A 43,774-nucleotide genomic window follows, 5' to 3' on the forward strand; every position below is an offset into this window, starting at 1 on the left:
GCTCTACGACCGAACGGCGCTCCAGCAGCATGTCCCAGTGGGTACGCGGCGGCTTGACCTTCTTGGGCTCGGGGGCGTTGCCCTCGATCAGGGTGCCCTCCATGCCGTTGCGGCAGGCCCAGGTGCCTGGGATCTCCGCATCGTCGGCGAACGGAACCTCGAATTCCTCGCCGTTGTCGGTGCGGTAGCGGGCCACCTGACGCGGTGCCAGGTCATGGTTACGGTCGGTCTCGTAGCTCACGGCTCCGAGGCGACTGCCTCTCAGGACGCGATCAGCCATCGTCAAACACTCCTTGGTATAGCGACGGGTAGACAACGCAGGCCAGCGCCGCGCAGTTCCCGACTCAATTGTTCATGATACCGGGGTTGTGGCGGTCGGCGGTTACAGTCGCGGGCGTGGCATCAGTAAGGCGCTCGAAGGCACAGCCGTGTCGGTGGTGCGGTCGCGAGGTCGCCGATGCCGGGATGGGACGGCGACGGCAATACTGCCGTCAGTCCTGTCGACAACGGGCATACGAGCAGCGCGCCATGGTGAAAGGCACGTCGCTGGCGCCGGACTCGGTGGTGTTGACGGCTGACGAAGCCGAGGCGCTGTCGGATCGGGTGTACCAGGTACGTTGTGCGGCTGAGGACGTGGCAATGGCAGTGTCCGAGGGCGCCGATGTGGCCGAGTTGAGCGAGCTGTGTGAGGTGCTGGTGCGTGCGGCGAAGGACGCTGACGGTTGGCGTTGAAGCGACGGGAGAGACCTCCGGGGCGAGCGAAGCGACGGGAGAGACCTCCGGGGCGAGCGAAGCGACGGGAGAAAACCTGATGAGCGGCGAAGGGCGCCGAATCCACAAGCCCACGAAATTCCTGGGCCGGGACTTCGAAGCGTTCGGCGGCGTCGAGGATCCGGTTCATGCCAGCCGGATCGCCCACGAGACGGCAGCAGCGCTGCTGGAGCGGGTGCGGAGCTATCCCGACCCGGACGTGGTGTCCCGATTGGTTGCCTACACCGACGAACACGGCATCGACGACATCGCCGAGCTGTGGTCGGGTGCCGACGCGCGGAGCCTGCCCGGCGTGTTGTGGCGGGTCTACGTGCTTCGGCTGACCATCCGGCAGGACCCGCATGCCGCCAGCCTGCTGTACGTACGTGGCGTGGACATGGTGCATTCGATCGACCCTGTGGTCGCCGGTGCGGCGACGCCGACGGGGCCGGCTGAGATCCGCGAACTGGCCGACCGGATATTGCGCGGGGTGTTCGAGGGTGACTTCGCGGTCGCCTTGGAGCGCGCTGCGGCGTATTGCCGACTCAGTGCCGCGGGATCGATGAGTTTGGCGGAAGATGCGGCCGTGACGGCGCCGGAGCGCGCCGCCGAGCTGACCGAGCATGCTGTGCGATTTACCCGATTGGCCAATGAGCTGGGTGCCGCCGCCGCGTTGTGGCGCAGCGGCTCGCTGGACTGAAGCTGAGCGGGTAACCGGGAAGTTAAAGCCAGACCGCAGAACGCCTCTCGGCGAGTGGCCGCTCTCGGCGGCAAAATTTGGGGCCCGGGGTTACTGCGGCCTGGCGCTGTTCACTCTAGCCGAACAACCGGATGCGCGAGCAACTCGTGAGTGCCGTTGTCGCGTGCCCGTCGGGCGGGTAGCGCTGTGGTGCTGGCCACCCGGATGCGGACTGACTGGAAAGACACACACATCGGCCGGTCGGGCTTAGTGTGTCGGCGTGACAGATGGCGGTGGTGAACGGCGGCACTGCCCACCCGAAGAACTGAAGGCCTTGTTTCTGTTCGAGTCGTTGTCGGACGAGCAACTGGGGTACCTGAGCAGCGTGGGTCATGTCGAGGAGCAGGGCCCGGGCCCGATCATCGCTGAAGGCGATCCGGTTGCGCCCCTGCACGTACTGCTGGACGGCGAATTGGTGATCTCGAAGCGGGCCGCGGGGCGTGATCTCGAGATCAACCGGACTGCGCAGCCCGGCGTCTACTTCGGTGCGCGGTCGGCGTTCAGTCAGGTGGGACATGACCGGAACCGGTTCTCGGTGCGGGCCACCCGACGTTCGCGGTTCTTCGTCATGAGCGCCGCGGAATTCGGCACCTTCGTCAAAAGCCAGTTCCCGATGGCGGTGCATCTCATCGATGGCTTGGCAGAGACCGCTGAAAAGCAACACCGTGTCGCCGACGAACGCGACCGGTTGCTTGCGCTCGGGCAGCTGTCCGCCGCCCTGACGCACGAGCTCAACAACCCCGTGGCGGCCGTGGTCCGCGCGGCAGGCGGGCTGCGGACGATGCTGGACGTAGTCACGACTCCGTTGGTGGACAAGCAATTCGACGATGAGGCACTCAGTTTTCTGGCCTCCGCGCAGAGTGATGTGGTGGCGCGCGTAGCAGGTATTTCGGGGCGGGCGCCGTCGGCGATGCAGGCGTCGGACCTCGAAGACGAGATCGGTGAATGGTTGTCCGATCGCGGGATTGCCGACGCGTGGGACATGGCGTCGACGTTTGTCGAAGCCGGACTGGATCGGCAATGGCTGGAACAGCTGTCGCCGGGTGACGAGCGGCCGCCTTGGCTGGGAAATGCCATACAGTGGCTCCGGCACCGGGCCGAGGCCGAGCTGTTGACCCATCAGCTCCATGATGCGGCCCAACGGATTTCGGGGCTGGTCACCGACGTCAAGCAGTACAGCCAACTGAACAGTGCACCGTTCCAGTTCGCTGACGTCAACGCGTTGCTGAACAGTACGTTGCGGATGTTCGCTGGGCGCATCGGCAAGGAAGCCGGGATCGAGGTGATCACCGAGTTCGATCAATCGATACCCGAATTACTTTGTTATCCAGCAGAACTCAATCAGGTATGGACCAACATCATCGACAACGCGGTCGCTGCGATGAGGGATGCTGATGGCGGCTCGGCCGGCACCGGCACACTCTCGGTGCGGACCAGGCTCGATGACGACAGCGTCCGGATCGAAATCTGTGACACCGGCAGCGGAATTGCCGAGGATGCCCGCGGGCGCATCTTCGAACCGTTCTTCACCACCAAGCCAATCGGAGAGGGCACTGGTCTAGGTCTGCACCTGGCGTGGCGGATCGTCGTCAACCGGCATGCCGGAGAGCTGTCGGTCACCTCACGGCCGCACGACACCAGATTCGTCGTGCGGTTGCCATTGCAACCCAATATGACGGGCGAGGGCGGCTGAGTCCGCCTCAGGTGGATTCAGTTCGGCGGCGGCTGAGCGCTATTATCTGCGTATGAATGCAGATAAGCAGGTGGGTGTGAATCGGTTGGCCGAGGAGCACGCAGCGCTGGTCGTCGAGGTGTTCCGGATGCTTGCCGATGCGACCCGCGTGCAACTGCTGTGGGCACTGACCGAGGGCGAACTGCCGGTCAACGATCTGGCAGACCGAGTCGACAAGCCGGCACCGTCGGTGTCACAGCATCTGGCGAAACTGCGAATGGCGCGCCTGGTGCGGACCCGCCGCGAGGGCACCCAGGTGTTCTATCGGTTGGAGAACGACCATGTCGCGCAGTTGGTGCGCGACGCCGTGCACAACGCCGAACACGCCGCCGGCGGTATCCCAGCGCACCACCGGAACGACGCGGGCGTGCGCCAGTTGCGTGACGGGACCCGCTGATGTCCGGGTTCCACGGTCATTCACACGGCCATTCGCACGTGCACGGGCACGGCCAGGGACATGCACATACCCACGACCACGCCGGTCGCATCGATGAGGCCCTGCGCGACAGCGCAGCCGGCATCCGGGCGGTCAAGATCAGTCTGCTGGTGCTCGGTGCCACGGCCGTCCTGCAGATGGCCATCTTTGCGCTGTCAGGATCGGTCGCACTGCTGGCGGACACCATCCATAACGTGTTCGACGCGCTGACCGCAGTGCCGCTGTGGTTCGCGTTCTCGATCAGCGGGCGGGCAGCAACCCGGCGTTTCACCTATGGCTTCGGCCGCGTCGAGGATCTGGCCGGCCTGTTTGTCGTTGTGGTGATTGCGATTTCGGCGGTGGTCGCATCGGTCGAGGCGGTCCGCAGATTGGTCAATCCGGTCCCCATCGCTCACCTGGGCTGGGTGGCCGCGGCGGGGTTGGTGGGGTTCATCGGCAACGAGTTGGTAGCCGTCTACCGCATCAGGGTGGGCCGGCGCATCGGTTCGGCGGCACTGCGGGCCGACGGAATGCATGCCCGCGCGGATGGTTTCACCTCACTGGCCGTGGTGGCCGGGGCTGCCGGCGTTGCGCTGGGTTACCCGCTGGCCGACCCGATCGTCGGGTTGCTGATCGCCGGAGCCATCGTAACTGTGCTGGTCACCGCGGCGCGCGACGTGTTCTCCCGGTTACTCGACGGCGTGGACCCGGCATTGGTCGACACCGCACACACCGTGCTGGCCGGGCAACCACATGTGCGGTCGGTGCGACGGGTCCGGATGCGCTGGGTGGGGCACCGATTGGAAGCCGACGCCGAACTCGACGTCGACGACACGTTGTCACTGACCGCCGCGCACCAGCTGGCTCACGATGCTGAACACGAACTGTCCCATGCTATTCCGAAGCTGTCGACGGTGTTGGTGCACGCCTATCCGGCGCGGGTCACTTCAGCACATTGACCGCGCGGGCGATCACCAGCGCGATCGTGGACATGGCAACCAACGACTGCAGCGACATCATCACCTTGGCCCACCGGGACAGCGGCATGGTGTCGGTGGGGGAGAACGCCACCACGTTGGTGTAGCTGGTGTACAGGTAGTCGATGAACGTTGGGCGCCAACTGGGTTGGGCGTTCTGCGGATCGCACATCTGCGGGAACTGAAAGTCCGGATAGGGGTTGTCACCGGATCGCCGAGCGAACGGGCCGCCGCGGTCGAGCTCCCAGTACCAGATGCCGAACACAATGACATTGGTGATGAATACCGCTGCGCCACTGCCCAAGAGGACGCCGGCGTCGTTGCTGACCCTGCCGGACAAGATGTTCAGGTCCAGGATCAGCGCAGATGCGGTGTTGTCGACGGTGATGGCGGCAGTCAACGCGATCATCGTCCACTTGCCGACGGTAGTCCGCCGGGACAGCCGAAGTGGGTTGATCACCAACAGCACAGCCACCAGTAGCAGTTCCAAAGTGATCAACGGCCACCGGGGAATCGCCGGGATGGTGTACTGCTGGGGTATCGCCCGTTGCAGTACCACCGCGGCCAGGATCGCGAAAATCACCGGCAACCGGTTCTCCGGCGCTCCGGGTCGCAGCCAGGACGGCACGTGGTGCTCGGCACTGCTGGTGAGGCGGTGCGTGCGCTCCACAAACGACTTGATCGCCGGTGGCAACGGCTCGGATATGGGGTCCATGCGCTCAGTTTCGCATCGAGTGGCACCATTAGGCGGTGTCTGCCGAGCTGAGCCAGGGAACCCACAGGTCACCGCTAACCGCGGCTGACGTCGTCGAGGCTGCTCAGCGAATTTCTTCGGTGGTGACTCGAACCCCGCTGCAGTTCAGTGATCGACTCTCCGCGTTGACCGGCGCCAACGTGTACCTCAAGCGCGAGGATCTGCAGGCGGTGCGCTCGTACAAGCTGCGTGGTGCCTACAACCTGCTGATGCAGCTGTCGGACGAGGAGAAGGCCGCAGGCGCGGTGTGCTCGTCCGCAGGTAATCACGCCCAGGGGTTCGCCTTGGCCTGTAAGTCGATGGCCGTTCACGGTCGCGTGTACGTCCCGGCCAAGACTCCCAAACAGAAGCGAGACCGGATTCGCTATCACGGCGGCGAATTCATCGAGCTGATCGTCGGCGGTGCCACCTACGACCTGGCCGCCGAGGCGGCGTTGGAGGACGTGGCTCGAACCGGTGCCACCCTGGTCCCGCCGTACGACGACCTGCGCACCATGGCCGGGCAGGGCACTATCGCGGTCGAGATCCTCGATCAGCTCGACACCGAACCCGACCTGGTGATCGTGCCGGTCGGTGGTGGCGGCTGCATCAGCGGTATCACCACCTACCTGGCCGAACACACCGACGGCACCGCTGTTCTCGGCGCCGAACCGGCGGGTGCGGCATCGATGATCGCCGCGTTGGCCAAGGGTGAGCCGGTGACGTTGGAGTACGTCGACCAATTCGTCGACGGCGCCGCGGTCGCGCGCGCCGGGACCCTCACCTATGCGGCGTTGGCCGCTGCCGGCGACATGGTCTCGATCACGACCGTCGACGAGGGCGCGGTATGCACCGCGATGCTCGACCTGTATCAGAATGAGGGCATCATCGCCGAGCCCGCCGGCGCGCTGTCGGTTGCCGCCTTGATGGAGACCGACATCGAGCCGGGGTCGACGGTCGTGTGCCTGATATCCGGTGGCAACAACGATGTTTCGCGCTACGGCGAGGTCCTGGAACGCTCGCTGGTGCACCTAGGGGTCAAGCACTATTTTCTGGTCGACTTCCCGCAAGAGCCCGGTGCATTGCGCCGATTCCTTGACGAGGTGCTCGGGCCGAACGACGACATCACTCTGTTCGAGTACGTCAAGCGCAACAACCGCGAGACCGGTGCGGCGCTGGTGGGTATTGAACTGGGGTCGGCTGCCGACTTCGACGGTCTGCTGGACAGGATGCACAGCTCCGGCATTTACGTCGAAGCGCTGGAACCTGGCTCAACGGCCTACCGCTATCTGACCTGACCGGTCATCCGGCCTGCTTGAGGGCGGAATCGACCTCGATCAGCATGTCGTCATTCGCGCCGAAGATCGGCTTGAGTGGGACGGCGCGTTGGGCTGCGGCAGCGGTAAGTTCAGTGGCCCACCGCCGATGCAAGGTGGACAGTGGGCCGTGGCCGGGACCGGTGAGCAGGAATGCCACGGTGGTGCCCGGTTCCATGTCATCGAGCACCCTGACCAGTTCGTCCAACAGAGGGTCGACCAGATCGCTGCGCGGAGATGCCGGCCTGGGCAGGTCGATCAGCAGCTTGGGCATACGGCGGTCGGGGCCGACGAATCCGACCCACAGCATGCTTTGACCGAATCCGAGCTCACCCATCAGGGCCCGCCAGCGCTGCCGCATGTCACTGGTGGAACGGATGGGGTCAGTGGCGGTTTCGATGGGCGGCCGATCATGAGTCATGCTCGCATCATGGCCGGGCACGGCCCTGAGACGCTACTGCTTTATGCACAGGCTGCGAAGCTGTGGAAAACTAGTTGACAGCGCGCAGAATTGCGAAAGAATGTGCGGCCAAACGGGTTCCGGCGGCAGCGGTTTCGGTTACCCCGGCGTCAGGGGGATCCCAGGCCAGCACCACATCGCCGGTCACCGGGATCGAAACCGGGTCCGAGCCCAGATTGCAGACGATGGCCAGCGCTCCGCGGTGCATGATGATCCAGCGCTGATCCTCATCGAACTCGATACGCAGGTGATCAAGCCACGGGTCGGCTAGGTCGGGTTCGGCGCGTCGCAGTGCGATCAGATCGCGGTACGTCTGCAGTAGTCGGACATGCTCGCCGGAGTGCACCTCGTCCCAGCGCAGCTTGGAACGCAGGAACGTCGCAACGTCCTGTGGGTCGGGGATATCGTCTGCATCCCAACCGTGCTCGGCGAATTCGGCTTTGCGGCCTTCGGCTGTCGCACGGGCCAGTTCGGGTTCAGGGTGCGAGCTGAAGAACTGGAACGGGGTGGATGCACCCCATTCCTCACCCATGAAAAGCATTGCGGTGTAGGGCGATCCGAGCACCAAAGCAGCCTTAACCGCCAATTGGCCGAAAGTCAGGTTCTGGGAGGGGCGGTCGCCCAGGGCGCGATTACCGACCTGATCGTGGGTCAGGGTATAGGCCAGCAGTCGGGTCGCCGGGACGGTCGCAGTGTCCAACGGGCGGCCGTGGCGTCGCCCCCGGAACGATGAGTAGGTGCCGGCATGGAAGAAGCCATAGCGAAGAGTGTCGGCCAATGTCGCCAGCGAGCCGAAATCAGCGTAGTAACCCTGCCTTTCGCCCGACACTGCGGTGTGAATGGCATGGTGGATATCGTCGTCCCACTGCGCTGTCAGTCCGCACCCGCCGCGGCTGCGGGGTGTGATCAGCCGGGGATCGTTGAGGTCGCTCTCCGCGATCAGCGCCAGAGGTCGGCCCAATTGGACTGCCAGTGCATCGGTTTCGGCGGCAAGTTCCTCGAGGAGATGTATCGCGGTGGTGTCCACCAGTGCGTGCACGGCATCCAGTCGCAGGCCGTCGGCGTGAAACTCGCGCATCCAACGTAAGGCGCACTCGACGATGTACCGGCGTACCTCGTCGGACCCGGCGCCGTCGAGGTTGATCGCTTCGCCCCACGGTGTCCGGTCTGCCGCTAGATACGGCCCGAAGTGGGGTAGGTAATTTCCGGAGGGCCCAAGGTGATTGAACACTGCGTCGATCAGTACCCCGAGGCCGCGGCGGTGGCATGCGTCGATGAGTCGCATCAAACTCTCAGGGCCGCCGTAGGGTTCGTGTACGGAGTACCACAGCACGCCGTCGTAGCCCCAGCCGTGCGAACCGCTGAACGCGTTGACCGGCATCAGTTCGACGAAGTCGACACCGAGGTCCACCAGGTAGTCGAGTTTCTCAATGGCAGCGTCGAAAGTGCCGGCGGGGGTGAAGGTGCCGATGTGCAACTCGTAGATCACGGCGCCGGACACCCGGCGTCCGGGCCACATCACGGGCGTGGTCTCTGGAGGTGACCACAGTTGCGAAAGCCCGTGCACACCATCGGGTTGTCGGGGCGAGCGCGGGTCCGGCAATGGATCAGAGCCGTCCAGGACAAAACCGTAGCGGGCGTCGTCGGCGACGTCCACGGTGCTGTGCCACCAACCGTCGACGCCGCGCGTCATCGGGTACCGGTCACCGGCAACGTCAAGGTGTACGGTCTGTGGCCGCGGCGCCCAGACCTCGAATGTGTGCTCAGGCACGGGCTTTCTCCAGCAGGACGCCGGGCAATTCGGCGAACAGGGCAGCCACGGACACAGATCCGGACAGTGTGCGCCCGGTCAGTCGGTCGATCCAGTCACCCTGAGGGAGAGTGAGTTGTGTTTCACCCCAGCCTTTTTCACCCAGCCGCAGTGTCCAACGCTGAATCGCCACCAGCACGTCGTCACCGCGTCGGTAGGCGATGACGTGCTCGGCGGCTGCGCCATCGGCGAACACGGGAGTGTAGCCACCGGAAAGGTACATGTCCGGGTGTTCTCGCCGGGACTGCAGCGCCGCGGCAACCACACGGATCTTGCGGTGGGCCAACGCATCAAGTTCGGTACGGCGAAGCGCGAAATCGACCGGTCGACGATTATCGGGGTCCACCAGGCTGTCGTCCCATAATTCGGTGCCCTGATAGATGTCCGGAACCCCGGGAACGGTCAGCGCCAGTAGCTTCTGTGCCAGGGCGTCGCTGCGGGCGGCCGAGTCGAGGTGCTGGACCAGCGCGGTGATCTCGGTTGCAATCGGGCCGTCGATCAGTGCATCGAGCCAGGCGTGCACCGATTCTTCGAATTCGTGGTCAGGATCAATCCACGTGGTGTGCACCGCCGCTTCGCGGATTGCCTTCTCTGTGAAGGCATGTAGCCGCGCTCGCTCAGCATCACCGACCTCGCCGGACAGCGGCCACACTCCCACTATGTTCTGCCAGAGGAACAGTCCGGTCGCCTCATCGGGTGGTAGGCACACGCGGTTCCATCGAACCATCCGCTGCGCCCATGGTCCGGCCACTTGGGACAGCACCGTGATTCGGGCCCGAACATCCTCGCCGCGCTTGGTGTCGTGGGTGGACAGCGTGATCATGGCCGACGGCCAGTCCCGTGCTCGACGTTTGGCGCGTTCATGAAACTCGTTGACAGACATCCCGAACAGTTCGGGTTCGCCGCCCACTTCGTTGAGCGACACCAGTCGGGCGGCGCGGTAGAACCAGGTGTCCTCGACGGCTTTCGCGGTGACGGCGCCGCACAGCTGCTGCAGGCGCGCTGCGGTCTCGGGGTTTTCGAGCCCGGCCGCGAGTATGGCAGAAGCGCTTGATCCTGTTGTAGAGGTGAGCATCTCAGAGAAAGCCCGGGTGAACTGGAAGGTCGACTCTTCCGTACCGTAGTCGGTGCGGTACATGTTGATGCCGGCCAGCAACGTAGCAATGGCCTCAGGCAGCGCAGGGTCGTCCATGCCGGCCGCCTGTTCGACGGAGCGGTGCAGCCGCGCCAGTTCGCTGGATAGGGTTTCGGTGGCCGCGGTGACCTTCAACGCCCGCACGTCGGTTTCGGTGTCGGCGGCCAGGGCTGTCAGTGCAGCTTCTCCAGTCGGATCGACGAAGACCCCGCCGATCTCTCGCAGAGCGTCGTATCCGGTGGTGCCGGCGACGGGTAGACAGGGGCCCAGTGGCTCGTCGGGCGCCAGGATTTTCTCGGCGACAATCCAGGCATCCGGCCCCACCAGTGTCCGTAACCGGTCGAGATAGCCTGCGGGGTTGGTCAATCCGTCGATGTGGTCGATGCGCAGCCCGTCCACCAGACCTTCGCGGAACCACCGGCCGATTTCGGTGTGGGTGGCGTCGAACACCGCGGGGTCTTCCTGACGAACTGCGGCCAGGGAAGTGATGGCGAAAAAGCGCCGGTAGCCGCAGACGCCGGAACGCCAGCCGGTCAGCCGATAGCTCTGTCGGGAATGAACCTCGGCGCCTGAACCGCCTTCGGTGCCCGGCCGGATCGGCCACACTCGGTCACCCAGCCGCAGCACCCCGCCGTCCACGGTCAGGTCGTTCACATCGGAATCAGAACCCAAGACCGGCAACACGATTCGACCCTCGGGGTCCACATCCCAGTCGATGTCAAAGAACGTGGCGTACTGCGACGCGCGCCCGTACGTCAACACGTCCCACCACCAGCTGTTCTGCTCGGGCCGTTCGACGCCGACGTGGTTGGGCACGATGTCGACGATCAGGCCCATGCCACGGGCCTGTGCCGCGGCGGATAACTGCGCCAATCCTGTTGCGCCACCGAGCTCAGCTGACACCGAGGTCGGATCGGTCACGTCGTAACCGTGGGTAGACCCGGCCGCCATGGTCAGTACCGGCGACAGATACAGATGGGAGACACCCAGTTGGTCCAGATAGGGAAGCAGCGCCTCGGCATCGGCGAATGTCATGCCGTCACTGCGCAGTTGCAACCGGTAGGTGGACAAGACTGGTATCGGTACCGCCATCGGGGCTCAGGCCGTCTTGCGGAGCACCAGCAGTGACCTGGCCTGCAACGAAATCGTCTCGCCTGCCCCGGCCATCATCTCGGTGCGGCCGTGCGGGTCGGCGGTGTCCAGCGCTGCAGACCATTTCTCGGCATAACCCTGGTCGGGGATCACGAAGTCCAACGCTTCGTCGTGCGCGTTGAAACACAATAGGAACGAGTCGTCCGTGACCCGCTCACCCCGGGCGTTGGGTTCGTGTATGGCCTCACCGTTGAGGAACACCGCGATGCTCTTGCCGAATCCCGAGCCCCAGTCCTCAGGGGTCATCTCTTGACCCGCCGGCGTCAGCCACGCGATGTCGCGCACCTGCTCGCCGCTACGGATGGGCTTGCCGACCAGGAATCGGCGCCGCCGAAACACCGGGTGCTTGCGTCGCAACGCCACCGCAGTACGGGTGAATTCCAGTAGGGCATCGTTGGTTTCGCACAGGTCCCAGTCCATCCAGGACAGCTCGGAATCTTGGCAGTACACGTTGTTGTTGCCGTGCTGGCTGCGTCCGATCTCATCGCCGTGGCTGATCATCGGGGTGCCCTGGGACAGCATGAGAGTGGCCAGGATGTTGCGCATCTGGCGACCACGCAGCGCCACAATCTCGGGGTCATCCGTTGGTCCCTCGACGCCGCAGTTCCACGAGTGGTTGTGGCTCTCGCCGTCGCGGCCGTCCTCACCGTTGGCCTCGTTGTGTTTCTCGTTGTACGAGACCAGATCCGCCAACGTGAAGCCGTCGTGACAGGTGACGAAGTTGATGCTGGCAGACGGTCGCCGGCCGGTCGCCTCGTACAAATCCGATGAACCGGTCAGGCGGGAGGCGAACTCGCCCAACGTCGCCGGCTCACCCCGCCAGTAGTCACGGACGGTGTCGCGGTACTTGCCGTTCCACTCGGTCCACAGCCCGGGAAAGTTGCCGACCTGGTATCCGCCCTCGCCGACATCCCACGGCTCGGCGATCAGCTTGACCTGGCTGACCACCGGATCTTGTTGTACCAGATCGAAAAATGCGCTCAATCGGTCCACGTCGTAGAACTCGCGGGCCAGCGTTGCAGCCAGGTCGAACCGGAACCCGTCGACGTGCATTTCCAGTACCCAGTACCGCAGTGAGTCCATGATCAGCTGCAGGGTGTGCGGGTTGCGGGCGTTGAGGCTGTTACCGGTGCCGGTGAAATCTTTGTACAGCCCCGGATCGTTATCGTCGAGCCGGTAGTAAGCGGTGTTGTCGATGCCGCGGAAGTTGATCGTCGGCCCGAGGTGATTGCCTTCGGCGGTGTGGTTGTAGACCACATCGAGGATCACTTCGATGCCGGCCTCGTGGAACGAACGGACCATGGCCTTGAACTCTGCGACCGCTCCGCCGGCGTGCTGATTCGATGAATACTGGTAGTGCGGCGCGAAGAAGCCGAACGTGTTGTAGCCCCAGTAGTTTCGCAGCCCCAGTTCCAGCAGTCGCTGATCGTGCAGGAACTGGTGCACCGGCATCAACTCGATCGCCGTGACGCCGAGCGACTGCAGATGCTGAATGATCGCCGGATGCGCCAGGCCCGCGTAGGTGCCGCGCTGTTCTTCAGGCACCGCAGGGTGCGTCTGCGTCATCCCTTTGACGTGGGCCTCGTAGATCACCGTCTCGTGATACGGCGTCCGTGGCGCGCGGTCGCTGGCCCAGTCGAAGAACGGGTTGATCACCACACTGGTCATGGTGTGGCCCAACGAATCCGTGCCGTCCGGGGCGGCCGGCGTGGCGGTGTCCTCGGCGCCCATCTCATACGAGAACAACGCCTGGGTGAATTTGAAGTCGCCGTAGAACGACTTTCCGTAGGGATCGAGTAGCAGCTTGCTGGGGTCGCAGCGATGGCCCGCCGCCGGGTCCCATGGCCCGTACACCCGGAACCCGTAACGCTGGCCGGGGGCGACCGTGGGCAGGTACGCATGCCAGACATAGCCGTCGACTTCTTCGAGGTTGATCCGTTCTTCGGTGCCGTCCTTACGTATCAGGCACAGCTCGACACGTTCGGCGACCTCCGAAAACAACGAAAAATTGGTGCCGGCACCGTCGTAAGTGGCGCCCAGAGGGTAGGCGGTGCCGGGCCAGACAGTCGTGACCACGTGTCACCACCAACCGGTGGCGGCCGCGATCTGCCGGCCGAGTTCACCGGCCATGGTGCGCATGTATGTGGCGGACAGGTGATGAGAGTCGTGGTACAGCAACACATTTCCCTCCACGGCTCGGCAGATGTCAGGACGGCACACCGCGTCACTCATGTCGAGCGGTTTCAACAATGGGAACTGCGCGACGAAATCGAGGGTCGGGTTGTGGTCGGACAGTACCTCGGAACGACTGATACCGCACGACGTCGAATTGCCACCGCTGGCCAGACAGTCTGACGGGAAGAAGGGCCTACCATCGCGCACCAGCCAAGGGGTGTCGCGCATCGCCAGGATCGGAATGTGAGCATCGGAAAGTCGTTGCCAGATACCGATATAGGTGCCTGGCATGACGTCGCCCGGCTTGATGTTCCACGGCCGGGTCGAGGTGGTGAAGACGAAATCGGGGTGGTCGGCGATCAGCTTCGGCATGACCAACTCGTTCCACTCATAGCATTTGGGGTACGGCCGGTTGTCGCCCATCACGAGCGGGTTGGGTTCGGTGGAGAGCGGACAGCCCATCTTCAGATAGGTGACGACTTTGAAATGGCGACGCTTGCCCAGCAGATCCAGCGCGGTGACCCAGTGCTCGGCATGTGAACCGCCGGCCAGGGCAATGGTGCGCGTGGCATTCGGATCGCCGTAGGTGCAGTTGCGGATGGACAGGTCGTCGAAGTCGGCGATACAGCTGTCGGCGGTGGTAGCGGGAACGTCGTCCTTGGCTTCCAAGACGGTCGGGCGGAATGGCAGTACTGGCGCCTTGAGGTGCGGTTTGAGCAAGACTCGCGCACCGGGGTAGTCCTGCGGGGAGAGCGCGGCGAGTTCCTTGCCGTTGGCCCGCTCCATGGCCATGTGCTCACGCCAGGTGAACGCGGTGGCAGTCAGGGATACGCCCAGCAAAGTCACGATCGAGCCGAGCACGATGGTCGGTCGTTTCAGCCGCATCCGCAGCGGAATCTGTGGGGCCTCGGTCCGGTGTGCCGACGACTGTCCTGACCGTCGCCGCAGCGGGTTCTCGACGTAGTTGGTGGTGAGCCAGGCCAGCCCACCCGAGATCAGCAAGACGGCCGAGCCGTCTAGCAGCCCGGCGTGCGGTTGGCGGGTGTAGGCCAGCCAGAAGATGAGCAGCGGCCAGTGCCACAGATATAGCGAATAGGACATGGCACCGAGCGACAGGAACGGGCCGTTGGCCAGCATCCGGTTGGGCGCGGGCAGTTCGCCCGTCCGGTTGGCGGCGCTGAGGATGAACAGCATGGTGGCACCCACCGGGACCAGCGCCCACGGACCGGGAAATTCGCGCACGCCGTCGATCAGGGCCCCGCACGACACGATCACCGCCAGGGAGCCGGCCGACACCGTCGTCCGCAGCCACATGGGCCATCGCACGTACGGCACCAGCGCGCCGACGAGAGCACCGAGCAGCAGCTCCCAGCCTCGGGCGAAGCTGTCGTAGTAGGCAGTCGCCTGGTCGGCCTGATGCGCGACGATCGCATAGCAGAACGACGCAACGGTCAGTGCGCTGAGCAGCACGATGTACGCGATGCGCAGCCGCTCGCCGAGTCGGCGGCGCAGCAGGTAGGCAGAGCCGAACACCAGCGCCAGGAACCCGATATAGAACTGGCCCTGCACCGACATGGACCAGATATGTTGCAGCGGGCTGACGGCTTCGCCGGCCTTCAGATAGTTCGACGCGGTGTTGGCCAGTTCCCAGTTCTGGTAGTAGCCCAGGCTGGCCAGGCTCTGATCGGCGAAGGTTTCCCATCGGGTTATCGGCTGGATCGCTACTGTCAGCGCGCCGGCGCCGGCCAACACGACGACCAGCGCCGGCAGCAAGCGGCGCGCCAGCCGGCGCAGTTCGGGTCCGGGAGCCAGTGAGGCTTCCGGGGCCAGAGCGATGCGCAGCAGTTTGCCGCCGAAGAAGAAACCGGACAGTGCCAGGAAGACGTCGACACCACCGGACACCCGCCCGAACCAGACGTGGAAGACCGCGACCAAAGCGATCGCGACACCGCGCAGACCGTCCAGGTCATGTCGGTAGAACCCGGACTTCTGGTCGCTTGCGGCGGCACGTGGTGCGGTGCCAGACGCAGGTAGCGACACCGGTCGGGGTGCGGCAAGTGTCGTCATGGTCGAAAATCAATCTACCCAAGATCCAGGCCGCGTTCATGTAACCACTGTGGTTACGCGGTAGCTGGACGGGCGGCTGCGGCTCTGTCGAACGGGCGATTACGCTCGATTCCCGTGCCAGAAATGACCCCGTCGGAGATCACCGCGATCGATACCGCCCACATTTGGCACCCGTACAGCACCATCGGCGCCGAGGCCCTGGAACCAGTGGTCGCAACCGAGGCGCACGGCACCATGTTGACGTTGGTTCATCAGGGTCGACCTGTTCAGGTCATCGATGCGATGAGTTCCTGGTGGACGGCGGTGCACGGGCATGGTCACCCGGTACTGGACGCCGCCATTACCCGGCAGCTTGCCACCATGAATCACGTCATGTTCGGCGGACTGACCCACGAGCCGGCGGCCCGGCTGGCCCAGCTGCTGGTGCAGATCACTCCGGCGGGTTTGGACACCGTGTTCTTCTCCGATTCCGGGTCGGTGGCGGTCGAGGTCGCGGTGAAGATGGCCCTGCAATATCAGCGCAGTTTGGGCCGACCCGAAAAGCACAAGTTGATGACTTGGCGTGGCGGATATCACGGAGACACCTTTACTCCGATGAGCGTGTGCGACCCCGAAGGCGGCATGCACTCGATCTGGACCGATGTCCTGATGCCGCAGATCTTCGCGCCACAGGTGCCCTCTGCATATGACACCGACTACGTCGCTGCGTTCGAGGCCCAGCTGGCCGACCACGCTGCGGAACTGGCGGCGGTGATCGTCGAACCGGTGGTGCAGGGCGCCGGCGGCATGCGGTTCCACGATCCGCGCTACCTGGCCGATCTGCGGGACATCTGCAGCAGGCACGGCGTGTTGCTGATCTTCGATGAGATCGCGACCGGATTCGGCCGCACCGGCGAGTTGTTCGCAGCTGACCACGCCGGCGTCAGCCCGGACATCATGTGCGTCGGCAAAGCGCTTACCGGTGGCTATGTGACGCTGGCCGCGACGCTATGTACCGGCGAGATCGCCCGGACAATCAGCTCGGGCGAGCCGGGGGCGTTGATGCACGGCCCGACTTTCATGGCCAATGCACTGGCCTGCGCGGTGTCCGTGGCGGCAGTGGAGCTTTTGCTGAGCCAGGACTGGAAGGCTGCGGTTGCGGCCATCTCGGATGGCTTGCGCCGCGGGCTGGCTCCGGCAGCGGAGTTGCCCCAGGTGGCCGACGTGCGAGTGTTGGGTGCCATCGGCGTCGTCGAGATGCGTGAGCCCCTAGGCGAGGCGGGCATGGCCGTCGCAACCGCCACTGCGATCGAGCACGGGCTGTGGCTGCGGCCATTCCGGAACCTGGTTTACGTGATGCCGCCGTTCATCTGTACGCCCGAGGAGGTCGACTGCATCACCTCGGGCGTGGTCGCTGTTGCCCGTGCGTTAACCTGAACACCGTTCAAGTGCAGTGTTGACCAGTCAGGAGCACCCGATGACGGATCGATCGCCGTTGGCCTGGTTGGGTGATGTCGAGCGGCAGCGGCGGGCGGCGGGCCTGCGGCGGAGCCTGCGGGTGCGGCCGGCGGTCGGCACCGAACTCGATCTGGCATCCAATGACTACCTGGGGTTGTCGCAGCACCCGGATGTTCTCGAAGGTGGCATCGCGGCACTGCGTACCTGGGGTGCAGGCTCAGGCGGTTCGCGACTGGTGACCGGTAACACCGAGCTGCATGAGGCCTTCGAGGCGGAACTCGCCGAGTTCATGGGCGCCGAGTCGGCTCTGGTGTTCTCCTCTGGCTACACCGCCAATATCGGTGCGGTGGTTGGTCTTTCGGGTCCGGGCTCGCTGGTGGTGTCCGATGCGTACAGCCACGCCTCGTTGGTCGATGCCTGCCGGTTGTCCCGCGCGCGGGTGGTGGTGACGCCGCACAACGATGCCGCGGCCGTCGAGACGGCGCTGGTGAGCCGGTCCGAGGAACGTGCTGTGGTGATCACCGATTCGGTGTTCTCCACCGACGGCGCGATGGCGCCGCTGCGCGATCTGCACGAGGTGTGTCGCCGGCACGGCGCGCTGCTGATCGTCGATGAGGCGCACGGCCTGGGAGTGCGGGGCGATGGTGGGCGCGGTCTGGTCCACGAGGTCGGCCTGGCCGGCGCCTCCGATGTGGTGGTGACGACGACGTTGTCGAAGTCGCTGGGCAGTCAGGGCGGCGTGGTGCTGGGACCCGCCCCGGTCCGGGCGCACCTGATTGACGCGGCTCGCACGTTCATTTTCGACACCGGTCTGGCGCCGGCGTCCGTCGGCGCAGCGTCTGCGGCGCTGCGAGTGCTGATCGCCGAGCCCTGGCGGGCTCAGGCTGTGCTGTCGCATGCGGCGGCGCTGGCCGAGTTCGGTGGAGTCGACGCGGTGCCGGACTCCGCCGTGGTTTCGGTGATCCTCGGCGAGCCGGAAGTAGCCTTGGCTGCTGCGGCTGCCTGTCTGGAGCGTGGCGTGCGGGTCGGTTGTTTCCGGCCGCCGACGGTGCCTGCCGGAACGTCGCGGCTGCGGCTGACCGCGCGCGCGTCGCTGGATGACACCGAGCTGGATTTGGCCCGCAAGGTGCTCGGTGAGGTGCTGGCGCTGGTGCGCTCGTGACGGTGTTGTTGATCACCGGTACCGATACCGGTGTCGGCAAGACCATCGCCACTGCGGCATTGGCCTGCCATGCCCGGCTGGCCGGGCTCGACATCGCAGTGTGCAAGCCGGTGCAGACCGGTTTTTCGCCTGCTGACGGCACTGGTGACGACGACCTCGCCGAGGTCGGTCGACTGTCGGGAGTGAGCGAGCTGGTGCCGGGGTGGCGGTACCCCGAGCCGTTGGCACCGGTGGCGGCCGCCGAGTTAGCCGGCATGGAGCTGCCCTCGCGTGCAGAGCTTTTGACGTTGATCCAGTCCTGTGATCGGCCGGGACGGCTGACTTTGGTGGAAGGCGCCGGCGGGCTGCTTGTCGCTTTGGGTGCCGCCGGTGTGACGCTGCGCGACCTGGCCGTCGAGCTCGGTGCCGGTGTCCTGGTGGTGGTTTCGCCGGGCCTGGGCACCCTCAATCACACCGGCCTGACGGTGGAATCGCTTGCTGTGCATGGCATTGCCTGTTCCGGTCTGGTGATCGGCACGTGGCCCTCCGATCCTGGTCCGGTCGAGCTCTCCAATCGTGATGAGTTGGACCGCATCTCGCCGGTGCGGGCGGTGTTGCCCGTGGGAGCAGGGGCGTTGTCAGCGCCGGAGTTTGCCTCGGTGAGTGCGGATTGCTTTGATCCGCAATGGGTTTCGCGTCTGGTCAGCTGACATGGTGCATTCGGTGGAGTTGTTGTTCGACCTCGACACCGAGGCGATTATCCGGCGGGCCTGGAACGAATTGCGTGCGGCAGGCCTGCGGGCGCAGCCGCCGGGTGCTCGGCCGCATGTGACGTTAGTAGTGGCTTCCGGCATGGATGACGCTGTGGTCCAGTCGCTTACGTCGTTGTTGCCATTGTTCCCGCTGCGCTGCGTGGTTGGTCCGGCACTGGTGTTCGGCCGCGCCGCGGCGGTGCTCACCCGATTGATCGTGCCCAGCGCGCAACTACTGGACCTGCATGCGCTGGCCTGTCGGGTCAGCGCCGATCACCTGCATTCGAGCCCGATGCCGCACAGCGAGCCAGGGGACTGGACCCCTCATGTGACGTTGGCCCGGCGGATACCGGCCGATGGTCTTGTGTCGGCGCTGCAGGTTGCCGGCCATCCGGCGGAAATCAAGGGTTCTTTTGTGGGGCTGCGGCATTGGGACGGTAATACCCGCACCGAGCGCATCGTCAGTGCGTTCGACGGCTGATCTCTCCGTCGTGCGTCACACCGTGCGCAGCCAGCCCGCCGATGAGCAGGCCCAGGCCGAAAGCGAAACGGTCACTGGAATTTTCGGTCCACACCGCGTCGCTGTCGGTCAGTTTGGCCCCGGCGGCGTCCCATTGCATCCGGGACTGTTCGTCGGCCGTGAAGCCCAGCACGTAGTAGACGATGGTGCGGGCAGCCAGTTCGGCGTCATCCGCGCTCAGGCCGGAATCTGCGGCGGCGGCGGCCAGAATGTCGAGGACGCGGGCCAGCTCGGCTGATTTTCCGGCCGAGAAACTGGCCGACACCAACTCTGCTCCGTCGGTAGTCGACAGCAGCGCGTTGCGCAGTGCGCCACACACGTCCTTGACGCGGTCCGGCCATCCACCGGTGGAAATATCGGTGCCCGCCGGGGCCAGCAGGCGGTCGGCGACCGCCCCCAGAAGCTCCTGCTTATCGGCAAAATGCCAGTACAGCGCGCCCGGGCTCACGTTGAGTTCACGAGCCAACCGGCGCATGGTCAGGTCGGCGATCCCGTAGTTGTCGAGGATCTCGGCGGCTTTGGCGACCACGTCGCTTCGGTGCAGTTGCACGTCTGTATCCTAAACACCGTTCAAGTTTGGATTTCAGGAGGATCTTCGGTGACGCAGGCCGCTACTGATGTGCTGGGTATTGCCCGCGAACAGGTTTTGGAGCGAGGCGAAGGCCTGACCCAGGAGCAGGTGCTGGAGGTTCTGCAGCTGCCCGACGATCGCCTGGAAGACCTGCTGGCCCTCGCGCACGACGTGCGGATGAAGTGGTGCGGTCCCGAGGTCGAGGTCGAGGGCATCATCAGCCTCAAGACCGGCGGCTGCCCTGAGGACTGCCACTTCTGTTCGCAGTCCGGCCTGTTCGCCTCTCCGGTGCGCAGCGCGTGGCTGGACATCCCGAGCCTGGTCGAGGCCGCCAAGCAGACCGCCAAGACCGGCGCTACCGAGTTCTGCATTGTGGCCGCCGTGCGTGGACCCGACGAGCGGCTGCTCGCGCAGGTCGCAGCCGGCATCGAAGCCATCCGCAACGAGGTCGACATCCAGATCGCGTGCTCGCTGGGCATGCTCGATCAGGAGCAGGTGGACCGGCTCAAGGCCATGGGTGTGCACCGCTACAACCACAACCTCGAGACCTCCAAGTCCTACTTCCCGAACGTCGTCACCACCCACACCTGGGAAGAGCGCTGGAGCACCCTCGAGATGGTCCGCGAGGCTGGCATGGAGGTCTGCTGCGGCGGCATCCTGGGCATGGGCGAGACGCTGGAGCAGCGCGCCGAGTTCGCCGCCAACCTGGCCGAGCTGAACCCGCACGAGGTACCGCTGAACTTCCTGAACCCACGCCCGGGCACCCCGTTCGGGGATCTTGAGGTGCTGCCGGCCGCCGACGCGCTGCGTGCCGTCGCCGCGTTCCGGCTGGCTATGCCGCGCACCATGCTGCGGTTCGCCGGTGGTCGCGAGATCACCCTGGGCGACCTGGGCGCCAAGCAGGGCATCTTGGGCGGCATCAACGCCGTCATCGTCGGCAACTACCTGACCACGCTGGGTCGCCCGGCTGAGTCTGACCTGGAATTGCTCGACGATCTGCAGATGCCGATCAAGGCCCTCAACGCCACCCTGTAGAAAACAGTGATGACTAGCGAGTTGCCCGCACCGGTCAGTGCCGGCAAGTTCAACGTCTACACCGGGGTCGCGGCCGACGCGGCCAACGGTGCCGTTGTGCCCACAACGGCTCAGCTTGGGCTGGAAGCCCCCCGGTTCTGCGCCGAGTGCGGCCGCCGGATGGTGGTCCAGGTGCGCCCCGATGGCTGGTGGGCCAAGTGCTCGCGGCATGGAGTGGTCGACGCCAAGGACCTGGACCCGCGGCGGTGATGCGCGCTGAGCGTAGAGCAGACTGCACTGATGAGCACGTCGTCTCCTGAACCCCCCAAGCTTTCGCATGCTGCGGCAGCGGTGCGGGTTGTCTGCGGTCTGGTCCTGACCGGCGCGGTCGGCGGCGTGCTGTGGGCCTGGCTTGCGCCGCCGGTGCACACGCTGGTCGCGTTGACCAAGAAGGGTCAGCGGATTCACGGCTACTTCGGCGATGAGGCGGACCGGGTTTTCCTGGGCGCTGCGTTGGCGGTCGGTTTTCTCTCGGTAATCGCCGTGGTCGGTGCTGTTCTGGTCTGGCAGTGGCGGGCGCATCGTGGTCCGTTGATGGTCGCCGCGCTCACGATCGGCGGGATCGGGGCTGCTGGAGCGCTGGCGGGAGTCGGTGCGGCCCTGGCACATTGGCGCTACGGCGCGGTCAACATCGATGCGGTGCCGGTGACGCACGAACATCGGGTGGCGTACTTGGTAGAGGCTCCGCCGGTGTTGTTCGGACATTCGCCGGCTTTGGTCGCGGTCACGCTGATGTTCCCGGCGGGGTTGGCCACTCTGCTGTACGCGATGTGCGCGTTGGCAACCAAGCGTGATGATCTAGACGCCTGGCCGCCGGTGGAGCATGTGCGGCCCGAGGTGGTTGCTCCTGGTGTCGATGCTGTCGATACCGGTGTGCGCTCCGCCGATCAATAACGCCGAGTGGTTTTACGGACGAATTCCGAACAGTACCTTCGCGCTGACCAGGCACAACTTGGCCATGCCCACGTAGGTCGCCGGGTTCAGCAGGGTCGGCCAGTAGGTGTTCCGCGAACCGGGGGCCATGGACCGTCCGGCGAAGCGGTCACCCAGCCAACGCATGGCCATCGGCGCTGAAAGCGGGTGCAGCACAATGTGTTCGGCGAAGATATCGCGGTGGTAGGTCATGTCGGCGCCGCCGGTGGCGTAGTTGTACGCCAGCGCATCGATGTCATCGACCGAGATGATCTGGTCGTGTGCCGCCTGCACGATCAGCATCGGCACAGATGGAATGGTGCCGCCCAACCTGATCTCGTCGAACACCTCCTGGACTTCCGGGGTGTCGATCACTTGCTGTAGGGGTCTGGCGAGCAGGTTGTCCATGTCCAGATAGGCGTGCCGCACAATCGCCTCCAGGGTCGACATGCCCTCGATGTTGTGGAGCATGGCCTTGCCCTCATCGGTGGCGTAATCGTTGATCACCCGGTCCAGACCGGGGTAGATGTGCGTCAGCGCAGCGATCACGGTAGCGGGCAGCCCGGCGAAGAAGGTGCCGTTGAGCCGTTGGAAGGTATTGCCGAGGTCGCCGACAGGTGAGCCCAGAACGGCGCCAACGATATTGAGTTCGGGTGCGTAGTCGGCGAGTTCCTCGGCGGCCCACGCACTGGCCAGGCCGCCGCCGGAGTAGCCCCACAGGCCGATGGGCGCTGTTCGGGACAGGCCGAGCGATTCGGTGTTCAGGGCCGCGCGCAGTCCGTCCAGGACGTGGTAGCCGGGTTCGTGCGGGGTGCCCCAGAGTCCGTCGATGCCCTCGTGGTCGGGGACGGAGACCGCCCAACCCTGGGCTACAGCTGCGGCCACGAAAAGGTATTCGAACTGCGTGAAGTTGCCGAAGCCCCGGGCGTGCAGTCGCATCGCGTAGGACGGGAAGCTGCGGCCGCTGACGGCGTCGATGGCGCACTGGTACGAAACGATGGGGCAGGGGCGGTTGATGGGCCGGTGGGCCGGCATCAGCACGGTGGTGACTGCCGCACATGGCGCGCCGTAAACGTCGGTGCTGCGGTATAGCAATTGGGTGGCGGTGACGTGCTGGGGAATCAGGCCCATGAAGCCGAGTTCGACCTCGCGGCTGCGCAGCACTGTGCCGGGTCGGGTGTGTTCGAAGCCGACGGGTGCAACGTAGAAGTAGTCGTCGGCGGGCAGTTGCGGGCGAGTACCGGGTTGCAGTTCCTCGTGGTACGGATGGCCGATCCACTCAGCGTCGGTAGCCCTGGCTGTGTTGCCCAAACCCATCCGGGCATTCTGTCTTAATAAACCCTTAAAAACCAATTCTGACGCGCCGAACGTTGCCGAATAGTGACGTGTATCACAGGTTGGTTACTGGCCGGGCGGTCGCAGGGCGGCGAATTCGTCGGTCACTCGATAGGTCGAATCGGTGAAGCGGTACAGCGCTGCGGGGCGTCCGCCGCTGCGTCCGGACCTGGCTGTGGTCCCGGTGGGGCTGATGACGCCGCGACGGGCCAGGACCCGTTGCAAGTTGGTTGGGTCTACTTGGTAGCCCAGTGTGGCGCCGTAGATGTCGCGAAGCGTGGAGAGGGTGAATTCCCTTGGTGCCAAGGCAAATCCGATGTTTGTATACGACATCTTGGCGACCAGTCGGGTGTGTGCGTGGGTGATCATCGGGTGATGGTCGAAGGCCATGGGGGGCAGGTCGTCCACCGGGTGCCAGCGCGTGTCGGTGGGCAGTTCGGGGGTTGCGGGTGAGGGCACCAGGCCCAGGTAGGTGGAGGCGATGGTGCGGGCGCCGAAGACCGAGGTCGGCACCCGATCTGGGTTGCTGAACACTGCAAGCTGTTCCAAGTGCGCGATCTCGCGCAGGTCGACCTTCTCGGCCAGTTGGCGACGCACCGAGCTGGTCATGTCCTCGTCATCGCGCAGTTGGCCTCCGGGCAGCGACCAGGCGCCCTGCTGGGGTTCCATGGCACGCTCCCACAACAGCACGCTGAGCTGCGGTTTACGCGACTCGGGGTATCGAACCTGAAACACGACGGCGAGCACTTCATGGGCAGTGCTACGATGTGGCATGTTTTCGATCATAAGTCGAAAACCTGGCCAGGTTCAAAGGAGACGGCCATGACGGTCTTGGATCGAGGGACGGAGCCCGGCGACATCGCCGCCTCCAGCGGCTTTGGTGACGTCGAACCCGACGCCCGGTGGGCGGCCGAGGTGCGCCGTCTGGCGAAGGAACGCAACGCCACCATCCTCGCGCACAACTACCAGTTGCCCGAGATTCAGGACATCGCCGACCACGTTGGCGACTCACTGGCGCTGTCGCGGATCGCCGCCGAGGCCCCCGAGGACACCATCGTGTTCTGCGGCGTGCACTTCATGGCCGAGACTGCGAAGATCCTGTCGCCGGACAAGACCGTGCTGATCCCGGACCAGCGAGCCGGCTGCTCGTTGGCCGATTCGATCACCGCTGACGACCTGCGCGCGTGGAAGGCCGAGTACCCCGACGCGGTCGTGGTGTCCTATGTGAACACCACCGCAGCGGTCAAGGCGCTCACCGACATCTGCTGCACCTCGTCCAACGCCGTCGAGGTGGTCGCCTCGATTCCCGCAGACAAGACGGTGCTCTTCTGCCCTGATCAGTTCCTAGGTGCCCACGTGCGCCGAGTGACCGGCCGACAGAACCTGCACATCTGGGCCGGGGAATGCCACGTGCACGCTGGCATCAACGGCGACGAACTGGCCGACCAGGCCCGCAACCACCCCGATGCCGAACTGTTCGTCCACCCCGAATGCGGTTGCGCCACATCGGCTCTGTACCTGGCCGGTGAGGGTGCCGTGCCCGAGGATCGGGTCAAGATCCTGTCGACCGGCGGCATGCTGGACGCCGCCCGTGAGACTCGCGCGCAGCAGGTGCTGGTGGCCACCGAGATCGGTATGCTGCACCAATTGCGCCGTGCCGCACCGGAAACCGAGTTCCTTGCGGTCAATGATCGGGCGTCGTGCCCGTACATGAAGATGATCACCCCGGCCGCGCTGTTGCGCAGCCTCCGCGATGGTGCCGACGAGGTACACGTTGACACCGATGTCGCCGCCGCAGCGCGGTTGAGCGTGCAGCGGATGATTGAGGTCGGGCAACCCGGCGGCGGGGAATGACCATGCGCGCCATGTCAGCCGCGTGTGGTGGGCGCGGTTACTGGCGCCAACGTGCTGATGTCGTGGTGGTCGGCACCGGCGTAGCCGGACTGGCCGCCGCCCGCGCTGCACACTTGGCCGGCAGTCGGGTTGTGGTGGTGGGTAAGTCCCGTGAGACGGCCACCGCCTATGCCCAGGGCGGCATCGCTGTGGTGATACCTGACGGTGACGATTCGATCGAAGCCCACGTAACCGACACCGTCACGGCCGGAGCTGGGTTGTGCGATATCGACGCTGTCACCTCCATTGTCTCCGACGGCTATGCCGCAGTGGCCGAATTGGTCAGTGCCGGAGCAGTTCTGGATGCAGGACCATCGGGTGGTTGGTCGCTGACCCGCGAGGGCGGGCACACCCGGCGGCGGATTGTGCACGCCGGCGGAGACGCCACCGGAGCCGAGGTGCAGCGGGCACTCAATGCGGCGAGCACCAAACTCGATATCCGGCCTGATCATGTTGCGCTGCAGGTGCTGCACCACGACGGTGCGGTCAGCGGAGTGGCGCTGCTGACCCCTGACGGTCCCGGTGTGCTGGAGGCGCCGTCGGTGATCCTGGCTACCGGTGGGCTGGGCCAGTTATACAGCGCGACAACCAATCCGGACGGTTCGACCGGTGACGGTGTGGCGCTCGCGTTGTGGGCTGGGGTGCCGGTCAGCGATATCGAGTTCATTCAGTTCCATCCGACCATGCTGTACACCGGGGGTATCGGCGGGCGCTGCCCGCTGATCACCGAGGCGCTACGCGGCGAAGGCGCCATTCTGCTTGACGCACATGGTGATTCGGTGACCGCCGGGGTCCATCCGATGGGCGATCTGGCGCCGCGGGACGTGGTGGCCGCCGCCATCGATGCCCGGCTGGCCGCAACTGGCGACGCATGTGTCTACCTGGATGCCCGTGGCGTCGCCGACGTCGCGAACAGGTTCCCGACTGTGACGGCCGCGTGCCTGGCTTTTGGGATCGACCCGGCGCGCCAACTGATTCCGGTGGTGCCCGGCGCCCACTACAGCTGCGGCGGCATCGTTACCGACGTGCATGGACGGACTGAACTGGCCGGCCTGTACGCCGCGGGCGAAGTGGGTCGCACCGGTATGCACGGCGCCAATAGGTTGGCCTCCAACAGCTTGTTGGAGGGACTGGTGGTCGGTGGCCGTGCCGGCCGGTCCGCAGCGGACCACGCGCGATCTGCAGGACGAAACCGCTTGCCGGAAACCGACTTCGGCCGCCGGCCGGCCATGGGACGGGTTGCGCTCCAGGGCGGCATGACCTCGTATGCGTCGGTGGTGCGTGATACGCCCGGACTGGGAAGGCTGAGTGAATTGCTGGCGAGTGCTGGTAGCAGGCGCATGTCCGATCGTGCTGCGGTGGAAGACGCGACCCTGACCGCGACGGCAGCCGCGGTCGTCGCCGCTGCAGCCGCGCGCACTGAATCGCGCGGTTGCCACCATCGTGGCGATCATCTCGACGCCGATCCGGCGTTGGCGGTGTCGGCGCAGATCCGTCTGGACGCCGACGGCCAAGCCACCGCGGCTCTGCCAGTAGGAGCGGCGAACTGATGGCATTGTCACCGCAGGAACTGGCAGAGGCAAATGCCACCATCGACCGATCGCTCGATGAGGATCTGCGCTATGGGCCCGATGTGACGTCGGTGGCGACAGTGCCCGCCGACGCGACGACGGTCGCGTCGATGGTGCCCCGTCAGGCCGGTGTCATCGCGGGACTTGATATCGCGCTCCTGGTGCTGGACAAGGTGATCGGCCCTGACTCGTACCGGGTGCTCTCGCGCGTCGAGGACGGCAGCGAGGTCAAGGCCGGTGACGCAGTACTGACCGTCGAGGCCCCGACCCGCGGGTTGTTGACCGCCGAGCGCACCATGCTCAACATCGTCTGCCACCTGTCCGGGATCGCCTCCGAGACCGCGCGCTGGGTGCAGGAGGTGTCCGGTACGGACACCGCCATCCGCGACACCCGAAAGACTTTGCCGGGCTTGCGATTGCTGCAGAAGTACGCGGTACGGGTCGGCGGCGGCGTCAACCACCGCTTGGGCCTGGGCGACGCCGCACTGATCAAGGACAACCACGTGGCCGCAGCCGGGTCTGTGCTGGCGGCGCTCAAGGCGGTGCGGGCTGAGGCGCCGGATCTGGAATGCGAGGTCGAGGTCGACTCGCTGGAGCAACTCGACGAAATCCTCTCCGAAAATGTCGAATTGGTGCTGCTCGACAACTTTCCGGTGTGGCAGACCCAGATCGCCGTGCAACGCCGAAACGCCAACGCCAAAGGCACCAAGCTGGAGTCCTCGGGCGGGCTGTCACTGGAGCAGGCAGCCGCATACGCCGCGACCGGGGTCGACTACTTGGCCGTCGGCGCTCTCACCCATTCGGTGCGGGTGCTGGACGTCGGCCTCGACATCTAACCGACTGCGGAACCCCCTAGTCCGGCATGCAGTTTCGGTACCGGGTCAGCCAGTTGTTCATCAGCTCTACCGCCTGGGCGAATGGGCGATCCCAATAGCCCATTACTGCGACATCGATCTTCACACCTTCGGGGTCTCGTGCCGGTCCGCCCAGCCGCCGGCACAGTCGTTTGCGCAGAGTCAGGCTGTAGTCGGGCGCGTATCGGAACCCGACGCGTGGTGATGCGATTCCTTCCAGGTTCGCGTGTCCGAGGACGAACCTGTCGATGTCGCGCCAGGCGTACCGGCGGGGACGCAGAACTCGGTCGTTGACCTCGAACCCGGTACTCGACAATCGCAGCCACCAGCCCCCGCGCCCACTGCGGATACCCAGCGCGGCGAGCCGGGCAACCATGGGCCCGAACATGCCGATGTTGAGCATGCAAATGAAGGCGAACCAAGCGAAAAGAAACGGCCCCATCTCACGCATAGCGTCGTGTCGCATCAAGATGAGTGCAGTCAGCCCGACTATGGCAAGCGCCGGAAAGATGCCGAACAGGCCGACGATGAAGATCCAGCCCCAGCGACCGTCGGCCGCGGTGAAATTGATGACGAAATCGTCATTCTGTCCCTCCACGGCGCCGCGACCCGCTGGCGACGTCAGACGATGTCGGCGACGAAGACGCCCTGGCTCTTTGCCCCGATCTGCGCGATGCGAGGTAACGACGCATCGACGGTGCCCTTCGGCAGCACACGCGGGTTGGTGATCTTGACGTCGCCGCGGAACAGGTGCACGTCCGCCTCTCCGGCGGCGAGCACGTTCTTGACCCAGTTGGTCTTGCCGTGGGCCAGCAGAATCGCCAGGGTATTGCCCTTGCGGTAGCTGGTGACGATCGTCTCGTAGGGCGTTCCGGAGGTGCGGCCACGGTGTTTGATCACGGTGAAGCCGGGTAGGCGCTTGGAGAGCGGCTTCAGTGCGGGGTTGATGTACTTGATCTGGAGGTTTTCGAACCACACCGGGAAGACCATGGGTACACCCGGGGCGTTGTTCGGGTGGTTCTCGCGGCTCGACATTGACGCCTCCTAATTCGATTTGGCCTGCTCTGAAACAATAGTCGGGTGAACACTGCAGTGAAGCTGGCGCGTATCGACTTGCGTGGTCAGCAGTTGTCCACGGCGCAGCTGCGGTCGGTGCTGCCGCGAGGCGGGGTCGACGTGGACTCGGTGCTGCCCAAAGTTCGCCCGATCGTCGACGCGGTGGTCGAGCGGGGTGCGGTCGCGGCACTGGAATACGGAGAGTCGCTCGACGGGGTACGGTCCGCCGCGGTGCGGGTGCCGCAGGCCGAACTGGACGCGGCGCTGGCTGCGCTGGATGCCGACGTACGGGTGGCACTTGAGGTCGCCATCGAGCGCACCCGCGCCGTGCACGCCGACCAGCGTCGCACCGACACCACCACAACCTTGGCGCCCGGCGCCACCGTCACCGAGCGCTGGGTTCCGGTGGAACGCGTCGGTCTGTACGTGCCCGGCGGCAACGCGGTTTACCCGTCCAGCGTCGTGATGAACGTGGTGCCGGCCCAGACCGCCGGCGTCGACTCGCTGGTGATCGCCAGCCCGCCGCAGAAAGACCACGGAGGACTGCCGCACCCGACCATCCTGGCCGCAGCAGCGCTGCTCGGGGTCGATGAGGTGTGGGCGGTCGGCGGGGCCCAGGGCGTCGCTCTGCTGGCCTACGGTGGCACCGATACCACTGGCGAAGAGCTGGCCCCAGTCGACATGATCACCGGACCGGGCAACATCTACGTCACCGCCGCCAAGCGCATCTGCCGTTCTCAGGTCGGCATCGATGCTGAGGCCGGTCCCACCGAGATCGCGATTCTGGCAGACCACTCGGCCGACCCCGTGCACATCGCTGCCGATCTGATCAGCCAGGCCGAGCACGACGAAATGGCAGCCAGCGTGCTGGTCACCATCAGCGAGAAGCTGGCCGATGCCACCGATGCCGAGGTGGCCGCGCAAGTCGCGACCACGCTGCACCGCGAGCGCGTGACGACTGCGCTGAACGGTAAGCAGTCGGCCATCGTGCTGGTTGACGACCTGGAGGCCGGGGTTCGTGTGGTCAACGCCTACGCCGCCGAGCACCTGGAGATTCAGACCGACGACGCTTCGGAAGTGGCCGGCAGAATCCGTTCGGCCGGAGCGATTTTCGTCGGACCGTGGTCGCCGGTCAGCCTCGGCGACTACTGCGCCGGGTCCAACCATGTGCTGCCCACCGCCGGCTGCGCCCGGCACTCCAGCGGGCTGTCGGTGCAGACCTTCCTGCGCGGCATCCACGTCGTGGACTACACGGAGGCAGCGTTGAAAGACGTTGCCGGCAACGTTATTACGCTGGCCAAGGCCGAGAACCTGCCCGCACACGGCGAGGCCGTGCGTCGGAGGTTCGAAAGGTGACGAGCCGCTTGCGCGAAGAACAGGCAGCGCCGGGCGCACGTATCTCCCTCGACGATCTGCCGCTGCGGGAGAACCTACGCGGCAAATCGCCATACGGCGCACCGCAATTGGTGGTGCCGGTGCGGCTCAACACCAACGAGAACCCGCACCCGCCGACCCAGGCGCTGATCGATGATGTCGCAGAATCGGTGCGCGAGGCCGCAGCCGAGTTGCACCGGTACCCGGACCGCGACGCCATGGCGCTGCGGACCGATCTGGCCGCGTACATGCAGCAGGCAACCGGCGTCGCGCTGGGACCGGAAAATCTCTGGGCGGCAAACGGTTCCAATGAAATCCTGCAGCAGCTGCTGCAGGCGTTCGGCGGACCGGGGCGCAGTGCCATCGGCTTTGTGCCGTCCTACTCGATGCACCCGATCATTGCCGACGGCACCCAGACCGACTGGATGGTGGCGACGCGCGCCGCGGACTTCGGGCTTGATGTCGATCTTGCGGAGGCCGCGATCGGCGAGCGCAAGCCCGACGTCGTGTTCGTCACCAGCCCCAACAACCCGACCGGTCAGAGCATCCCGCTCGATGACCTGCGCCGGCTGCTGGACGTGACTCCGGGAATCCTGATTCTGGACGAGGCCTACGGCGAATTCTCCTCGCAGCCAAGCGGTGTCGAGCTGCTGGCCGACTACCCGACCAAGCTCATCGTCAGCCGCACCATGAGCAAGGCCTTCGCCTTCGCCGGTGGCCGGCTGGGCTACATGATCGCCGATCCCGCCGTCATCGACGCCATGCTGCTGGTGCGCCTGCCGTACCACCTGTCTGTGCTGACCCAGGCCGCAGCACGGGCGGCGCTGCGGCATGCCGACGAAACTCTGAGCAGCGTCGCCACCTTGGCGGCCGAGCGTGACCGGGTGGCAGCGGCGTTACATGACTTGGGTTTTCGGGTCATCCCCAGCGACTCGAACTTCATCCTGTTCGGTGAGTTCGCCGACGCGCCGGCGACTTGGCAGCGCTACCTCGATGCCGGTGTGCTGATCCGTGATGTAGGCATCCCCGGATATCTGCGCACCACAATCGGATTGGCCTCCGAGAATGACGCCCTACTGGAAGCCAGCGCCCGGCTGGCCCAGACCGAACTGGGAGGAAAGCCGTGACCCGTCGCGCCCGCGTCGAACGCACGACAAAGGAATCCAGCATCGTTGTCGAGATCGACCTCGACGGCACCGGTCAGACCGACATCAGCACCGGCGTGCCGTTCTTCGATCACATGCTGACCTCCCTCGGTAGCCACGCCAGCTTCGACCTGGCGGTCCATGCCAAAGGTGACGTCGAGATCGAGGGGCACCACACGGTCGAGGACACCGCGATCGTGCTGGGCCAGGCGTTGGGACAGGCGCTCGGCGACAAGAAGGGCATCCGCCGGTTCGGTGATGCCTACATTCCGATGGACGAGACGCTCGCCCATGCTGCGGTTGATGTTTCGGGCCGACCGTACTTCGTGCACACCGGTGAGCCGGAGTCCATGGTGACCTTTACCATCGCGGGATCGTCGGTGCCGTACCACACGGTGATCAACCGGCACGTGTTCGAGTCGTTGGCCTTCAACGCCCGCATCGCGCTGCACGTGCGGACGCTGTATGGCCGGGACCCGCACCACATCACCGAGGCGCAGTACAAGGCTGTTGCTCGCGCGCTGCGCGCAGCGGTCGAGTACGACGCTCGGGTCACCGGTGTCCCGTCGACCAAGGGCACTCTGTGACATCGGAGCCGCTCGGCCGGCGACATCGGACGAAGAAACTCGTTGTCCTGGACTACGGTTCGGGCAATCTGCGGTCTGCGCAGCGCGCGCTGGAGCGGGTCGGTGCCGACGTCGAAGTGACCAGTGATGCTGCCGCCGCTGCCGCCGCCGACGGACTGGTGGTGCCCGGCGTGGGCGCTTACGAGGCGTGCATGGCGGGTCTGCGTGCGATCGGCGGGGAGCAGATCGTCGCCTCGCGGCTGGCCGCAGGGCATCCGGTACTCGGCGTATGCGTCGGCATGCAGATCCTGTTCTCAAAGGGTGTCGAATTCGGGGTACAGACACCCGGCTGCGGACAGTGGCCCGGCGAAGTCACCCGGTTGGAAGCACCGGTGATTCCGCACATGGGCTGGAACGTGGTCGAAGCGGCCGCCGGCAGCACATTGTTCCGCGGGCTCGATGCGAGTACCCGGTTCTACTTCGTGCATTCCTATGCCGCCCAGCAGTGGGATGGCCGGGCCGAGGCGAAGGTCACCTGGGCTACGCATCATGTGCCGTTCATCGCTGCCGTCGAGGACGGCGCGTTGTCGGCGACACAGTTTCATCCGGAGAAGAGTGGCGACGCAGGCGCGACGCTGTTGGCGAATTGGGTTGAGGGACTATGAGTTTGATTTTATTGCCGGCCGTCGATGTGGTGGACGGCAAGGCAGTGCGACTTGTGCAGGGCAAAGCCGGCAGCGAGACCGACTACGGTTCGGCGCTGGAGGCCGCACAGACCTGGCAGCGGGACGGCGCCGAGTGGGTTCACCTGGTGGACTTGGACGCTGCGTTCGGCCGGGGTGGCAATCGCGAACTGCTGGCCGAGGTAGTCGGCAAACTCGATGTGGCCGTGGAGCTTTCCGGCGGCATCCGCGATGACGAGTCGCTGAAGGCCGCGATGGACACCGGCTGCGCCCGGGTCAACATCGGTACCGCGGCGTTGGAAAGCCCGCAGTGGTGCCGCCGCGCCATCGCCGAATACGGCGACCGAGTGGCGGTCGGGCTGGATGTGCAGTTCGAGAATGGCAGCTGGCGGCTGCGCGGCCGCGGCTGGGAGACCGACGGCGGCGACCTGTGGCAGGTGCTGGAACGCCTTGACAGCGAAGGTTGTTCGCGCTACGTGGTCACTGATGTGACCAAGGACGGCACGCTCACCGGGCCCAACCTGGACTTGCTGAGCACTGTCGCCGGACGCACCAGCGCGCCGATCATCGCGTCAGGTGGTGTTTCCAGCCTGGACGACCTGCGTGCCATTGCGACGCTCACCGGCCAGGGTGTGGAAGGTGCGATCGTCGGAAAGGCTCTGTACGCAGAGCGTTTCACGCTGCCCGAGGCGTTGGCTGCGGTTAAGTGATCGAACCGGCGAGGTTGGCAGAGCTGGTCGCCACGGCGGCCGGCATCCTCGACGATGCCTCGGCGCCGTTCATTGCCGGCCATCGGGCCGACTCGGCGGTTCGCAAGAAGGGCAACGACTTTGCCACCGAGGTCGACCTCGCCATCGAGCGGCAGGTAGTCGCCGCACTGGCAGCGGCAACGGGCATCGGCGTGCACGGCGAGGAATTCGGCGGTGAGCCGATCGACTCCGAGCTGGTGTGGGTGCTGGACCCGATCGACGGCACTTTCAACTACGCGGCCGGTTCGCCTATGGCGGCGATTCTGCTGGGCCTGCTGTGGCAGGGGAATCCGATCGCCGGACTGACCTGGTTGCCGTTCATGGGGCAGCGGTATGTCGCGATGGTCGGTGGGCCGGTGCGTGACGGGGCAACGGTGTTGCCGCCGTTGGCGCCGGCCACTTTGGCTGACTCGATCGTCGGTATCCAGACGTTCAACATCGCTTCGAAGGGCCGATTCCCTGGGCGGTACCGCAACGCTGTCCTGTCGGACCTGACTCGGGAGTGCTCGCGGGTGCGGATGCACGGTGCGACCGGTCTGGATTTGGCTTACGTGGGTGCCGGAATTCTTGGTGGGGCAATCAGTTTCGGCCATCACATCTGGGATCACGCAGCGGGCGTGGCGCTGGTACGGGCCGCCGGCGGCATCGTCACCGACCTGGCCGGCGAACCCTGGACTGTCGAGTCCAAGTCGGCATTGGCCGCCGCTCCCGGTGTGCACGAAAGGATGCTGGAGATCGTGAAATCCGTTGGTGCCCCGGAGGACTACCTGTGAGCGTCTCAAAAAGCGACGTGGCTACCCGCGTCATCCCGTGCCTGGACGTGGACGACGGCCGCGTAGTCAAGGGTGTCAACTTTGAGAACCTGCGCGACGCAGGCGATCCGGTCGAGCTGGCCGCGGCCTACGACGCCGAGGGCGCCGACGAGCTGACCTTCCTGGATGTCACCGCATCCTCATCGGGCCGGTCGACCATGCTCGAGGTGGTCAAGCGCACCGCCGAGCAGGTGTTCATCCCGTTGACCGTCGGCGGCGGTGTGCGGTCGGTCGAGGACGTCGACACGCTGCTCCGTGCCGGTGCGGACAAGGTGTCGGTCAACACCGCGGCGATCGCGCGGCCCGAGCTGCTGTCGGAGTTGTCCCGCCAGTTCGGCTCCCAGTGCATCGTGCTGTCGGTGGATGCTCGGACCGTACCCGCTGGCGGCACCCAGACCCCGTCGGGCTGGGAGGTCACCACCCACGGCGGCCGCCGCGGCACCGGCATCGACGCCGTCGAATGGGCAAGGCGCGGAGCCGAACTCGGAGTCGGCGAGATTCTGCTGAACTCCATGGACGCCGACGGCACCAAGGCCGGGTTCGACTTGGCGATGCTGCGAGCGGTGCGAGCCGCGGTAAGCGTGCCGGTGATCGCCAGCGGGGGAGCCGGAGCCGTTGAGCACTTCGCGCCCGCGGTGCAGGCTGGTGCCGATGCGGTGCTGGCGGCCAGCGTGTTCCACTTCCGCGAGCTGACCATCGGTCAGGTGAAGGCTGCGATGGCGGCTGAAGGGATCACAGTGCGATGAGCACTTGCGCGGCTGGTCTCCGGCATACGTTCGATCTCGGACGGTCAACTTTCCTTGACGGTCAACAAAAGTTGAGCGCTCTCAGCCGAAATGTGCGATGGACACAGGTGCGCACCAGCGCGAAAACTGGGGATGGCATATGAGTCTCGACCCCGCGATCGCCGCTCGACTCAAGCGCAATGAGGCGGGGCTGTTCACCGCGATCGTGCAGCAGCGCGGTACCGGTGACGTGCTGATGGTCGCCTGGATGGACGACGATGCGCTTGCCCGCACTCTGGAAACCCGTGAGGCGACGTACTTTTCGCGATCGCGTGGTGAGCAGTGGATCAAGGGTGCGACCTCTGGCCACACTCAGTATGTGCACTCGGTGCGCTTGGACTGCGACGGCGACGCTGTGCTGCTGGAGGTCGACCAGGTGGGCGGCGCCTGCCACACCGGCGACCACAGCTGCTTTGACGCCGATCAACTCCTCGCCCCCGAGTGATTTGTGCACAATTTTCCGCGCTGACCGGCGAAAATCGTGCACAGATCACCAAACGCGACTGGCTTTAGCGCGGGCGGTCCAGCGGCCCTGGTCGTAACCGACCTGCACCGGATGCGAAAAGGCTTGCGTTACATTGTCGGTCGTCACCGTTGAGACCGCAGGTCCGCTGGCCACGGTGCGGCCTTCGGCGATCAGCAGCGCGTGCGTGGTCGTGGTCGGCAGTTCCTCCAGATGATGCGTCACCAGGATCGACGCCACCTCCGGGTGCGCGTCGTCCAGGGCGTCGATGGTTTCCAGAAGTTGTTCGCGGGCAGCCACATCCAGGCCGGTGGTGGGTTCGTCAAGGAGCAGCAGCCGGGGGCCGGAGATCAATGCGCGCGCGATCAGGGTTCGGCCCCGTTCGCCCTGCGACAACGTCGGCCACGTCGACGATGCAATCCGCTCCAAGCCGATGGTCGAGATCATGGCGTCCGCGCGCTCCAAGTCGGAAGGCGAGGGCTGCCACCGCTGTGGAGTGTCGATGGTGCCGGTGATCCCGGTGAGTACCACTTCGCGCACGGTCAGCGGATACTGCAACCGGTGTCGGGGGTTCACCTGGCCGATCGAGCGCCGGAGCGGCGCAAGCTCGGTACGGCCCATCTGCTCACCCAGCACCCGCACGGTGCCTGACGTCGGGAAGGTCATTGCACCGCAGAACCCCAGCAGGGTGCTCTTGCCGGCGCCGTTGGGGCCCAATAGCGCCCAGTGCTCACCGGGCTGCACGGTGAGCGAGATTCCATCGATGATCTGCTTGCCCTCGCGGCGGAACGTCACGTTGTCGAGTTCCAGGACCGGTGTCATGCGAAGGACTCCTTCAATGCGCTCAGGTGGGTTCTGCTGGAGGCCGCTGGGGCGTCCGTCGAGATTCTGAGTCTGACCCAGCAGTCGATCGGTGCCACTGCCCTCACCTACTTCGAACATCGCGGAGGCTGGGCCTGCGGCCGCCAGCGACTCGGTGCTGACCGCGTCGCTGGCGGCGGTGACCCAGGCGGCTAACGTGCCTTGAGCACCTCGAGCGCCTGATCGGCGTGGGTGTCCATGCTGAACTCGGAAGCGATCACCTCGAGAACGGTGCGATCGGTGCCGATCACGAACGTGGTCCGCTTGACCGGCATCAGCTTGCCGAGCAGGCCGCGTTTGACGCCGAACTGCTCGGCCACCGTGCCGTCGGCGTCGGACAGCAGGGGATAGTCGAACCCCTGCTGTGAGGCGAACTTGGCCTGCTTGGCCACCGCGTCGGTGCTGATGCCGACGCGTGAGGCGCCCACTTGTGCGAACTCGGATGCGAGGTCGCGGAAGTGGCACGCCTCTTTGGTGCAGCCCGGTGTCATCGCCGCTGGATAGAAGAACAAGACGATGGGCCCATCGGCCAACAGTTCGGAAAGGCTTCGGACGGTCCCGCTCTGGTCGGGCAGGGAGAACTCAGCTACCTGGTCACCACGCTTCATGTGTCCAACGCTACTTCTGGGAGAATTGCCGCGTGCACACGACCTCCCGCGAGGAATTTCGCGCGCTCGCTGCCGAGCATCGCGTGGTTCCGGTGACCCGCAAGGTGCTCGCGGACAGCGAGACGCCGCTGTCGGCTTACCGCAAGTTGGCCGACAACCGCCCAGGTACGTTCCTGCTGGAATCGGCTGAGAATGGGCGGTCTTGGTCGCGCTGGTCGTTCATCGGCGCCGGGGCTCCGTCAGCGCTGACCATCAAGGACGGGTATGCGGTTTGGCTTGGCGTCACACCGAAGGACGCACCCAGCGGCGGTGACCCGCTGCAGGCAGTCCGTGAAACGCTGGCCTTGCTCGAGACGGCGGCCGTGCCCGGGCTGCCGCCGCTGTCCAGCGGCCTCGTGGGCTATTTCGCCTATGACATGGTGCGACACCTGGAGCGGCTCCCGGTGCTCGCTGTAGACGACCTCAAGCTGCCCGACATGGTGCTGCTGCTGGCCACCGACATGGCCGCCCTCGACCACCACGAGGGCACCATCACGCTGATCGCCAACGCGGTCAACTGGAACGGCACCGACGAACGCGTGGACTGGGCCTATGACGACGCAGTGGCCCGACTGGACGTGATGACCAAGGCGCTCGGCGAGCCGTTGCCGTCGTCCGTTGCGACGTTCAGTCGTCCTCAGCCGCAACCGCGTTCACAGCGCACGGTGGAGGAGTACACCGCCATCGTCGAAAAGCTGGTCGGCGACATCGAGGCCGGCGAGGCCTTCCAGGTGGTGCCGTCACAGCGTTTCGAGATGGACACCGTCGCCGACCCCATCGACGTGTACCGGATGCTGCGGGTGACCAACCCCAGCCCCTATATGTACCTGCTCAATGTCCCCAATGCTGAAGGCGAACTTGACTTTTCGATTGTCGGGTCCAGCCCGGAAGCGCTTGTCACGGTCACCGACGGAGTGGCTACGACGCATCCTATTGCGGGTACCCGCTGGCGCGGAGCCACCGATGAGGAAGACATCCTGCTGGAGAAGGAGCTGCTTGCCGACGACAAGGAGCGCTCCGAGCACCTGATGCTGGTCGACCTAGGCCGCAATGATCTGGGTCGGGTATGTACGCCCGGGACGGTGCGGGTGGAGGACTACAGCCACATCGAGCGCTACAGCCACGTCATGCATCTGGTATCCACCGTGACCGGCCATCTGGCCGATGGTAAGACCGCGCTGGATGCGGTGACCGCCTGCTTCCCCGCCGGCACCCTGTCCGGCGCGCCGAAGGTGCGCGCCATGGAGCTCATCGAAGAAGTCGAGCTGACGCGCCGCGGCACCTATGGCGGGGTGCTCGGCTATCTGGACTTCGCCGGCAACGCCGACTTCGCCATCGCCATCCGTACCGCCCTGATGCGCGGCGGCACGGCCTACGTGCAGGCCGGCGGGGGAGTCGTGGCCGATTCCAACGGCCCATACGAGTACAACGAGTCCGCCAACAAGGCCAAGGCCGTGCTCGCGGCCATTGCGGCGGCCGAAACACTGGTGGCACCGATCCCCAACCCGCTCGCGCCATGACCGGGAACACCGACCGCACCGCGGTCGCGACCAGGACCGCACAGCTGCTGCTCTTGGTGGCAGCTCTGACCCTGTGGGGCGCCTCCCGTTTGCGCTGGGTGGACGTGTCCACCTTCGACGGGCTCGGCAAGCCCAAGACCACGACGCTGTCCGGTGCCCAGTGGTCGACGGCGCTGATCCCGCTGGCATTGCTGGTGGCTGCGGCCGCAGTGGCCGCCCTTGGGGTCCGTGGGTGGGCTCTGCGGCTGCTCGCACTGTTGGTGGCAGCTGCCAGCGCAGGCATGGGTTATCTGGGGATCAGTCTTTGGGTGGTGACCGATATATCGGTCCGGGCCGCGGATATGGCTGAGGTGCCGGTGATGTTCCTGGTCGGCACCAACCGCCATCACTGGGGTGCTGGGATAACGCTGGTGGCGGCGGTGTGCACGTTGGTCGGTGCGGTGCTGCTGATGCGTGCCGCGGGCAAGGACTCGACCAAGGCCGCCGCGGCGAAATATGCCGCTCCCGGGCAAGCGGCGGAACAGGGAGAACCCGCTGATGGGATGTCAGGACGGATGATCTGGGACGCCCTCGACGACGGTCGGGACCCGACGCTCCCGGACGACGACGACAAGTGATTGGGGGCGGTGGCATCAGGCCCAGCCTCGGCGACTACCCTTCGAGGGACATCGCTTCGGCTTCACCATCGGTATGGAAGGACAACGACGCGTTATGAGTTCGGGGACCGTGCTCGACTCCATCATCGAGGGAGTCCGCGCCGATGTCGCCGCCCGCGAAGCCGAATTGAGCCTTGCTGACGTCAAAGACCGCGCCAAGCGGGCACCTGCGTCGCTTGATGTTCTGGCCGCTTTGCGTGAGCCCGGAATCGGTGTCATCGCAGAGGTCAAGCGGGCCAGCCCCAGCCGCGGTGAGCTGGCGCAGATCGATGATCCGGCCAAGCTGGCCAAGGCTTATCAGTCCGGTGGTGCGCGGGTGATCAGCGTGCTGACCGAAGAGCGGCGCTTCAATGGCTCGCTGGCCGACCTTGACGCGGTGCGCGCGGCAGTGTCGATTCCGGTGCTGCGCAAGGACTTCATCGTCACGCCGTACCAGATTCACGAGGCGCGCGCGCACGGCGCAGACATGCTGCTGCTGATTGTCGCTGCTCTGGAGCAGTCGGTGCTGACCTCGATGATCGACCGTACCGAGTCCCTGGGTATGACGCCGTTGGTCGAGGTGCACACCGAGGAAGAAGCCGACCGTGCGCTGCAGGCCGGTGCCAAGGTCATCGGCGTCAACGCTCGCGACCTGAAGACTCTCGAGGTCGACCGGGACTGCTTCGCTCGCATTGCCCCCGGCCTGCCCAGCAGCATCATCCGGATCGCTGAGTCGGGGGTGCGGGGTACTGCCGACCTGTTGGCCTATGCCGGCGCCGGTGCAGACGCGGTGCTGGTTGGCGAGGGCCTGGTCACCAGCGGAGATCCCCGCAGTGCTGTCGCCGACCTGGTGACTGCCGGTACGCACCCGTCCTGCCCGAAACCGGCCCGCTGAATTGCGGGCTCCTGCGCGAAGAGCAGTGAGCTGAATGTCTGAACCGAACAGCCCTGAATTGCCGCGGATGAGTGCGGCTGTCGCCGAGCCCACCACCCATGACCCAGATCCCAAGGGGCACTTCGGGTCCTACGGCGGCAGGTTGGTGCCAGAGGCATTGATGGCAGTCATCGAAGAGGTCACCGCCGCCTACGACAAGGTGCGCACGGACCAGAGCTTCCTCGATGAGCTCGATCGGCTGCAGCAGCACTACACGGGGCGGCCGTCGCCGCTGTACGAAGCCACCAGGCTGGCCGCGCATGCCGGCGGTGCGCGGCTGTTCCTGAAGCGAGAAGACCTGAACCACACCGGTTCTCACAAGATCAACAATGTGCTGGGCCAAGCGCTGCTGGCCAAGCGGATGGGCAAGACCCGCGTCATCGCCGAGACCGGAGCCGGTCAGCACGGCGTGGCCACCGCGACCGCGTGTGCGCTGTTGGGCCTGGAGTGCATCGTGTACATGGGCGCGGTGGATACCGCCCGCCAGGCGTTGAACGTGGCTCGGATGCGACTGCTCGGTGCCACCGTGGTGGCTGTCGAGGCGGGTTCTGCGACGTTGAAAGACGCCATCAACGAGGCCTTCCGCGACTGGGTCACCAACGCGGACAACACCTATTACTGCTTCGGCACCGCGGCCGGCCCGCACCCGTTCCCGGTGATGGTGCGCGACTTCCAGCGCGTCATCGGGATGGAGGCGCGGGTCCAGATTCAGCAGCAGGTCGGCCGTCTGCCCGACGCGGTGACCGCGTGCATCGGCGGCGGATCGAACGCGATCGGGATCTTCCACGCCTTCATCGACGACCCCTCGGTCCGCCTGGTCGGATTCGAAGCGGCCGGTGACGGCGTCGAAACTGGAAGGCACGCAGCCACTTTCACCGGCGGTTCGCCCGGTGCGTTCCAGGGTTCGTTCTCCTACTTGCTGCAGGACGAGGACGGCCAGACCATCGAATCGCATTCGATCTCGGCCGGTTTGGACTATCCCGGGGTTGGCCCTGAGCACGCGTACCTCAAGGACACGGGCCGCGCCGAATATCAGCCCATCACTGACACCGAGGCCATGGAGGCCTTCCGGTTGTTGTGCCGCACCGAGGGCATCATCCCGGCCATCGAGTCGGCGCACGCGGTGGCCGGTGCATTGAAGCTCGGTGTCGAGTTGGGCCCCAGCGCCGTGATCGTGGTGAATCTGTCAGGCCGTGGCGACAAAGACGTTGAGACCGCGGCGAAGTGGTTCGGACTACTGGACGGTGGTGAGGGCGCGTCATGAGCCGGTTGGCTGGATTGTTCGAATCGTGCCGTAAGGACAACCGCTCGGCGCTGATCGGTTATCTGCCAACGGGTTTCCCGGATGTACAGACATCGATCGACGCAATGGTCGCGATGGTCGAATCCGGCTGCGACATCATCGAAGTGGGCGTCGCCTACTCTGATCCCGGGATGGACGGACCGACCATCGCCGCCGCCACCAATACTGCGTTGGCCGGCGGTGTGCGTGTACGTGACGCGCTGCGCGCGGTGGAGGCAATCAGCAACGCCGGCGGCAGTGCCGTGGTGATGACGTATTGGAACCCAGTGCTGCGCTGGGGAGTCGACGCCTTCGCGCGTGACCTGGCCGCTGCCGGAGGGCTGGGCCTGATCACCCCGGACCTGATCCCGGACGAAGCCGACGAATGGTTTGCCGCCTCCGATGCGCACAACCTCGACCGGATTTTCCTGGTAGCCCCCTCGTCCACCCCGGAGCGGCTGGCAGCGACCGCCGCGGCCTCTCGCGGTTTCGTCTATGCCGCGTCGACCATGGGCGTGACGGGTGCCCGGGATGCAGTGTCGAATATGGCCCCGGAGTTGGTGTCCCGGGTGCGGCAGGTGTCCGATATCCCGGTCGGTGTGGGCCTCGGTGTGCGCTCGCGTGAGCAGGCTGCCGAGATCGCGGCCTACGCCGACGGCGTTATCGTAGGCTCTGCATTGGTATCAGCGTTGGGCGACAATGGAATTCCAGCGGTCCGTGAGTTGACCGAGCAACTGGCTCAGGGAGTGAGACAGAAGGTTTCCGCATGACGACGACGTTGTTGGCTTACATTCCGAGCCCGGCGCAGGGCGTGTGGCATCTCGGACCGGTACCGATCCGCGCCTATGCGCTGTGCATCATCACCGGGATCGTCGCTGCGCTGATCATCGGGGACCGCCGTTGGGTGGCCCGTGGCGGCGAATCAGGCGTCATCTACGACATTGCGCTGTGGGCGGTTCCGTTCGGATTGGTCGGCGGTCGGCTGTACCACGTGATGACCGACTGGCGCACCTATTTCGCCGAGGGCGGCGCCGGGGTCGCGGGTGCACTGCGGGTCTGGGACGGCGGCCTCGGCATCTGGGGCGCAGTTGCGCTGGGTGCGGTCGGTGCCTGGATCGGATGCCGTCGGCATGGAATTCCGTTGCCCGCGTTCGGCGATGCAGTGGCTCCGGGCGTCGTGTTGGCCCAAGGTATCGGCCGACTGGGCAATTACTTCAATCAGGAGCTCTACGGCCGTCCTACGAATGTGCCTTGGGGCTTGGAGATTTTCGAGCGGGCCGATAGTCAGGGCCGGGTGTCCCCGCACCTACTCGACGGCGTTTCCACCGGCCAGGTTGCGGCCGTTGTACATCCGACGTTCCTGTACGAATTGATCTGGAACGTCCTGGTTTTCGTCTTTCTGCTGTGGGCTGACCGCCGTTTCCGGCTTGGCCACGGTCGGCTGTTCGCGCTGTACGTCGCGAGCTATTGCATCGGTCGGTTCTGTGTGGAACTGATGCGCAGCGATCCGGCCACACTCATCGCCGGTACTCGGGTGAACTCGTTCACCGCGACGTTCGTTTTCATCGGTGCGGTCTTCTACATGATAGTTGCGCCGAAGGGGCGCGAGGATCCGGCGTCACTCGCTGGACGGGCCGCGGGCGAGGCTGTCGAGGCTGACGTCGTGTCCGAGACCCATGCGGACGACAAGAGGCTGGCTGCTGTCGGTGCTGCTGCGGTGGCGGGTGCTGCCGTGGCCGAAGGCAAAGCCGAAGCTGTCGACGGCAGTGGTGCGGCTGACGAGTCAGCTGACGCTGAGCCGGAGGAAGTGGCGTCGGAGGAGGCTCCGTCGGACGAAGGTGAGTCGGCGGAAGACGAGCCCGCCGCGGCGGCCGAGGCCGTGACAGCTGCGCCGGATGACAGTGACATCGCGGACGAGGACGATGAGGACATCGCGGACGAGGCTGACGCGGTCGAGACGGAGTCCGACGAGACCGAAGTGCTAGCCGATGACGACGCGGAGGACGAGACCCCGGAGCCGGAGGGATCGGAGGCTGAGGGCGCCGACGAGCCCGAGGCCGAGGTCGCGTCTGAAGAAGTCGCTGAGCCGGCTTCGGACGCTGAAGCGGCTCCGGTCGCAGACGCTGGTGAATCGGTAGAGGGGCAAGCCGACGAGCCCGGCGAGTCGTCTGAAGAAGAGCCTGACGAGGCCGAACCTGAGGGCGAAGCGGATGCCGCCGAGTCTGACGACCTGGCCGCAGCGGTCGAGCCGGTAGCACCGGAATCGGCAAGTGAACCGGCTGAGGACGACGTAGCCGAAGCTGAGCCGGAGGCGGCGGAAGCGGAGCAGGAAGCGGAATCCGAGCCGGAGGCAGAAGCCGAACCGGCAGCCGAAGCGGAGTCAGAGACGGAATCTGAGCCAGAGGCGGAACCCAAAGCGAAAGCCGAACCCGAGGTGAACGAGGAGCCGGAAGCAGCGGCCGAATCGGAATCCGAGCCGGAGCCAGAGCCCGAGGTGAAAGCCGAGGCGGAGGCAGAAGCTGAGACCGAGGTCAAGGCCGCACCGTCGACTGCCGCGCTCCCGGTCTGGGAGCCACCGGCATCACGGCGTCGCTGGTTCCGGCGTCAGCGCTGACCGGACATCTTTCGTCCGGGGTCGGGGGGGTTGAATTTAGGGAATGGTCAGGTTGTAGTCCCAAAAAACCAAATAGCCGCCCCACCCGCAAACCCCCCGGGGGGGCGCCACGCCCCACACCCCCCCG

The 43,774-nt window shown here is 65.5% G+C and carries 44 protein-coding genes (1 of these 44 running past the window's edge); 30 read left to right on the plus strand and 14 right to left on the minus strand.

The window, feature by feature from the left end; all coding sequences use genetic code 11:
- A protein-coding gene (locus M2432_RS18855; RefSeq protein ID WP_280828345.1) for an RNA polymerase-binding protein RbpA crosses the window boundary here: on the minus strand, positions 1-280 show its 5' portion. The gene continues 59 nt to the left of window position 1, outside the view; only the first 280 of its 339 coding nucleotides appear in the window; the start codon lies at positions 278-280; the stop codon falls past the left edge of the window.
- 74 nt (positions 281-354) lie between these two features.
- Here M2432_RS18855 and M2432_RS18860 point away from each other — a divergent pair, with 74 nt between their 5' ends.
- The 5 genes from M2432_RS18860 to M2432_RS18880 all read left to right on the plus strand — a co-directional run bounded on the left by M2432_RS18860 (position 355) and on the right by M2432_RS18880 (position 4,595).
- The gene (locus M2432_RS18860; RefSeq protein WP_280828346.1) at positions 355-732 is read left to right on the plus strand and encodes a hypothetical protein; all 378 of its coding nucleotides are present in this window, start codon (positions 355-357) and stop codon (positions 730-732) included.
- A 79-nt stretch (positions 733-811) separates the two neighbouring features.
- Positions 812-1,450 carry a DNA-directed RNA polymerase subunit beta gene (locus tag M2432_RS18865; RefSeq protein WP_280828347.1) on the plus strand — a complete coding sequence of 213 codons (639 nt, stop codon included), beginning with the start codon at positions 812-814 and terminating at the stop codon, positions 1,448-1,450.
- A gap of 259 nt (positions 1,451-1,709) precedes the next feature.
- Positions 1,710-3,182 carry an ATP-binding protein gene (locus M2432_RS18870; protein WP_280828348.1) on the plus strand — a complete coding sequence of 491 codons (1,473 nt, stop codon included), beginning with the start codon at positions 1,710-1,712 and terminating at the stop codon, positions 3,180-3,182.
- A gap of 52 nt (positions 3,183-3,234) precedes the next feature.
- Entirely contained in the window at positions 3,235-3,618 is a 384-nt protein-coding gene (locus M2432_RS18875) for a metalloregulator ArsR/SmtB family transcription factor (RefSeq protein WP_280828349.1), read from the plus strand.
- Positions 3,618-4,595: a cation diffusion facilitator family transporter gene (locus M2432_RS18880; RefSeq protein WP_280828350.1), complete on the plus strand. Its 978-nt coding sequence runs from the start codon at positions 3,618-3,620 to the stop codon at positions 4,593-4,595. Before M2432_RS18875 ends, M2432_RS18880 begins: the two co-directional genes overlap by 1 nt.
- On the opposite strand, the gene M2432_RS18885 is transcribed toward M2432_RS18880, so the two are convergent.
- On the minus strand, positions 4,579-5,328 hold the full coding sequence (locus tag M2432_RS18885) for a hypothetical protein (RefSeq protein WP_280828351.1): 750 nt from the start codon (positions 5,326-5,328) through the stop codon (positions 4,579-4,581). The genes M2432_RS18880 and M2432_RS18885 overlap by 17 nt on opposite strands.
- 35 nt (positions 5,329-5,363) lie before the next feature.
- On the opposite strand from M2432_RS18885, the gene ilvA reads away from it, so the two are divergent.
- Positions 5,364-6,644, plus strand: coding sequence for a threonine ammonia-lyase IlvA (gene ilvA, locus M2432_RS18890; protein ID WP_280828352.1), 1,281 nt, complete (start codon positions 5,364-5,366; stop codon positions 6,642-6,644).
- A gap of 4 nt (positions 6,645-6,648) precedes the next feature.
- On the opposite strand, the gene M2432_RS18895 is transcribed toward ilvA, so the two are convergent.
- The 5 genes from M2432_RS18895 to M2432_RS18915 all read right to left on the minus strand — a co-directional run bounded on the left by M2432_RS18895 (position 6,649) and on the right by M2432_RS18915 (position 15,461).
- Positions 6,649-7,083: a hypothetical protein gene (locus M2432_RS18895; RefSeq protein WP_280828353.1), complete on the minus strand. Its 435-nt coding sequence runs from the start codon at positions 7,081-7,083 to the stop codon at positions 6,649-6,651.
- A 70-nt stretch (positions 7,084-7,153) separates the two neighbouring features.
- On the minus strand, positions 7,154-8,893 hold the full coding sequence (gene treZ / locus M2432_RS18900; RefSeq protein ID WP_280828354.1) for a malto-oligosyltrehalose trehalohydrolase: 1,740 nt from the start codon (positions 8,891-8,893) through the stop codon (positions 7,154-7,156).
- On the minus strand, positions 8,886-11,159 hold the full coding sequence (gene treY / locus M2432_RS18905) for a malto-oligosyltrehalose synthase (RefSeq protein ID WP_280828355.1): 2,274 nt from the start codon (positions 11,157-11,159) through the stop codon (positions 8,886-8,888). The genes treZ and treY overlap by 8 nt, the downstream gene beginning before the upstream one ends.
- A 6-nt stretch (positions 11,160-11,165) precedes the next feature.
- Positions 11,166-13,295: a glycogen debranching protein GlgX gene (gene glgX / locus M2432_RS18910; RefSeq protein WP_280828356.1), complete on the minus strand. Its 2,130-nt coding sequence runs from the start codon at positions 13,293-13,295 to the stop codon at positions 11,166-11,168.
- A 3-nt stretch (positions 13,296-13,298) separates the two neighbouring features.
- A complete protein-coding gene (locus M2432_RS18915) occupies positions 13,299-15,461 on the minus strand; it encodes an acyltransferase family protein (protein WP_280828357.1) in 2,163 nt (720 codons plus the stop codon).
- A 114-nt stretch (positions 15,462-15,575) separates the two neighbouring features.
- Between M2432_RS18915 and M2432_RS18920 the strand changes: the two genes are divergently transcribed.
- The 4 genes from M2432_RS18920 to M2432_RS18935 are packed head-to-tail and all read left to right on the plus strand — an operon-like array spanning position 15,576 to position 19,272.
- On the plus strand, positions 15,576-16,877 hold the full coding sequence (locus M2432_RS18920; RefSeq protein WP_280828358.1) for an adenosylmethionine--8-amino-7-oxononanoate transaminase: 1,302 nt from the start codon (positions 15,576-15,578) through the stop codon (positions 16,875-16,877).
- Between the two features lie 40 nt (positions 16,878-16,917).
- Positions 16,918-18,060: an 8-amino-7-oxononanoate synthase gene (locus tag M2432_RS18925; RefSeq protein ID WP_280828359.1), complete on the plus strand. Its 1,143-nt coding sequence runs from the start codon at positions 16,918-16,920 to the stop codon at positions 18,058-18,060.
- The gene (gene bioD / locus M2432_RS18930) at positions 18,057-18,749 is read left to right on the plus strand and encodes a dethiobiotin synthase (protein WP_280828360.1); all 693 of its coding nucleotides are present in this window, start codon (positions 18,057-18,059) and stop codon (positions 18,747-18,749) included. The genes M2432_RS18925 and bioD overlap by 4 nt, the downstream gene beginning before the upstream one ends.
- Position 18,750: 1 nt before the next feature.
- Positions 18,751-19,272 (plus strand): 2'-5' RNA ligase family protein, encoded by a 522-nt coding sequence (locus M2432_RS18935; protein WP_280828361.1) that lies wholly within the window; start codon positions 18,751-18,753, stop codon positions 19,270-19,272.
- Here the strand turns inward: M2432_RS18935 and M2432_RS18940 are convergent.
- Positions 19,253-19,861 (minus strand): TetR/AcrR family transcriptional regulator C-terminal domain-containing protein, encoded by a 609-nt coding sequence (locus M2432_RS18940; RefSeq protein WP_280828362.1) that lies wholly within the window; start codon positions 19,859-19,861, stop codon positions 19,253-19,255. The genes M2432_RS18935 and M2432_RS18940 overlap by 20 nt on opposite strands.
- A gap of 48 nt (positions 19,862-19,909) precedes the next feature.
- Between M2432_RS18940 and bioB the strand changes: the two genes are divergently transcribed.
- From bioB to M2432_RS18955, 3 genes are read left to right on the plus strand one after another with little or no spacing between them, the layout of a single operon-like run.
- Positions 19,910-20,917: a biotin synthase BioB gene (bioB, locus tag M2432_RS18945; RefSeq protein WP_280828363.1), complete on the plus strand. Its 1,008-nt coding sequence runs from the start codon at positions 19,910-19,912 to the stop codon at positions 20,915-20,917.
- A 9-nt stretch (positions 20,918-20,926) separates the two neighbouring features.
- Entirely contained in the window at positions 20,927-21,166 is a 240-nt protein-coding gene (locus M2432_RS18950) for a hypothetical protein (RefSeq protein WP_280828364.1), read from the plus strand.
- Between the two features lie 30 nt (positions 21,167-21,196).
- Positions 21,197-21,850 carry a DUF2567 domain-containing protein gene (locus M2432_RS18955; RefSeq protein ID WP_280828365.1) on the plus strand — a complete coding sequence of 218 codons (654 nt, stop codon included), beginning with the start codon at positions 21,197-21,199 and terminating at the stop codon, positions 21,848-21,850.
- Between the two features lie 12 nt (positions 21,851-21,862).
- On the opposite strand, the gene M2432_RS18960 is transcribed toward M2432_RS18955, so the two are convergent.
- Both M2432_RS18960 and M2432_RS18965 read right to left on the minus strand, forming a co-directional pair.
- Complete coding sequence (locus tag M2432_RS18960) at positions 21,863-23,185, minus strand: lipase family protein (RefSeq protein WP_280828366.1); 1,323 nt, start codon at positions 23,183-23,185, stop codon at positions 21,863-21,865.
- 84 nt (positions 23,186-23,269) lie between these two features.
- Positions 23,270-23,977 (minus strand): NUDIX domain-containing protein, encoded by a 708-nt coding sequence (locus M2432_RS18965; RefSeq protein WP_280828367.1) that lies wholly within the window; start codon positions 23,975-23,977, stop codon positions 23,270-23,272.
- A gap of 48 nt (positions 23,978-24,025) precedes the next feature.
- Here M2432_RS18965 and nadA point away from each other — a divergent pair, with 48 nt between their 5' ends.
- Genes nadA through nadC form a run of 3 tightly spaced genes read left to right on the plus strand, consistent with a single transcriptional unit; the run spans position 24,026 to position 27,503 of the window.
- Complete coding sequence (nadA, locus tag M2432_RS18970) at positions 24,026-25,057, plus strand: quinolinate synthase NadA (protein ID WP_280828368.1); 1,032 nt, start codon at positions 24,026-24,028, stop codon at positions 25,055-25,057.
- Between the two features lie 11 nt (positions 25,058-25,068).
- Positions 25,069-26,646 (plus strand): L-aspartate oxidase, encoded by a 1,578-nt coding sequence (locus M2432_RS18975; RefSeq protein WP_280828369.1) that lies wholly within the window; start codon positions 25,069-25,071, stop codon positions 26,644-26,646.
- A complete protein-coding gene (gene nadC, locus M2432_RS18980) occupies positions 26,646-27,503 on the plus strand; it encodes a carboxylating nicotinate-nucleotide diphosphorylase (protein ID WP_280828370.1) in 858 nt (285 codons plus the stop codon). Before M2432_RS18975 ends, nadC begins: the two co-directional genes overlap by 1 nt.
- Before the next feature lie 16 nt (positions 27,504-27,519).
- Here nadC and M2432_RS18985 read toward each other — a convergent pair whose 3' ends face one another.
- Both M2432_RS18985 and M2432_RS18990 read right to left on the minus strand, forming a co-directional pair.
- A complete protein-coding gene (locus tag M2432_RS18985) occupies positions 27,520-28,119 on the minus strand; it encodes a hypothetical protein (RefSeq protein WP_280828371.1) in 600 nt (199 codons plus the stop codon).
- A gap of 23 nt (positions 28,120-28,142) precedes the next feature.
- Positions 28,143-28,556, minus strand: coding sequence for a nitroreductase family deazaflavin-dependent oxidoreductase (locus M2432_RS18990; protein WP_280828372.1), 414 nt, complete (start codon positions 28,554-28,556; stop codon positions 28,143-28,145).
- 63 nt (positions 28,557-28,619) lie between these two features.
- On the opposite strand from M2432_RS18990, the gene hisD reads away from it, so the two are divergent.
- From hisD to hisI, 8 genes are all read left to right on the plus strand, one after another.
- Positions 28,620-29,933 carry a histidinol dehydrogenase gene (gene hisD, locus M2432_RS18995; protein WP_280828396.1) on the plus strand — a complete coding sequence of 438 codons (1,314 nt, stop codon included), beginning with the start codon at positions 28,620-28,622 and terminating at the stop codon, positions 29,931-29,933.
- 8 nt (positions 29,934-29,941) lie between these two features.
- Positions 29,942-31,078: a histidinol-phosphate transaminase gene (locus tag M2432_RS19000; protein WP_280828397.1), complete on the plus strand. Its 1,137-nt coding sequence runs from the start codon at positions 29,942-29,944 to the stop codon at positions 31,076-31,078.
- A complete protein-coding gene (hisB, locus tag M2432_RS19005; RefSeq protein ID WP_280828373.1) occupies positions 31,075-31,683 on the plus strand; it encodes an imidazoleglycerol-phosphate dehydratase HisB in 609 nt (202 codons plus the stop codon). The genes M2432_RS19000 and hisB overlap by 4 nt, the downstream gene beginning before the upstream one ends.
- Positions 31,680-32,327: an imidazole glycerol phosphate synthase subunit HisH gene (gene hisH / locus M2432_RS19010; RefSeq protein ID WP_280828374.1), complete on the plus strand. Its 648-nt coding sequence runs from the start codon at positions 31,680-31,682 to the stop codon at positions 32,325-32,327. Before hisB ends, hisH begins: the two co-directional genes overlap by 4 nt.
- Positions 32,324-33,055 carry a bifunctional 1-(5-phosphoribosyl)-5-((5-phosphoribosylamino)methylideneamino)imidazole-4-carboxamide isomerase/phosphoribosylanthranilate isomerase PriA gene (gene priA / locus M2432_RS19015; protein ID WP_280828375.1) on the plus strand — a complete coding sequence of 244 codons (732 nt, stop codon included), beginning with the start codon at positions 32,324-32,326 and terminating at the stop codon, positions 33,053-33,055. The genes hisH and priA overlap by 4 nt, the downstream gene beginning before the upstream one ends.
- Entirely contained in the window at positions 33,055-33,867 is an 813-nt protein-coding gene (locus M2432_RS19020) for an inositol monophosphatase family protein (protein WP_280828398.1), read from the plus strand. Before priA ends, M2432_RS19020 begins: the two co-directional genes overlap by 1 nt.
- A complete protein-coding gene (gene hisF, locus M2432_RS19025) occupies positions 33,864-34,652 on the plus strand; it encodes an imidazole glycerol phosphate synthase subunit HisF (protein ID WP_280828376.1) in 789 nt (262 codons plus the stop codon). Before M2432_RS19020 ends, hisF begins: the two co-directional genes overlap by 4 nt.
- A 139-nt stretch (positions 34,653-34,791) precedes the next feature.
- Positions 34,792-35,136 carry a phosphoribosyl-AMP cyclohydrolase gene (hisI, locus tag M2432_RS19030; protein WP_280828377.1) on the plus strand — a complete coding sequence of 115 codons (345 nt, stop codon included), beginning with the start codon at positions 34,792-34,794 and terminating at the stop codon, positions 35,134-35,136.
- Positions 35,137-35,181: 45 nt separating this feature from the next.
- Here the strand turns inward: hisI and M2432_RS19035 are convergent, their stop codons facing one another.
- Both M2432_RS19035 and M2432_RS19040 read right to left on the minus strand, forming a co-directional pair.
- Positions 35,182-35,976: an ATP-binding cassette domain-containing protein gene (locus M2432_RS19035; RefSeq protein ID WP_280828378.1), complete on the minus strand. Its 795-nt coding sequence runs from the start codon at positions 35,974-35,976 to the stop codon at positions 35,182-35,184.
- A 191-nt stretch (positions 35,977-36,167) separates the two neighbouring features.
- Positions 36,168-36,623, minus strand: a complete 456-nt coding sequence (locus M2432_RS19040) for a peroxiredoxin (RefSeq protein ID WP_280828379.1) — start codon at positions 36,621-36,623, stop codon at positions 36,168-36,170.
- Between the two features lie 32 nt (positions 36,624-36,655).
- On the opposite strand from M2432_RS19040, the gene M2432_RS19045 reads away from it, so the two are divergent.
- The 6 genes from M2432_RS19045 (at position 36,656) to lgt (ending at position 43,647) form a co-directional block, all read left to right on the plus strand.
- Positions 36,656-38,182 carry an anthranilate synthase component I gene (locus M2432_RS19045; protein WP_280828380.1) on the plus strand — a complete coding sequence of 509 codons (1,527 nt, stop codon included), beginning with the start codon at positions 36,656-36,658 and terminating at the stop codon, positions 38,180-38,182.
- A complete protein-coding gene (locus tag M2432_RS19050; protein ID WP_280828381.1) occupies positions 38,179-38,799 on the plus strand; it encodes a TIGR02234 family membrane protein in 621 nt (206 codons plus the stop codon). Before M2432_RS19045 ends, M2432_RS19050 begins: the two co-directional genes overlap by 4 nt.
- A 94-nt stretch (positions 38,800-38,893) precedes the next feature.
- On the plus strand, positions 38,894-39,712 hold the full coding sequence (gene trpC / locus M2432_RS19055) for an indole-3-glycerol phosphate synthase TrpC (protein ID WP_280828382.1): 819 nt from the start codon (positions 38,894-38,896) through the stop codon (positions 39,710-39,712).
- Positions 39,713-39,746: 34 nt separating this feature from the next.
- Positions 39,747-41,015: a tryptophan synthase subunit beta gene (gene trpB / locus M2432_RS19060; protein ID WP_280828383.1), complete on the plus strand. Its 1,269-nt coding sequence runs from the start codon at positions 39,747-39,749 to the stop codon at positions 41,013-41,015.
- On the plus strand, positions 41,012-41,803 hold the full coding sequence (gene trpA, locus M2432_RS19065; RefSeq protein WP_280828384.1) for a tryptophan synthase subunit alpha: 792 nt from the start codon (positions 41,012-41,014) through the stop codon (positions 41,801-41,803). Before trpB ends, trpA begins: the two co-directional genes overlap by 4 nt.
- Positions 41,800-43,647, plus strand: a complete 1,848-nt coding sequence (gene lgt / locus M2432_RS19070; RefSeq protein WP_280828385.1) for a prolipoprotein diacylglyceryl transferase — start codon at positions 41,800-41,802, stop codon at positions 43,645-43,647. The genes trpA and lgt overlap by 4 nt, the downstream gene beginning before the upstream one ends.
- Positions 43,648-43,774: the final 127 nt, after the last annotated feature.

The sequence above is a fragment of the Mycobacterium sp. OTB74 genome (assembly GCF_029892685.1).
Lineage (GTDB): Bacteria > Actinomycetota > Actinomycetes > Mycobacteriales > Mycobacteriaceae > Mycobacterium.

What these genes read in the sequence shown, in the direction of transcription:
- M2432_RS18860 (WP_280828346.1), top strand. Translation starts at nt 355, where the DNA reads ATGATACCGGGGTTGTGGCGGTCGGCGGTTACAGTCGCGGGCGTGGCA.
- M2432_RS18865 (WP_280828347.1), top strand. Translation starts at nt 812, where the DNA reads ATGAGCGGCGAAGGGCGCCGAATCCACAAGCCCACGAAATTCCTGGGC.
- M2432_RS18875 (WP_280828349.1), top strand. Translation starts at nt 3,235, where the DNA reads ATGAATGCAGATAAGCAGGTGGGTGTGAATCGGTTGGCCGAGGAGCAC.
- M2432_RS18880 (WP_280828350.1), top strand. Translation starts at nt 3,618, where the DNA reads ATGTCCGGGTTCCACGGTCATTCACACGGCCATTCGCACGTGCACGGG.
- M2432_RS18885 (WP_280828351.1), bottom strand. Translation starts at nt 5,328, where the DNA reads ATGGACCCCATATCCGAGCCGTTGCCACCGGCGATCAAGTCGTTTGTG.
- M2432_RS18895 (WP_280828353.1), bottom strand. Translation starts at nt 7,083, where the DNA reads ATGACTCATGATCGGCCGCCCATCGAAACCGCCACTGACCCCATCCGT.
- treY (WP_280828355.1), bottom strand. Translation starts at nt 11,159, where the DNA reads ATGGCGGTACCGATACCAGTCTTGTCCACCTACCGGTTGCAACTGCGC.
- M2432_RS18915 (WP_280828357.1), bottom strand. Translation starts at nt 15,461, where the DNA reads ATGACGACACTTGCCGCACCCCGACCGGTGTCGCTACCTGCGTCTGGC.
- M2432_RS18925 (WP_280828359.1), top strand. Translation starts at nt 16,918, where the DNA reads ATGACGGATCGATCGCCGTTGGCCTGGTTGGGTGATGTCGAGCGGCAG.
- M2432_RS18935 (WP_280828361.1), top strand. Translation starts at nt 18,751, where the DNA reads ATGGTGCATTCGGTGGAGTTGTTGTTCGACCTCGACACCGAGGCGATT.
- M2432_RS18950 (WP_280828364.1), top strand. Translation starts at nt 20,927, where the DNA reads ATGACTAGCGAGTTGCCCGCACCGGTCAGTGCCGGCAAGTTCAACGTC.
- M2432_RS18955 (WP_280828365.1), top strand. Translation starts at nt 21,197, where the DNA reads ATGAGCACGTCGTCTCCTGAACCCCCCAAGCTTTCGCATGCTGCGGCA.
- M2432_RS18960 (WP_280828366.1), bottom strand. Translation starts at nt 23,185, where the DNA reads ATGGGTTTGGGCAACACAGCCAGGGCTACCGACGCTGAGTGGATCGGC.
- M2432_RS18965 (WP_280828367.1), bottom strand. Translation starts at nt 23,977, where the DNA reads ATGCCACATCGTAGCACTGCCCATGAAGTGCTCGCCGTCGTGTTTCAG.
- nadA (WP_280828368.1), top strand. Translation starts at nt 24,026, where the DNA reads ATGACGGTCTTGGATCGAGGGACGGAGCCCGGCGACATCGCCGCCTCC.
- M2432_RS18975 (WP_280828369.1), top strand. Translation starts at nt 25,069, where the DNA reads ATGTCAGCCGCGTGTGGTGGGCGCGGTTACTGGCGCCAACGTGCTGAT.
- nadC (WP_280828370.1), top strand. Translation starts at nt 26,646, where the DNA reads ATGGCATTGTCACCGCAGGAACTGGCAGAGGCAAATGCCACCATCGAC.
- M2432_RS18990 (WP_280828372.1), bottom strand. Translation starts at nt 28,556, where the DNA reads ATGTCGAGCCGCGAGAACCACCCGAACAACGCCCCGGGTGTACCCATG.
- priA (WP_280828375.1), top strand. Translation starts at nt 32,324, where the DNA reads ATGAGTTTGATTTTATTGCCGGCCGTCGATGTGGTGGACGGCAAGGCA.
- hisI (WP_280828377.1), top strand. Translation starts at nt 34,792, where the DNA reads ATGAGTCTCGACCCCGCGATCGCCGCTCGACTCAAGCGCAATGAGGCG.
- M2432_RS19035 (WP_280828378.1), bottom strand. Translation starts at nt 35,976, where the DNA reads ATGACACCGGTCCTGGAACTCGACAACGTGACGTTCCGCCGCGAGGGC.
- M2432_RS19040 (WP_280828379.1), bottom strand. Translation starts at nt 36,623, where the DNA reads ATGAAGCGTGGTGACCAGGTAGCTGAGTTCTCCCTGCCCGACCAGAGC.
- M2432_RS19050 (WP_280828381.1), top strand. Translation starts at nt 38,179, where the DNA reads ATGACCGGGAACACCGACCGCACCGCGGTCGCGACCAGGACCGCACAG.
- trpC (WP_280828382.1), top strand. Translation starts at nt 38,894, where the DNA reads ATGAGTTCGGGGACCGTGCTCGACTCCATCATCGAGGGAGTCCGCGCC.
- trpB (WP_280828383.1), top strand. Translation starts at nt 39,747, where the DNA reads ATGTCTGAACCGAACAGCCCTGAATTGCCGCGGATGAGTGCGGCTGTC.
- trpA (WP_280828384.1), top strand. Translation starts at nt 41,012, where the DNA reads ATGAGCCGGTTGGCTGGATTGTTCGAATCGTGCCGTAAGGACAACCGC.
- lgt (WP_280828385.1), top strand. Translation starts at nt 41,800, where the DNA reads ATGACGACGACGTTGTTGGCTTACATTCCGAGCCCGGCGCAGGGCGTG.